General features: G+C 38.4%; 58 protein-coding genes and 1 pseudogene (1 of these 59 running past the window's edge). 6 read left to right on the top strand and 53 right to left on the bottom strand.

Annotated features, from left to right (window positions below):
- On the bottom strand, positions 1 to 562 hold the 5' portion of the coding sequence (locus CS931_RS10230; RefSeq protein WP_099205693.1) for a LacI family DNA-binding transcriptional regulator. The gene continues 425 nt to the left of window position 1, outside the view; 562 of the gene's 987 nt are visible here — the first part of the coding sequence; the start codon lies at positions 560 to 562; its stop codon lies off the left edge, out of view.
- A 257-nt stretch (positions 563 to 819) separates the two neighbouring features.
- Between CS931_RS10230 and gtfA the strand changes: the two genes are divergently transcribed.
- Positions 820 to 2,268, top strand: a complete 1,449-nt coding sequence (gene gtfA, locus CS931_RS10225; RefSeq protein ID WP_099205692.1) for a sucrose phosphorylase — start codon at positions 820 to 822, stop codon at positions 2,266 to 2,268.
- Between the two features lie 90 nt (positions 2,269 to 2,358).
- On the opposite strand, the gene CS931_RS10220 is transcribed toward gtfA, so the two are convergent.
- The 25 genes from CS931_RS10220 to CS931_RS10105 all read right to left on the bottom strand — a co-directional run bounded on the left by CS931_RS10220 (position 2,359) and on the right by CS931_RS10105 (position 30,248).
- Positions 2,359 to 3,105 carry a DUF8091 domain-containing protein gene (locus tag CS931_RS10220; protein WP_099205691.1) on the bottom strand — a complete coding sequence of 249 codons (747 nt, stop codon included), beginning with the start codon at positions 3,103 to 3,105 and terminating at the stop codon, positions 2,359 to 2,361.
- A gap of 422 nt (positions 3,106 to 3,527) precedes the next feature.
- Positions 3,528 to 3,653 (bottom strand): hypothetical protein, encoded by a 126-nt coding sequence (locus tag CS931_RS13085; protein WP_278277671.1) that lies wholly within the window; start codon positions 3,651 to 3,653, stop codon positions 3,528 to 3,530.
- 138 nt (positions 3,654 to 3,791) lie between these two features.
- Positions 3,792 to 6,074: a bifunctional dihydroorotate dehydrogenase B NAD binding subunit/NADPH-dependent glutamate synthase gene (locus CS931_RS10215; RefSeq protein ID WP_099205690.1), complete on the bottom strand. Its 2,283-nt coding sequence runs from the start codon at positions 6,072 to 6,074 to the stop codon at positions 3,792 to 3,794.
- A gap of 104 nt (positions 6,075 to 6,178) precedes the next feature.
- Complete coding sequence (locus CS931_RS10210) at positions 6,179 to 6,556, bottom strand: RidA family protein (RefSeq protein WP_099205689.1); 378 nt, start codon at positions 6,554 to 6,556, stop codon at positions 6,179 to 6,181.
- A gap of 155 nt (positions 6,557 to 6,711) precedes the next feature.
- Positions 6,712 to 7,854: a non-hydrolyzing UDP-N-acetylglucosamine 2-epimerase gene (wecB, locus tag CS931_RS10205; RefSeq protein ID WP_099205688.1), complete on the bottom strand. Its 1,143-nt coding sequence runs from the start codon at positions 7,852 to 7,854 to the stop codon at positions 6,712 to 6,714.
- Between the two features lies 1 nt (position 7,855).
- A complete protein-coding gene (locus CS931_RS10200) occupies positions 7,856 to 9,049 on the bottom strand; it encodes a polysaccharide biosynthesis C-terminal domain-containing protein (protein ID WP_099205843.1) in 1,194 nt (397 codons plus the stop codon).
- A complete protein-coding gene (locus CS931_RS10195; protein WP_099205687.1) occupies positions 9,046 to 10,089 on the bottom strand; it encodes a polysaccharide biosynthesis protein in 1,044 nt (347 codons plus the stop codon). The genes CS931_RS10200 and CS931_RS10195 overlap by 4 nt, the downstream gene beginning before the upstream one ends.
- A 16-nt stretch (positions 10,090 to 10,105) precedes the next feature.
- Complete coding sequence (locus tag CS931_RS10190) at positions 10,106 to 11,632, bottom strand: lipopolysaccharide biosynthesis protein (RefSeq protein WP_099205686.1); 1,527 nt, start codon at positions 11,630 to 11,632, stop codon at positions 10,106 to 10,108.
- On the bottom strand, positions 11,625 to 12,797 hold the full coding sequence (locus tag CS931_RS10185; RefSeq protein WP_099205685.1) for a Coenzyme F420 hydrogenase/dehydrogenase, beta subunit C-terminal domain: 1,173 nt from the start codon (positions 12,795 to 12,797) through the stop codon (positions 11,625 to 11,627). Before CS931_RS10185 ends, CS931_RS10190 begins: the two co-directional genes overlap by 8 nt.
- A 6-nt stretch (positions 12,798 to 12,803) precedes the next feature.
- On the bottom strand, positions 12,804 to 13,904 hold the full coding sequence (locus tag CS931_RS10180) for a polysaccharide pyruvyl transferase family protein (RefSeq protein WP_099205684.1): 1,101 nt from the start codon (positions 13,902 to 13,904) through the stop codon (positions 12,804 to 12,806).
- Positions 13,894 to 15,102, bottom strand: a complete 1,209-nt coding sequence (locus CS931_RS10175; RefSeq protein WP_099205683.1) for a glycosyltransferase — start codon at positions 15,100 to 15,102, stop codon at positions 13,894 to 13,896. Before CS931_RS10175 ends, CS931_RS10180 begins: the two co-directional genes overlap by 11 nt.
- Before the next feature lies 1 nt (position 15,103).
- The gene (locus CS931_RS10170) at positions 15,104 to 16,354 is read right to left on the bottom strand and encodes a glycosyltransferase (RefSeq protein WP_159459808.1); all 1,251 of its coding nucleotides are present in this window, start codon (positions 16,352 to 16,354) and stop codon (positions 15,104 to 15,106) included.
- The gene (locus CS931_RS10165; protein ID WP_099205681.1) at positions 16,344 to 17,552 is read right to left on the bottom strand and encodes a hypothetical protein; all 1,209 of its coding nucleotides are present in this window, start codon (positions 17,550 to 17,552) and stop codon (positions 16,344 to 16,346) included. The genes CS931_RS10170 and CS931_RS10165 overlap by 11 nt, the downstream gene beginning before the upstream one ends.
- A complete protein-coding gene (locus CS931_RS10160) occupies positions 17,530 to 18,618 on the bottom strand; it encodes a glycosyltransferase family protein (protein ID WP_099205680.1) in 1,089 nt (362 codons plus the stop codon). The genes CS931_RS10165 and CS931_RS10160 overlap by 23 nt, the downstream gene beginning before the upstream one ends.
- Positions 18,619 to 18,650: 32 nt before the next feature.
- On the bottom strand, positions 18,651 to 19,838 hold the full coding sequence (locus CS931_RS10155; RefSeq protein ID WP_099205679.1) for a glycosyltransferase family 4 protein: 1,188 nt from the start codon (positions 19,836 to 19,838) through the stop codon (positions 18,651 to 18,653).
- A gap of 6 nt (positions 19,839 to 19,844) precedes the next feature.
- A complete protein-coding gene (locus tag CS931_RS10150; RefSeq protein WP_099205678.1) occupies positions 19,845 to 20,759 on the bottom strand; it encodes an NAD-dependent epimerase/dehydratase family protein in 915 nt (304 codons plus the stop codon).
- Positions 20,756 to 21,409 (bottom strand): sugar transferase, encoded by a 654-nt coding sequence (locus tag CS931_RS10145; RefSeq protein WP_099205677.1) that lies wholly within the window; start codon positions 21,407 to 21,409, stop codon positions 20,756 to 20,758. Before CS931_RS10145 ends, CS931_RS10150 begins: the two co-directional genes overlap by 4 nt.
- 23 nt (positions 21,410 to 21,432) lie before the next feature.
- Complete coding sequence (locus CS931_RS10140) at positions 21,433 to 23,373, bottom strand: polysaccharide biosynthesis protein (protein WP_099205676.1); 1,941 nt, start codon at positions 23,371 to 23,373, stop codon at positions 21,433 to 21,435.
- A gap of 529 nt (positions 23,374 to 23,902) precedes the next feature.
- Positions 23,903 to 24,664, bottom strand: a complete 762-nt coding sequence (locus CS931_RS10135) for a tyrosine-protein phosphatase (protein WP_099205675.1) — start codon at positions 24,662 to 24,664, stop codon at positions 23,903 to 23,905.
- Positions 24,665 to 24,753: 89 nt separating this feature from the next.
- Positions 24,754 to 25,602, bottom strand: a complete 849-nt coding sequence (locus CS931_RS10130) for an ABC transporter permease (protein WP_099205674.1) — start codon at positions 25,600 to 25,602, stop codon at positions 24,754 to 24,756.
- Between the two features lie 11 nt (positions 25,603 to 25,613).
- Positions 25,614 to 26,858: an extracellular solute-binding protein gene (locus CS931_RS10125; RefSeq protein ID WP_242964972.1), complete on the bottom strand. Its 1,245-nt coding sequence runs from the start codon at positions 26,856 to 26,858 to the stop codon at positions 25,614 to 25,616.
- A gap of 85 nt (positions 26,859 to 26,943) precedes the next feature.
- Positions 26,944 to 27,924, bottom strand: a complete 981-nt coding sequence (locus tag CS931_RS10120; protein WP_099205673.1) for an ABC transporter ATP-binding protein — start codon at positions 27,922 to 27,924, stop codon at positions 26,944 to 26,946.
- Between the two features lie 28 nt (positions 27,925 to 27,952).
- The gene (locus CS931_RS10115) at positions 27,953 to 28,774 is read right to left on the bottom strand and encodes an ABC transporter permease (protein WP_099205672.1); all 822 of its coding nucleotides are present in this window, start codon (positions 28,772 to 28,774) and stop codon (positions 27,953 to 27,955) included.
- Entirely contained in the window at positions 28,771 to 29,754 is a 984-nt protein-coding gene (locus CS931_RS10110; RefSeq protein WP_099205671.1) for a CehA/McbA family metallohydrolase, read from the bottom strand. Before CS931_RS10110 ends, CS931_RS10115 begins: the two co-directional genes overlap by 4 nt.
- Positions 29,745 to 30,248 carry a DUF6669 family protein gene (locus CS931_RS10105; protein WP_143826244.1) on the bottom strand — a complete coding sequence of 168 codons (504 nt, stop codon included), beginning with the start codon at positions 30,246 to 30,248 and terminating at the stop codon, positions 29,745 to 29,747. The genes CS931_RS10110 and CS931_RS10105 overlap by 10 nt, the downstream gene beginning before the upstream one ends.
- 244 nt (positions 30,249 to 30,492) lie before the next feature.
- Here CS931_RS10105 and CS931_RS10100 point away from each other — a divergent pair, with 244 nt between their 5' ends.
- The 4 genes from CS931_RS10100 (at position 30,493) to CS931_RS10085 (ending at position 34,630) form a co-directional block, all read left to right on the top strand.
- Positions 30,493 to 31,173 (top strand): TetR/AcrR family transcriptional regulator, encoded by a 681-nt coding sequence (locus tag CS931_RS10100; protein WP_099205669.1) that lies wholly within the window; start codon positions 30,493 to 30,495, stop codon positions 31,171 to 31,173.
- Positions 31,174 to 31,344: 171 nt separating this feature from the next.
- Positions 31,345 to 32,184: a MerR family transcriptional regulator gene (locus CS931_RS10095; protein ID WP_099205668.1), complete on the top strand. Its 840-nt coding sequence runs from the start codon at positions 31,345 to 31,347 to the stop codon at positions 32,182 to 32,184.
- A gap of 103 nt (positions 32,185 to 32,287) precedes the next feature.
- Entirely contained in the window at positions 32,288 to 33,364 is a 1,077-nt protein-coding gene (locus tag CS931_RS10090) for an NAD(P)H-dependent amine dehydrogenase family protein (RefSeq protein WP_099205667.1), read from the top strand.
- Between the two features lie 243 nt (positions 33,365 to 33,607).
- Entirely contained in the window at positions 33,608 to 34,630 is a 1,023-nt protein-coding gene (locus CS931_RS10085) for an NADH:flavin oxidoreductase/NADH oxidase (protein ID WP_099205666.1), read from the top strand.
- Positions 34,631 to 34,747: 117 nt separating this feature from the next.
- On the opposite strand, the gene CS931_RS10080 is transcribed toward CS931_RS10085, so the two are convergent.
- From CS931_RS10080 to CS931_RS10070, 3 genes are all read right to left on the bottom strand, one after another.
- A complete protein-coding gene (locus CS931_RS10080) occupies positions 34,748 to 35,605 on the bottom strand; it encodes an Ltp family lipoprotein (RefSeq protein ID WP_099205665.1) in 858 nt (285 codons plus the stop codon).
- Between the two features lie 95 nt (positions 35,606 to 35,700).
- On the bottom strand, positions 35,701 to 36,075 hold the full coding sequence (locus tag CS931_RS10075) for a PH domain-containing protein (RefSeq protein ID WP_099205664.1): 375 nt from the start codon (positions 36,073 to 36,075) through the stop codon (positions 35,701 to 35,703).
- Positions 36,076 to 36,267: 192 nt separating this feature from the next.
- Entirely contained in the window at positions 36,268 to 36,741 is a 474-nt protein-coding gene (locus tag CS931_RS10070; RefSeq protein WP_099205663.1) for a TspO/MBR family protein, read from the bottom strand.
- A 357-nt stretch (positions 36,742 to 37,098) separates the two neighbouring features.
- Between CS931_RS10070 and CS931_RS10065 the strand changes: the two genes are divergently transcribed.
- Positions 37,099 to 38,343, top strand: a complete 1,245-nt coding sequence (locus tag CS931_RS10065) for a hypothetical protein (RefSeq protein WP_099205662.1) — start codon at positions 37,099 to 37,101, stop codon at positions 38,341 to 38,343.
- A gap of 285 nt (positions 38,344 to 38,628) precedes the next feature.
- Here CS931_RS10065 and CS931_RS10060 read toward each other — a convergent pair whose 3' ends face one another.
- The 24 genes and pseudogenes from CS931_RS10060 to CS931_RS12975 form a co-directional block, all read right to left on the bottom strand.
- Entirely contained in the window at positions 38,629 to 39,090 is a 462-nt protein-coding gene (locus tag CS931_RS10060; RefSeq protein ID WP_099205661.1) for a phage holin family protein, read from the bottom strand.
- Between the two features lie 16 nt (positions 39,091 to 39,106).
- Positions 39,107 to 40,306 (bottom strand): phage baseplate protein, encoded by a 1,200-nt coding sequence (locus CS931_RS10055; protein WP_099205660.1) that lies wholly within the window; start codon positions 40,304 to 40,306, stop codon positions 39,107 to 39,109.
- 12 nt (positions 40,307 to 40,318) lie between these two features.
- Complete coding sequence (locus CS931_RS10050; protein ID WP_099205659.1) at positions 40,319 to 41,476, bottom strand: hypothetical protein; 1,158 nt, start codon at positions 41,474 to 41,476, stop codon at positions 40,319 to 40,321.
- The gene (locus CS931_RS10045) at positions 41,473 to 42,507 is read right to left on the bottom strand and encodes a M23 family metallopeptidase (RefSeq protein ID WP_099205658.1); all 1,035 of its coding nucleotides are present in this window, start codon (positions 42,505 to 42,507) and stop codon (positions 41,473 to 41,475) included. The genes CS931_RS10050 and CS931_RS10045 overlap by 4 nt, the downstream gene beginning before the upstream one ends.
- Before the next feature lie 8 nt (positions 42,508 to 42,515).
- Positions 42,516 to 43,208, bottom strand: a complete 693-nt coding sequence (locus tag CS931_RS10040; protein WP_099205657.1) for a LysM peptidoglycan-binding domain-containing protein — start codon at positions 43,206 to 43,208, stop codon at positions 42,516 to 42,518.
- Entirely contained in the window at positions 43,208 to 45,385 is a 2,178-nt protein-coding gene (locus CS931_RS10035; RefSeq protein WP_099205656.1) for a tape measure protein, read from the bottom strand. The genes CS931_RS10040 and CS931_RS10035 overlap by 1 nt, the downstream gene beginning before the upstream one ends.
- A gap of 71 nt (positions 45,386 to 45,456) precedes the next feature.
- Positions 45,457 to 46,119 carry a hypothetical protein gene (locus tag CS931_RS10030; RefSeq protein WP_099205655.1) on the bottom strand — a complete coding sequence of 221 codons (663 nt, stop codon included), beginning with the start codon at positions 46,117 to 46,119 and terminating at the stop codon, positions 45,457 to 45,459.
- 239 nt (positions 46,120 to 46,358) lie between these two features.
- The gene (locus CS931_RS10025; RefSeq protein WP_099205654.1) at positions 46,359 to 46,772 is read right to left on the bottom strand and encodes a phage tail assembly chaperone; all 414 of its coding nucleotides are present in this window, start codon (positions 46,770 to 46,772) and stop codon (positions 46,359 to 46,361) included.
- Positions 46,773 to 46,794: 22 nt separating this feature from the next.
- The gene (locus CS931_RS10020; RefSeq protein WP_099205653.1) at positions 46,795 to 47,262 is read right to left on the bottom strand and encodes a phage tail tube protein; all 468 of its coding nucleotides are present in this window, start codon (positions 47,260 to 47,262) and stop codon (positions 46,795 to 46,797) included.
- 12 nt (positions 47,263 to 47,274) lie between these two features.
- Positions 47,275 to 48,588 (bottom strand): phage tail sheath family protein, encoded by a 1,314-nt coding sequence (locus CS931_RS10015; RefSeq protein WP_099205652.1) that lies wholly within the window; start codon positions 48,586 to 48,588, stop codon positions 47,275 to 47,277.
- The gene (locus tag CS931_RS10010; protein ID WP_099205651.1) at positions 48,588 to 48,767 is read right to left on the bottom strand and encodes a YqzN/YkzM domain-containing protein; all 180 of its coding nucleotides are present in this window, start codon (positions 48,765 to 48,767) and stop codon (positions 48,588 to 48,590) included. Before CS931_RS10010 ends, CS931_RS10015 begins: the two co-directional genes overlap by 1 nt.
- 1 nt (position 48,768) lies before the next feature.
- Positions 48,769 to 49,194: a phage tail terminator family protein gene (locus CS931_RS10005; protein WP_099205650.1), complete on the bottom strand. Its 426-nt coding sequence runs from the start codon at positions 49,192 to 49,194 to the stop codon at positions 48,769 to 48,771.
- The gene (locus tag CS931_RS10000) at positions 49,184 to 49,687 is read right to left on the bottom strand and encodes an HK97 gp10 family phage protein (RefSeq protein ID WP_159459807.1); all 504 of its coding nucleotides are present in this window, start codon (positions 49,685 to 49,687) and stop codon (positions 49,184 to 49,186) included. The genes CS931_RS10005 and CS931_RS10000 overlap by 11 nt, the downstream gene beginning before the upstream one ends.
- Positions 49,687 to 50,046, bottom strand: a complete 360-nt coding sequence (locus tag CS931_RS09995; protein ID WP_099205648.1) for a hypothetical protein — start codon at positions 50,044 to 50,046, stop codon at positions 49,687 to 49,689. The genes CS931_RS10000 and CS931_RS09995 overlap by 1 nt, the downstream gene beginning before the upstream one ends.
- The gene (locus CS931_RS09990) at positions 50,040 to 50,426 is read right to left on the bottom strand and encodes a head-tail connector protein (RefSeq protein ID WP_099205647.1); all 387 of its coding nucleotides are present in this window, start codon (positions 50,424 to 50,426) and stop codon (positions 50,040 to 50,042) included. The genes CS931_RS09995 and CS931_RS09990 overlap by 7 nt, the downstream gene beginning before the upstream one ends.
- Positions 50,427 to 50,428: 2 nt before the next feature.
- The gene (locus CS931_RS09985; protein ID WP_099205646.1) at positions 50,429 to 50,746 is read right to left on the bottom strand and encodes a hypothetical protein; all 318 of its coding nucleotides are present in this window, start codon (positions 50,744 to 50,746) and stop codon (positions 50,429 to 50,431) included.
- Positions 50,747 to 50,758: 12 nt separating this feature from the next.
- The gene (locus CS931_RS09980; RefSeq protein WP_099205645.1) at positions 50,759 to 51,712 is read right to left on the bottom strand and encodes a major capsid protein; all 954 of its coding nucleotides are present in this window, start codon (positions 51,710 to 51,712) and stop codon (positions 50,759 to 50,761) included.
- A gap of 18 nt (positions 51,713 to 51,730) precedes the next feature.
- Positions 51,731 to 52,282 carry a phage scaffolding protein gene (locus CS931_RS09975; RefSeq protein ID WP_099205644.1) on the bottom strand — a complete coding sequence of 184 codons (552 nt, stop codon included), beginning with the start codon at positions 52,280 to 52,282 and terminating at the stop codon, positions 51,731 to 51,733.
- 98 nt (positions 52,283 to 52,380) lie between these two features.
- On the bottom strand, positions 52,381 to 52,590 hold the full coding sequence (locus CS931_RS09970) for a hypothetical protein (protein ID WP_099205643.1): 210 nt from the start codon (positions 52,588 to 52,590) through the stop codon (positions 52,381 to 52,383).
- 8 nt (positions 52,591 to 52,598) lie between these two features.
- Positions 52,599 to 54,092, bottom strand: coding sequence for a minor capsid protein (locus CS931_RS09965; RefSeq protein WP_159459806.1), 1,494 nt, complete (start codon positions 54,090 to 54,092; stop codon positions 52,599 to 52,601).
- Positions 54,079 to 55,536 (bottom strand): phage portal protein, encoded by a 1,458-nt coding sequence (locus CS931_RS09960; protein ID WP_242964971.1) that lies wholly within the window; start codon positions 55,534 to 55,536, stop codon positions 54,079 to 54,081. Before CS931_RS09960 ends, CS931_RS09965 begins: the two co-directional genes overlap by 14 nt.
- A 42-nt stretch (positions 55,537 to 55,578) precedes the next feature.
- The gene (gene terL / locus CS931_RS09955; protein ID WP_242964970.1) at positions 55,579 to 56,982 is read right to left on the bottom strand and encodes a phage terminase large subunit; all 1,404 of its coding nucleotides are present in this window, start codon (positions 56,980 to 56,982) and stop codon (positions 55,579 to 55,581) included.
- 1 nt (position 56,983) lies between these two features.
- Complete coding sequence (locus CS931_RS09950; RefSeq protein WP_099205640.1) at positions 56,984 to 57,478, bottom strand: transposase; 495 nt, start codon at positions 57,476 to 57,478, stop codon at positions 56,984 to 56,986.
- Between the two features lie 71 nt (positions 57,479 to 57,549).
- Positions 57,550 to 57,671: pseudogene (locus CS931_RS12975) on the bottom strand (cupin domain-containing protein); the annotation flags it as partial.

Below are 57,671 nucleotides of genomic sequence, written 5' to 3'. Positions count from 1 at the left end.
CAGGCATGTTTTTCCCTGCAATACCACCAAAATGCAAAATCTTCTTACATCCGCAAGAAATCAGGTGCTGTGCGGCCATTCTGCCACCTTCGTAGTTATCACACTGAATGCTAATGGCGTTAAAGCTATCTTCCTGCTCTAAATTGACAATGGGAATGTTCAGTTTTGAGAATTTTTTTGCATCAACATATTTGCTACACAATATAATGCCCGCCACTCGGTTTGATATGCACATTTCCAAATATTCCATTTCTTTGGACTGCTTATCTTTCGAATTGCACAAAAGAATTTTATAGCCTTTTTTCATGGCTGATGACTCTAAATTACTGATTAAATTGGCAAAAAAAGGATGAGAAATATGAGGAACAATCACTCCAATTGTACTATTATGCTTTTTTGCCAGTGCCCTAGCCAATTCATTTGGGTGATAGTTTAATTCTTCCATTACTTGAAACACTTTTGCTCTGGTTTGTTCACTAATATATCCGCGATTATTAATGACACGTGATACTGTTGTGGTGGTTACGCCCGCTTTTTGCGCAATATCTTTTAGTGTTGCCATGTGTAATTCCCCTCATTTTCCCTTGTGTTTATGCAATCGATGACATATTGACATGGGTTTATGTTTACATTATAGCAGATAACCGCTCTTATTTTCAATAAATTTACATAATTTAAATGATTAATTGTTAAATTAATTGACATTCTAACACTAAATTAATGCTTTTGCACCCTTAGTATTGACAATTTTTATGAAATACCTTATTTTTAGTATATGACAACCGTTTGATATATCGAATAACTTAGGAGCTACAAATTATGAAAAAAATTGAAAACAAGATTATGCTTATCACCTATTCCGACTCTATGGGAGATAATCTGAAAGATTTAAAATACGTTTTGGAAAATCTGATTGGTGACGCTGTAGGCGGAGTTCATCTGCTTCCTTTCTTTCCCTCTTCTGGTGACCGTGGCTTTGCCCCTCTTAATTATCGCGAAGTTGACCCCGCTTTTGGTGACTGGGATGACATCAAAGCTTTAACTAAAAATTATTACTTCATGGCAGACTATATGATTAATCATATCTCGGCTAAGAGTGAGTATTATCAGGATTTCTTAAAAAACAAAGACAATTCTGTTTACAAAGATTTGTTTATTCGCTATAAAGATTTTTGGGAAGGCGGCGAGCCAACCGAAGAGCAAGTCGATTTAATTTATAAAAGAAAGCCTCGTGCTCCCTATGTTATGGCAAACTTTGCTGACGGCACCAGCGAAAAAGTTTGGTGTACCTTTGATGAAGAGCAAATTGACATTAACTGCAATTCTGATACAGGCAAAAAGTTTATTCAGGATAATCTTGAATTTTTAACCGCACAAGGTGTTTCTATTGTTCGTCTGGATGCCTTTGCTTATGCAACCAAACGAGCAGATACCTCTTGCTTCTTTGTTGAACCGGATGTTTGGGAGTTGCTCTATCGTGCGGATGATGTTCTTAAACCACAAGGTGTGACATTGCTCCCTGAGATTCATGAGCACTACACGATGCAGCAGAAAATTGAATCCAAAGATTTTTATGTATACGACTTTGCACTGCCAATGTTGCTTTTAAACGCACTCTATTACGGCCAAAGCCAATATCTCAAACACTGGCTCACCATTTGCCCACGTAAGCAGTTTACCACTCTCGATACACATGACGGCATTGGTGTTGTCGACGTAAAAGACCTGCTGCCTGATGATGAAATTAAAAAGACACAGGAAGACATTTATAAATTTGGTGCTAACGTCAAGAAGATTTACAGCTCTTCTGCTTACAACAATTTGGATATTTATCAAGTGAACTGCACCTACTATTCTGCTCTAGGCAACCATGATAAAGACTACTTGATTGCAAGAGCTGTCCAGTTCTTTGCTCCCGGTATTCCTCAAGTCTATTATGTCGGTATGCTAGCCGGTCAGAACGACCTTGAGCTTTTGGAAAAAACAAAAGTAGGCAGAGATATTAACCGTCATTATTATTCCGTTGATGAAATCAAAACCGAAATTGAGCGCCCTGTTGTCGATTCACTCCTCTCCCTCATGCGTTTCCGTAACAATTGCGATGCCTTTAACGGTGAATTCGTATTAGCTCCTAGCGAAGATGACAGCATTCACATTATCCGTGAGCATAATGGCGGCCGTGCCGAATTATGTGTCAATTTCAAAGAAAAAACTTTGAAAATTAATTGCACTGAAAATGGGATTGCCAAAGAAGTTATGAGCTTCTAATTTTATCTCTACTTTGCTACTTTATATAGACTTAATTTTAAAAGAACAGTTCAAGTGAAAGTACTTGAACTGTTCTTTTATTTATGTATTTTAATGATTTGACCTTTGATAGCAATATGCATTTCCTATCTTGCCCACTCGTTCAACAGCATTTACTGCATACAGCACATTCATTGCCGTTTGTGCCGCACGAAGTGAAATTTTAGCCAATTGAGAGAAATCTTTTGTTGTGAAACTATCTGGGAGATTTTGAGGTATCATCGCAGAATAATCATAAGCAGAGTGAATCCAGCATTCCTCTATCAGGTTTTTGGGGATACGGTCACACCTTGAAGAACCTTTTTTCTTATTGGCGCTCCAACCATTGAGATAGCGATATTCTGTAAGCTCTAATAAAGTAAAACAGAAATGTAAGTTAGGGTGATTCAGTAACGGCTTGATTTTATACAGCTCAAAAAAAGCATCGTAGATTTGTCCCCGTTTGGGACTTTTCCGCTTTTTTGTCACTTCTCCGGTTTCTTGGTCTATCCAACACAACCACTTTGTTTGTGCAATGGGATAAACCACCGTTACATCCGTACAGGCTAAAAAGCTTTCCAACTTTTTTCTTAACTTATTGAAACCCTGCGTTTGAATTTCAATAATCCCCTGTTCAGAAACAATGTCAGCTACATACGAACCAATCTTAATTTCATGGTTATCTGCATAAGGTTCAAAATAATTTTTTAATACTGCATGCAATGTCTTTTCTCCTAATGTCCCAATACCAGTTCTTACAGGAGATTTACCAATAACCGTATCACAGGCTTCTAAAAATTTTTGATTGTCTGCTGACATATTCTTCTCCCTTTCTAGCTACTTACATAAATTTCTAAAGATAACTTGTCCCCTAAAAGTGTAAGTTAAATGCTGTGATATTGCAAGAGATATCTCGTTTTTCACGCTAATAAAGATATAAATCTTAAAATTTGACAAAATACAACCCTATATAATCTATGTAAAGTATTTTATCATTACATGTTTGAGATGTAGCACCATCTAAGGGTAGTTTCGACTAACTTATTTATTATTTCGGCTTATGTGAAGTTATATACCTTTACATAAGATGACCAATTTTCCATTGTATCCTTATCCTATATATTTTTATCATGCCTATGTAAATACATACGATAAAATAAATTGCTAGATAAAAAACACTGCTTTCAAACAAAGAATTTTCTAAGCTTGTTTGAAAACAGTAGCAAGATAGGTGCACAATATTAATAAAATCCTTTGTTATTATGCTGAGTAAGATATCTTGAAAAAACATGACATATTAATCCTGAACGGCCATACTTCAGTACATTTCTTCTTTTCTTTTCTTCTTTTTGCTTTTTTAAATCCAAAATATCTCACCTCCCTTTTTTATTATCAGCTTGAAGCGATACTTTATTCTCATTATGTAAAATTGAATTTTATCCAATATGAAAAGGCATGACACCTAAAAAGATGTCATGCCTCTATTTTAAATCGATTGAGATTACTTATTTAGCAGATAGATATTCATGAATACCCTTAGCTGCCTTACGACCAGCACCCATTGCAAGGATAACCGTAGCAGCACCAGTAACAGCATCACCACCAGCATAAACACCAGGACGTGAAGTTGCGCCTGTTTCTTCATCGACAACGATGCCGTTCCATCTATTGAGGTCAATGCCCTTAGAAGTGGAAGAAACCATGGGGTTCGGTGAAGTACCTAAGGACATCAGCACGGTGTCAACTTCCATGACAAACTCACTGCCTTCAACTTCGACAGGTTTTCTTCTGCCAGAAGCATCAGGTTCGCCAAGTTCCATCTTGATGCATTCCATACCCTTAACCCAACCGTTTTCATCAGCAATAATGCGAATTGGATTGGTGAGTGTATCGAAAATAACGCCTTCTTCTTTTGCGTGATGCACTTCTTCCGCACGGGCTGGCAATTCTTCCAAACCACGACGATAGACAACATGCACTTCTGCACCCAAACGAAGAGCTGTTCTAGCAGCATCCATAGCCACGTTTCCGCCGCCAACAACCGCTACTTTCTTACCTCTGGTAATAGGAGTTTTGTAGTCGGTACGATAGGCTTTCATGAGGTTTGAACGAGTCAGATATTCGTTAGCAGAGAACACACCATTGGAGTTTTCGCCAGGAATATTCATAAACTTTGGCAGACCAGCACCTGAACCGATGAATACAGCGTCATATCCTTCTTCTGCCATCAATTTATCGATTGTGACAGTACGTCCGATAACAACGTCTGTTTCGATTTCAACGCCAAGCTTCTTCACATTGTTGATTTCTTTGGCAACAACTTTTTGCTTCGGCAAACGGAATTCAGGAATACCATAGACCAAAACGCCGCCTGGCTCATGAAGAACTTCAAATACTTTAACTTGATAGCCTAATTTAGCAAGGTCGCCGGCACAAGCAAGTCCAGCAGGGCCACAGCCAACAATTGCTACTTTTTTGCCATTGCTCGGAGCAATTTTAGCGTTAAATACGTCATTTTCAATGGCATAATCGCCAACAAAGCGCTCTAGACGACCAATTGCAATTGGTTCACCTTTAATGCCACGGATACAAGAACCTTCGCACTGATTCTCCTGTGGGCAAACACGTCCGCAAACAGCAGGCAAGCTAGAGGATTCACCAATGATACTAACAGCTTCATTCATGTTTCCTTTTTTAAGCTCCTGAATGAAAGCAGGAATATTAATGGAAACAGGGCAAGCTTTGATACATTTTGCATTTTTACAATCTAAGCAGCGTTCTGCTTCTGCTTTCGCAAGTTCAAAATCATAGCCAAAGCTAACTTCTTCAAAGTTAGTAGCACGCACTTTTGGATCTTGTTCCGGCATTGGAATACGTTTCCAAACATCTTTGTTTTCAAGCAATTCATGGGGATAACTGCAATAATCAGCATGCTTAGGCTCGGGAGTGGTTCTTTCAAGCTCTTCACGGCCTGCCGGTGTTTTATACAAACTTTGGCGCTTCATTGCTTCATCAAAGTCAACCAAATGTCCATCAAACTCAGGGCCATCTACGCAAGCAAATTTAACTTTATCACCGACTGTAATACGGCAAGCACCGCACATACCGGTACCGTCGACCATGATTGGGTTCATACTAACGATTGTTTTGATGCCCAATTCTTTTGTGGTCAAGCAGACGAATTTCATCATGATCATCGGGCCAATTGCCACAACTTCATCATATACTTTGCCCTGATTTTCAACTAAATCTTTGAGCAAAACTGTTACATTACCATGGAAACCATAGCTGCCGTCATCGGTACCAATATACAGGTTTTCGCAAACTTCAGCCATTTCTTCTTCCATAATCAAAATATCTTTGGAACGTGCACCGATGATGACGTCACAAGGAACACCGTGCTCGTGCAGCCATTTTACCTGAGGATAAACAGGAGCAGCACCTAAACCACCAGCGATAAACAGGCGGCGTGTTTTCTTGAGTTCTTCAACATCTTCATAAACAAATTCAGAAGCGTTTCCCAGAGGGCCAACGAAATCAGCAAGGAAATCGCCTTCTTGGTATTTACCAAGCTCTTTGGTAGAATCGCCGATTGCCTGAATAACAATGGCTACTGTACCGGCTTCTTTATCATAGTCACAAATCGTCAGCGGAATTCTCTCACCCTGTTTGTCATCCATGATGATAACAAATTGACCAGGAAGAGCAGACTCTGCTACTCTAGGAGCTTTAATATCCATTCTAAAAATATCTTGACTTAGCTGTTTTCTCTTTACAATCTCAAACATACAAAACCTTTCTTTCCCTTAAAATTCTATACTTCCTGCTGCCTTATGATGTATTATCATGCCCCGCACTTTAGACTAGTTACAACGTGCAAGACATTTTAATCTTATTTTATTGCAATAGCTTCAATTTCAACAAGTGCATCCATCGGAAGTTTTGCCACTTGCACACATGATCTTGCCGGGCAATCCCCCTCAAAATAAGAACCGTACACTTCATTCACTGCTGCAAAATCGTTTAAATCTTTGACGAACACAGTAGTTTTGATTACATTCTGTAAAGATGTGCCAGCAGCTTCTAAAACCGCCTTTACATTATCCATAGATTGACGAGCTGCTGCTTGAATGTCGTCTGCAACTAATTGACCAGTCTTTGGGTTCAGCGGAATTTGACCGGACGTAAACACGAGGTTTCCCAAATCAATCCCTTGCGAATAAGGTCCAATTGCCGATGGTGCTTGATCTGTTTTGATTACTTTTTTCACCTTTTACCTCCTTGTTATTTCAATTGCAGAAGAGTTGCAACAAATCTTCTCAATTTAATATTGTACAACAAAAAATAGTGATATTCAAGTGTTACAAGAAAATCATTACTTTTTTATCGATAAGTTGCGTCAAATATAAAATCAAGTTCTTAAAATTAATATTTTTTCCATACCATTCGATCAATTACACCTGTATAAGACTGAATGATTTTCACAACTTTGGTGCTGACATTTTGTTCCGCATAGTCTGGAACAGGGATTCCATAGTCCCCATTTTGATTCATTTCTACTGCTGTATCTACTGCCTGTAAAACCTGCTCCGTGGTAATACCAGCTAAAATAAAATTCCCTTTATCTAACGCTTCAGGACGTTCCGTTGAAGTTCGAATACACACCGCCGGAAACGGCGAACCTACCGATAAAAAGTAACTGCTTTCCTCTGGTAAAGTTCCGCTGTCCGACACAACCGCAAAAGCATTCATCTGCAAATGATTATAATCATGAAACCCAAGTGGTTTGTTTTGTATTACACGCTTATCAAAAATAAAGTTATGCTTTTCAATCAGTTTAGCACTTCTTGGATGACAAGAATAGAGAATCGGCATATCATATTTTTCTGCCATAGCATTAACAGCATCCATCAGGCTGAAAAAATTCTTCTCGGTATCTATATTTTCTTCTCGGTGCGCTGAAAGAAGTATATATTTGCCTTTCTTTAACCCTAACTTTTCCAAAATCACACTAGTTTTGATTTGATTGAGGTTACTTTCCAAGACTTCGGCCATAGGAGAACCCGTTACATAGGTACGCTCTTTGGCTGTGCCTTCACTATTTAGATAGCGGCGTGCATGCTCACTGTAGCAAAGATTCACGTCTGAAATATGATCTACAATTCGCCGATTGGTTTCTTCCGGCAAGCACTCGTCAAAACAGCGATTACCCGCTTCCATATGAAAAATAGGAATGTGAAGTCGTTTGGCAGATATCGCGGACAAACAAGAATTCGTATCACCCAAAATGAGCAAGGCATCTGGTTTTTCTTTAACCATCAATTGATACGATTTTGCTATGATATTTCCAATGGTTTCTCCCAAATCAGAACCTACTGCATCCAGATAAAAATTTGGCTTTCTTAACCCTAAATCGTCAAAAAAGACCTGATTTAACTCATAGTCATAGTTTTGACCAGTATGCACCAAAACCTGTTCAAAATAGGTATCACATTTTTTGATAACAGCCGCTAATCGAATAATTTCTGGTCTTGTCCCTAAAATGGTCATTAGCTTTAATTTTCCCATGTTACACTTCCTCAAAAAAAGTATCCGGTTTATTGGAGTCAAAACATTCATTTGCCCACATGAACGTCACCAAATCCTCTGTATCAGATAGATTAATAATATTATGCGTATATCCCGGAATCATTTCAACTGCTTGTATTTTTTCCCCACTGACGTGATATTCTACCACAGGATAGTCATTCCCATTTTCATCTTTTCCAATTTTGCGCAACTGAATGAGACCATTGCCTTTTACCACCACAAACTTTTCGTTCTTGGTATGGTGCCAATGGTTGCCTTTTGTAATGTTAGGTTTAGATATATTCACACTAAATTGACCTCGATCTGATGTACGCAGAATCTCTGTAAAACTTCCTCTGTCATCTATATTCATGTGAAGATTATAAATAAACTTGTCTGCTGGTAAATAAGATAGCCACGTACTATAAAGTTTTTTTGTCAGTGAATCACTAAATTTAGGAACTTCCAAAGAACCTCTAATTTTTGGAAAACCACTTATAATTTCTGCTAAAAAACCAAGCTTGATTTCATATTCAATTGGTACACAGCAGAAATCTTCATCTCTTGTTTCTTCTCCGTTCAAGGCACGAATCATTTCGTCTACAAGGTCATCAATATAGACAAGATTCATTTTCACTGATGGATCGTTCACTTGAATTGGCAAATCATTCGCCACATTATGACAAAAAGTGGCAACGGCTGAATTGTAATTTGGTTTGCACCATTTTCCAAATAAATTGGGAAAACGATAAACTAGAACCTTAGCTCCCCTCTCTTTTGCATAGGAAAAAAATAAATCTTCCCCCGATTTTTTGCTTTTGCCATATTCAGAGTCAGCATAGCGACCTGTCAAGCTAGCTTGGACCGAACTGGATAACATAACAGGGCAAGTATTTCCATGTTTTTTCAGTGTATTGAGGAGTTCAGATGCGAACCCAAAATTTCCTGACATAAACTCACTTGTCTCTTTGGGGCGATTAACGCCAGCCAGGTTAAACACAAAATCACAGTCTGAGCAGAAAGTATCTAACAGGTTTTTTTCCGTATCAACATCATACTCATAAATAGTGAGTTTTTGAGGGTTTTGAATTCGAGATAAGTTATGTGACTTATCTTTAGCGTCACGAATAGCTTCCAGAGTCGCAACTAAATTTCTTCCTACAAATCCCCTAGCACCCGTTACCAACACTTTCATACGCTTTTCTCCCAACTAGAAAGCTCCTCTTGAATATACGCTAGCGAAAGCAGTTTTTCTTTGACTTGTTCTACGCTTAGTAGTTCAGTGTTATTCGAGTTGAATTCAGTTAATACGTTCCGTTCTGTATCGCCATCTTTAAAGTACTTGTCATAATTCAAATCACGTTTGTCACAAGGCACACGATAAAAATCTCCTAAATCAACAGCACCCGCACATTCTTCGTTCGTAAGTAATGTTTCATACATTTTTTCACCGTGACGAATGCCAATTGTCTTAATTTCATCTGTCGAGTAAAACAACTCTTTGACTGCCTGAGCCAAAATTTCTATTGTGCAAGCAGGTGCCTTCTGTACTAATATATCCCCACTTGTCCCCTCTTTAAACGCAAACAAAACTAAATCTACCGCTTCATCCAGCGACATAATAAACCGAGTCATGCTTGGTTCTGTAATAGTGATTGGTTTGCCTGATTTAATTTGTTCAATCCAAAGAGGAATAACCGAACCACGGCTGCACATCACATTACCATAACGAGTGCAGCAGATTTTAGTTTTTTCAGGCGAAACAATCCTTGATTTCGCTACAATGACCTTCTCCATCATTGCTTTGCTTGTCCCCATAGCATTGACAGGATAGGCGGCCTTATCGGTTGAAAGGCAGATAACAGCTTTTACACCCTCGTCAATTGCTGCCGTCAGCACATTGTCTGTTCCTATCACATTTGTTTTGACTGCTTCCATCGGAAAAAACTCGCAAGATGGTACCTGCTTAAGTGCAGCAGCATGAAATATGTAATCGACACCGTGCATAGCATTTTTAACAGAAGCAATATCACGAACATCGCCAATAAAAAACTTGATTTTATCCGCTACTTCTGGCATATTAGATTGAAATTCGTGCCGCATATCATCTTGTTTCTTTTCATCGCGAGAAAAAATACGAATTTCACCGATGTCTGTATTTAAAAAGCGGTTTAATACGGCATTTCCAAATGATCCTGTACCACCAGTAATTAAAAGTGTTTTGCTTGAAAACATAATGAATCTCCTTATCTTAAAACTTAGACTTATTTTTTATCGTTATCCCTACTTTATTTTTCAACTCTTTTACTTCATTGCTCGCAAAACAAAATACAAAAAAAATCAATCCACAAATTAGCAGAATAATTATAATTTTAATTATCATAAACAGCAACGATTTCTGCCAAAAATTAGAAGTTGCTAAGCAACAAAGTACAAACGAAAAAACAGAAAGAATAAAATATTTACCTTGTTTTTTATAATAAGAATTTGCAGAATTGTTAAAAACATAGCGATAAAGTATTTGGGGTTCATACCAAATTCCTGTTAGAAGACGACTAACAGAACTTGCAATTAAAATACCAAAAATACCCCATAATTTCCCGAAAACAATGGATAGAATGATATTAAGAGCTGCTGTTATTAGCATTAAATATTTAACTTTTGAAAATAATCCATTTGCCTCTCGATACATCCAAACAGGGCTAACAGCTGTAATAACATAGAAGTTCAAAGCTATCGCAAATACTACATCCCTGCCAAGCAAATATTGTGACCCTAGCCAAAACGGAATTAAGTCGTTTAAAAGCAGATAGAAACAAATTGATCCTACTATCGCTATAAAATGATAAACAAGTAATGAGACCTCAAAAATTTTCAATTGTTGTTTTTTATTTCCTGTTGTACCCAAATTACCAATTCCACTAATCAAGGATGTTGTAACAACTGAGATAAATCCCTGAATGGCATTGACAATCATAAGATAGTTTGAATACTTTCCCACCGCTGTAATGCCCACAATTACAGAAATTAATATGTTATCTGTATTGTTAATAGCAACAGCTCCTAACTTATAAAGTAGCGTTGACCATACATTTTTTAAAATTTCTTTTTTATCAAATTCGACTATTTCACTTTTGTTCTTAAGAAAAGGGTGATATCGATTGCAGAGTAAGGTTAAAATAAAATTATTAATTAAGGTACCTACTATGGTCATAATAATATAGATCATGTAGTTTTTCCAAAATACAAGTACTAATATATAAAGTATTTGTTGTATAAAGTTGACCGTTAACATTGTTATTTTTTGAATACGAAGCTCTTGATAAGCTGATAACAACGCAACTTTATGTGCTACAAAATAAGACATTACCGTATTAATTAGAAATAAGATATAATATCCATTCAGTTCGTTTTGATTTAAGTCACTGTCTATAATATATTTTAAAAAAGGCAAGAGCATTAACCCAATTGCCGTAATGATAAACGCTAAAAAAATATATATTTTCTTAAAGTAATGTAGCATAGAAGAAATAAGTGGCTGATTGTTTTCAGAGACAGGCTTATAAAGAGAAAATAAAACAGCATTATCCAATCCTAATTCCACTAATGAAAGAACAGTCAAAATATTAGAATATAGACCATTAACTCCTAGATATTCAACCGATAGAAAATGCAGAAATATTTTTCTACCGATAAAGGTTAATATTATAATTCCTATCTGTGAAATATAGCCAAATAATATATTTAAAACAGCATTTTTACTTCTTGAACTACTCATGTTTAAATAGCCACCTATATCTATTTTTAAGATTTCTTAACCACAATACTGAAGGATATACATATGGATGGGTTATATATTTATCACATAAGGCTTGTACCGCATATCCTTCTTGATAATCTTGCCAAAAATCATCTTGATCAGATGGTTTTTCACATGATTTCTCTAGGTTTCTATTTGCTTTTAGAGCAGCTGCAATCGATTCTTTATTATATACTAATTGATTTTTGATTTGGTCAAATAGTTGATTTCCTTTATCATTGTTAATTAATACACAAGAAAGTCCAAAATTAAAATCTCTCATTTTAAACTCAGAAAGGGAGTAGTTCCAAAAATCAGCTAAAGTAATATCTCCCTGCCTATTCAATGTCGTATAGGGACAGCTATAACAACAATTACGCAAAGTATAATTAAAATTGAACAAATTATAATAGCCATCCATTACCGCTGGTCTTTGATAAGGATTCCCTTCTTTAAAATCAATTCTCACATTACTATAGTTCCAATATGGTGATTTATATCGTAAATAAATATTCTGAATATTTTCTATTCTTCCTTTTGATTGTTCCTCAAGATATCTGTGAAACACGGCTTCAGAAGGTACCCCATGACAGACTAAATCTATAGTATATAGATTCTCATAATTTTTACCAAGAAAGATTTGGAGTGCATCAACTTGACAAGGGGTTCCTGAAAAAAGTACACTCCGACCTGTTTGCAAAATAGATTTTATGTCTCTATAGACATTCCCTGTATGGCTTTGCACATACTTCGAACCTCTTAATAGGTGTAAATCTTCTTTTCTTTCTATTAAACAATGCTCTGCCTGATAGTTTTCTTTCCAGCGTACTCCTGCTACAATTCCTCCTGCTTCTATGACAGATTCAGCTAAAAGTGTAAAAACTCCTCCTGAAGAGGACTTTTTCCTAATTTTTTTATTCTTATTCCAAGCTGCAAATACAACCGGATTCGTTCCATTCGGCGTACGATTTGAGTTCGCAGGACATTTCGCTTGACAGAGCAAACAATCAATACAAGCAGCCGCATCAATTATTGGATGCAGAAAGCCCTTATGGTTAACAGACATATGAATTGCTTTTTTAGGGCAGACATTTTCACATAATCCGCAACCTGTACAATTTTCTTCTTCACAAATATTGAGCATTTCTGTTTAATTTTCCTCTTCTAGTATTTTTCTGAGTTTATCATAATATTTTTCTTTAAAATAGGGTACCAATGTATAATTAATATTGGTGTCTATTATTTTTGTTGCCAAATCATAAGCTTCATCTAAATCATTAGCAATAAATACATGGGTATCATATACCCCTTTGAACCACTCTCCACCAGTAATAACTTTGTGATCTGTTGTTTTAATAAGAATAACTGGCGTTCCAGCTATTAATGAAAATATAGTGCCGTGATATCGATCGGTTATAATAAGTTTATATTTTCCATAACTATCAATCTCTTTTTCAATGTACTTTTTTGCATCTCTAACGATGTCTTTTGCATTGCCTTTCTTAGTTGTGTCTGTTATATGCACAAGAACTTGTTTTCTACACTTCTCAATTAAACCATTTAACTCTTCTTCACTATAATATTTTTCTGTGTCATCACGACAACAAAATAATATACCCTCTCTTTGAAGACTTGGCACCCTTGTACCAATCATCGACGTTACAATATCTGGAAAAAGTTTGACCCTTATATCCGGAAACATTTTTATTGCAAGCTCAAAAGAAATTCTATCCCGAGCAAGAAATAACATGTTTTTTGCTCGATTATACACAAATGAAGTTTCATTTTGTTTTTGTTGGTCTTGAAAAAAAATGGTTTGAGGCATCATCAGAATTTTTGCATTTGGAAGTGCTGTAATCACAGCACGGTGCATTTCATCGGCAAATCCGCCTAAGTCTGTCGTTGTGTAACCACTTTGAAAGATAATAATGTCATCTTTTTGGTAGCATTGTTTCAATTGATTTATTAAGGGTAACTTGGTATTCACCAGACAGTCTGTCTCTAGTTCAATTACCTCTCTATTTGGATAACTTTCACGTATCCACTTGCGTATACATACTCCTTGAGCAAGATCTCCTAGATTGTTATGTACCGGAATTCCTATATAAAAGATATATTTTTTCTGGGCTGAAGTTTTTTTTAATATCCTTTTATACTGAACAAAAAGTGCCGTCTGATGATAGATATTGCGAAGAGGAAGTAATAATTTGAATAGCCGTTTATGCTTTAGTATAAAAGCTTTAATTTTCATAATAAATATCCTTATATAATGAAATGTATTCGCCTAATCTTTTTGTTGCATCAAAGGACTTCGATTTTTTTAAACAATTTTCTGATGTTAAATTATTGCTTCTACCAAGCCCTTTTATTTTTTCAATTAATATTTCTATATCATTGCATTCTACCACTATACCACAAGATTCATCTAGCATTTCTGCACTGCCACCTGTATTAAATGTTATTACTGGCGTTCCACAAGCAACGGCCTCCATGTTTACAGTAGGATAATTTTCTTCTCTTGTCGGGTTCACAAAAACATCTGCTGCTGAATAAATGCGAGCAAGTTCTTGTTGATTTTGAGTCCGATGAATTGAATATATATTAGCAGGAAGCACTTTATCAATTTCTTCAGTTGTTCCCACAAGGATAATTTGAAATTGCGTATCTAGTTTTTCTGCAAGCTTAATAAACACATCCAAGCCTTTGCGCATTTCCCACCCTAGCGCTACCCCTAATATGATAAACTTATTTTCCCATCCTTTTTCTTTTCTAAAGTCGCTTTGTATTGGCTTAAAAATATTTAAATCAATGCCGTTTTGCAATACTTTAGTAGAATAGTCCTTTAGAAATGATTGCTTAACCAAATTTGATAACCAATTTGAGGGAGTTACAATGGTCATACTCTTAATACCTGTAAACCATTTTCTTTTAAGTTTATACATTCTCCGTGTACAATCTATAAGAGTTTGGGGATAGGATTTATATTGTGGGCAGTGATGACATTGATTTTTCCATTTTTCGCATCTAGCGATAGTAAAATGTGGACATTGAGCTGTAAAGGCCCAGCAATCATGTAAAGTCCAAACAACTTTAATATTATTTTTTTTTATGTAGGAAAAGAGCATAGGCAAATTAATATATCCATTATGTAAGTTATGAAGATGTATTATATCTGGCTTAATATTTGAGATTGTACTTAAAAATTTCTTTGTTGCCAACCAAGAAAAACATCCCATAAAACCTGTCATTTTACCCAATAATAAATGTATATTACGATTCAATCTATTACCTATAAAAATGTGGTAAGATGAATTTGCTTTTTTCATACTTTTTCCTGCTGGACACGCAGTATATACTATATTTTTTGATATTCTTCCCAATTCGGCGATGCCGAGCATAATATTTCCTGTACTGCCAAAATTGCATGAATTAATCTCAAGTATTTTCAATCTATACCTCTTTCATAATGGCCTCAACAAAAGCACTTGGTGTGTTTTTATAGAAAGTGTCAGTCAATTGATCTTGCGATATATTTACCAAATCCGAATTCTCTATAAATTTAACAAGTGTTTCTGCCGTCTTTAAATAGTTTGTATCTGATTCATCTAAAAGTAAAGCATTCGGATATTTCTTTAAATACATATTACTAGGATCATCTTTTGCAGGATAAGTGGATACAATCTTTTGGCCCCAGGACATATACTCAAATATTTTTGAAGGAGTCATAGAAGGATTCGTATTTCCTATATTTAACAAAATATCTGCCTGCGCTTCATATTCCAAAGCCTGTTGATGGGTGCATCTTCCTACAATATGGATTCTAGGGTCTTTAGCTGCAGCAGCATTTAACAACCCACATTGATCTGTCCCAATAAACCATAGTTGCCAATTAAGATTTGTTAACTGAGCAAATAACTTTAAAAAATACTTAGGAGAACGAATTCCCTCTGGCAAAGTGCCAACATAAACAATTGTTTTAATCTTGCTATCATGTTGTTTGGTAGCAAGATTAAATCTCGGCTTTTTTAACAAAGGAATATCCAAAAAAACAAATTTATTGTAATAATTCTCATCCACACTATATTCTTTGTGATGTTCCTTACTAGACTCCATAGCAATAATTTTATCGGCTTTATTCAGTAAAATTCTCTCCCATTTCAAGCCACGCTTAACAAGCCAGTTTTTAGAAAATATTTTAGGCCCATATCCTCCTGATAATGAATCTAAAAAATAGGGGATATAAGTAATTTCTAGCATCTTTCTTTTAACCAGATTTGCAGCAATCAATGTATCAATCTGGGTGTAAACAGGAATAATATAATTAATCTTTTCCTCTCGGCAAATCTTTTTTGCTTTTCTATAAATACGACTTGTATAGGAAGGTGCAATTAGTGGCCATATTGGATAAGTAAGCAATAATTTCATTTTATTAATCGCAAATTTAAATGCTGACAAAATCCGATTCCAGAAATGCGGCAAGACTTTATGATTAATGTAAGAATCTATTCGATAGGTAAGTCTTGACTTGACTGTATAGAAATGTATTTCATTCTCTAAAAACTCTTTTTTCATATGATACTCACGATTAGAGATGCAATGAATTTGCATGCCATGCATTACTAGTTCATCCATTACAGCCTTACAGCAAATCCCATTTGCTGATTCCAGCTCATTTACAAGAAATAGAATTTTATTCGACATGCGCATACACCCCATTACTATCCTTAAAAGCATAAAATACAAGAATATATATAAATGTAATTACAATAAAATTTTCAGTGCTAAAAATTAATACAGAAAAAATTAAAAGAAAAAATTTAGTATAGGAAGAACTGTTTTTTACTATAAAGAATTTTAGGCATCCTAAAATATACGGAATTCCACCTAATATTCCATATATGCAAAGCCAGTTCATGTACGTAAACGTTGCCATATTATTGCACTTACTTTTTTCAATGTATAGGTAATTATTATAACCTGTTCCAAAAACAGGTGAGTGGATAAATTCTAAACCTGGATAAATGAAAGAATTTATTCTTACAGAAGTACTTTCATCGATCCTCCCGTTACTCATATTTAACTTTTGAAACACATGAAAAGAAAATCTATCCGATGTTATCCCGACAAAAAGCAATATAAGCATGGATAGCCAATATAAATATTGATACTTTCGAGGTAATTTTCTGAGTTGTGGATAAAAAGATATAAAAAGAGCTGTCATAGTAATAATTCCAAGAGTCGAAAGAGTAGTAATAATAGTGATAAGAAGGATAGTTATACGCTTTATATTCACTTCATTCTTTTTATTCTTTAAAGCATAAAGTTCAAAGAATAAAGCTATATTTAAGAAAATTGAGTACGCTCCAGGTTCCCAAAATAATCCAAAATTTCTTACAACATATGTATTGCTAGACAATACTGAAAAAAAAGCATTATAATAAGTAATGCCGGATCTAACCGTAATAATTGGCAAAAAATAAAGTAACTGCGGAAATAAGATATTTATTGAAAAAGTGACTAAAGAAAAAACAGATAAAAAAATAATTATTTTTTTATAAATAAAAACAAATACTTCAAAATCCAATAGCGCAGTAAATAAAAATCCATTAACTATTGAAAAAGTAATAATTATTGTTTGTTTTGAATTTTTTGATATTAAACCGGATATTACTACAAAAAGAATTAAGTAAAAAAATATGATATAGGTTTTTTTACTTAATACAAATTTCCTTTTATACCCTAATAAGAATAGTATTGATATAAAATTTATTGATATTCTCATTGTACCAGAAAGATGTTCCATGAACCAAAAAGAAGAATCTATTACTAATATTAAAAAAAGAATTATCGACAAAAAAAATTGTTTATTTTCTAAATTAGAAAATTTGTGATTTTGCATTTATAATTTGCACTCCTAATTTATATTCAAACATAACTCGCTCCAATTCAAATTTACAATTACTATGTAATTGATGTAAATCTAACTCATTTACATAGCTATAGATTTTATTTATAAAATCATCTTCATAAGGCGAACAAACTAGTCCCAACCCTTTTGTTGTAACCATATCACCCATAAAAGAATTTGGCATACATAGCTGAGGAAGATGAAATATTATGCCGTCATAATATTTATTAGCCATTGCTAATTTCATATTAAAATCATCATATATATTATGAATTATATCCGTGTTTTTTACAAATTCATATCGATCTTCCGGTTTATATTCACCATGAAAGAAAACATTTTGAGCCGAAATCTCTTGTACATATTTTTTAAGATTTAATGCAACTTTTTGTTCTCTGCCATAATAATGAAGTTCAAATCGATTGTCTTTAGCAATTTTTTCTACTATTTTGCGATTAAGTTCTTCATGCCTAATGAATCCCCAAAATGCAATCCGAATCGGCAAATTTCTTCTTTCTTTTTCAGACTTTATTATTCTGTGATCTAAAGATTCTATTAAGATATTATGAGAAGTGTATATTTTATCAAGTTTAGGAAGATACTCTCTAAAACCATCTGAACTAACAAAAGTCGCCGCTGAATTTTGAACCAGTTTTCCAATAATCCGCTTAAATAAAAAATTTCTCTCATAAGTCAAGTCGCGAAAATCAAAGATATAACGTTGTTTATAATTTTTAATTAAGTAACTATGCAGTAATATACCAGGCAAAGAGTGTAAGACAATCACTTTATCAAAGACATTCTTTTTTAGTAAGTCCAAAGCATATTTTCTGTATTCCAAAAAAGATTCTACTTTTTTCAATTTAAAAATATCATCTTCTTGATTTTTTTGAAATTCATGATACATATATTGAGTTCCTAATTTATCCTCATCTTTTAAATCTCTATTCCAATATAAGATGTGCACTTCATTTCTATGAGAATCTATGTTATTGAGGTAAAAATTTATATAAGGCATATATTTTAATTTTGCAAAACCTAGAATTAATATTTTCATTTTTTGCCTTTCAATATATCATTTTGTCTATCTCATTCGTAGAGTATTTTTTCGAACTCATTAATAAATCTTTCTTTACTGAAATAATGTTTATAATAGTTTTTAGCATTAAATGAAAACTCCTTTTTTTGATTCCCATCAGTAAATTTCAGTAAACATAATGCAAGTTCTTTTGAATCTTCAGCAGAACTGCAATAGCCGCACTGAGCACGATGAATAAGATCCGCACCTTCTCCATCAATTGCACCTATTATTGGCTTTCCTGCTGCCAAATAAGATTGTACTTTACCCGGTAAAGTTAAAGATAATGTAGGATTTTTTACCATTGTAATTAACATAGCATCTGCCATCTTATAATAGTAAACCATATCTTTTAAAGGCTTTCTTCCGTAAAAAGTTACATTTGTAAGTGCAAATTTTTCTACCAAAGATTTACATCCTTTTAAACTAGATCCGTCGCCTAAAATATGAAAATGTATATCCGTTCTTTGGCGAAGAATATTAGCAGACTCAATTATTGTTTCAACACTTTGTGCTGAACCAATATTACCAGCAAATACAAAGTTTGTTATTTGCTTTTTATCTCCTTCTTTGATTAAGTCATTTTTTATAAATATTTCTTCCGCAAATTGAGGTAAGTAAATAATTTTTTCAGGTGAAATATCAAATTCCTTACTAAGGTAATTTTGAAAAAGTTTTGACGAGATAAAAATAGTATCAGCACAATTGTATATTTTTTTTGAAACTTTGTGGTAATGCTTATATAAAGGAGAAGCTCTTTTTATTCCTCCTACAGCCAAACTCTCAGGCCACAGATCTAAGCAGTATAAAATCATTTTTTTGTTACGTCTTCGTTTATATTTAACCCCTGCATTTGCCATCATAATTGGCGATAATTGATTAACAAAAACCACATCAAACTTTTCTCGAATATGCGAAATATACAAATACGAAGAAATAGAGTAGCTATAATAGTTTAAAAATCGTCTGATTACGCCAGTCTTTCTACCAAAAGTAAAACAGCGATGAACATTGACCCCATTAATAATTTCATCACGTTTTTCTCCATGCCTGTATCCGTCATATATTTCACCCATAGGATAATTGGGTAACCCAGTAACAACCGTAACCTCGTGGCCTCGTTTTACCATTTCTTCACATATGTCTTGAATACGAAAAGGTTCAGGATAATAATATTGGCAAATTACAAGTATTTTCATCACTAATTACCCTCTTTTATAGTCTTTAATTTCATTAGTTATTCCTTCTTCAAAAACTATCGGAGAATACCCAAACGCTTCTTTTGCCTCTTGATAAGAAAAAACTCTTGGCTCACAAAGGCGTTGAACTTTTTCTCGATAATCAATTTTCGTTAAAGACACCCCGTATAAAACAATAGCCCCAACATATGCAATAGGATATGGACAACTTACAAAACGAACTCTTTTTCCCAACTGTTTGCCGATTGTAGTCAGCATATCTCGCAATGTGATTGGTGAACCTCCCGAGAGGATAAAATCCTTATTTGCTGTAGTTTCTTCATGCATTAACACTTGATAATATGCTTTACTTAAATCAGAATAGTGTACTGGTTGTAAATCATATCTTGCGCCATTAACTACAGGCATTAGCGGAAATTTGTCGACCATTTGGATAAACTGAACTACATTATTGTCATGCAGGTTACCATATATCATTGTCGGGCGAAGTATGGTAAGTATAATACCTGCATCTTTACAAGCTTTATATATATAATCTTCTATTTTGCGGTATCCTTCTCCCGCTTGCTTATATTTGGAATAAATTCCAGTTGTATGAACCAATATTAAGCGGCGAACACCACAGCTTATAGCAGTTTCTACAATAGTCATTGAAAGTTGAATCCCTGCAATATGAACAATTGTATCGACACCACTAAATACTGTTTTCAGAAAATTACTATCCTCCAGTATACCCATGCATTTTTGAAAATGTATAGAAGATTTGTCAAGTAGTGATGTATCTGATGATGCTCTTATAGTTGCACGGATTCCACCAGGAAACATGCTACTTATCTGGTCTGCGTGTTCAGAAAGTACTTGTGTAAAGTATCCACCTGATTTTTTGCCAGTGGCGCCTGTAATGGCTAATACCTTATTCACAAGATCACCTCATTTGCTGTTGTAGTATCTTTATCATACTCTTCGATTTGCTTGTTTGCAGGACCCGTCCCACCCTCTACTACGCCGTCAGAGCGCAAGACAGAAAAAATAGTGCCTAAAAAGCACTTAACATCAAACAAAAAGCTAACTCGTCTTGTATATTCGCCGTCTAACTTCGCTTTTGCGTCAATTTCCAGCTCGTCTCGCCCATTAATTTGCGCCCAACCAGTCAGTCCCGGGCGAATATCATTTGCACCATATCTATCGCGCTCTGCTAGCAAGTCTTCTTGGTTCCATAAAGCAGGGCGAGGACCAATGATACTCATTTTACCTGTCAATATATGTATAATTTGAGGCAGCTCATCCAGTGATGTCTTACGTAGTATACGGCCTGCACGGCTTATATATTGTTCTGGATTTTCAAGCAAATGCGTCGGCATATCCTTGGGAGTGTCTATTTTCATAGTTCGAAATTTCAACATATTAAAATAGGTTTTGTGAAGTCCTACTCGTTTTTGTTTAAAAAAAACGGGGCCGGGTGAATCAAGTTTAATGATAACTGCTGTCACTATCATTATGGGCGACAAAATAATCAGCGCTATCAATGAAAGCACTATATCTCCCCATCTCTTTATATATTTGTTATACATAAAGCCCCCCTATTCAGTCAAAATCACACTGCGGCTACTTTTTTTGCCGCAAAGTCCTCTTCTTTGTGCAATATTTGCTTTGTTTCTTTTCTCTCGTTTATTTCATTCGGAGTATAATAAGTAGGAACCACTTGCTTCAATACTTTCTTGATTTTGCTGTTGTCACCTTGTTTATTATACATCTGGGTAGCCGTACGCAAAATCTCGAGCTTTCTTTCTACCTCTTCTCTTGACAACACTACTTGACTTTCAATGAAAATTCTTTCATTCTCTGTTTTGGTGCAATTTTCAGTGTTAATCAGAAGCTCTTCATAAAGTTTTTCGCCGGGTCTAAGCCCTGTTTCGATGATATCAATATCTTCATAGGGTTTTAACCCTGAAAGCAAAACCATATTTTCGGCTAAATCAAGAATTTTAACGGGATCACCCATATTGAGCACAAAGAGTTCGCCGGAATTCGCCATAACACCTGCCTGCATGACAAGCTGAGAAGCCTCCGGAATCGTCATAAAATAGCGGATAATTCGCTTATCTGTTATCGTAATCGGACCGCCTCTTTCAATTTGCTTTTTAAAGAGAGGAACAACTGAGCCGTTGGAACCCAAAACATTGCCAAAACGAACAGCAGCAAAAGAAGTGGTTTCACTGTCTTTTCGGCACAGAACAATCATCTCGCAAAGACGTTTGGTTGCTCCCATGACATTTGTTGGATTCACGGCTTTATCGGTTGAAATCAATATAAACTTCTCCACTCCGTATTTTTCTGCAGCATTTGCCACATTATAGGTACCAAACACGTTGTTTTTAATGGCTTCCACCAGATTATGCTCCATCAGCGGCACATGTTTATGTGCCGCTGCATGAAAGACGATTTGTGGTTTATACGTATTAAAAAGAGTCTCTAAGCAGGCCTTGTCACATACAGTACCGATTTCAACTTTAATCTCGATTTCGCCACTATATTGACTTAACAAATCTTGCTGAATTTCATAAGCGCCATTCTCATAAACATCAAAAATAACAAGTTTTTTGGGGCGCATATTCGCCAATTGCCGGCAAAGTTCACTGCCGATTGAGCCACCGCCACCAGTCACTAAAATGGTTTTGTCAGAAAAATAGGACTGCGCCTTTGTATTGTCCAAGGAGACTGTCTTGCGAAACAACAGGTCTTCCACCTTAACTTCTCGCAGCATTTCTTTCAGTGATATTTTCTTATCTACACTCTCTTGCAAAGGAATATCATAGAACTTCACTTTGCAATCACTTTTTGCGTAAAAAGCCAAAAGCTCTTTTATGGTGTTTGTGTCGGCACGAGGAAGTGCTATAAAAATTTCCTGAATCGGCATAACCTTGAGCTTGCCTATTATGGTATCATCCTCTGCATACACAGGGAGTCCGCTTATGTATTTTCCAATTTTACTTTTATTTACATCAATAAAGCAAACTGGTTTATAGTGAGAATTTGCATTATAGCGCAACTCTTCTGCTAAAATGGAGCCAACCTGCCCAGCGCCTACAATCGCTACGCCAATTTTATTGATATCATTCAGTGAAACATTAAGATGTTTATAATGTTGTTGGTAAATGAAACGAGAAAACAAGGTAGCAATATCGAAAATAGCAACCAGAAAAATGCTTTGCCAAATCCCAAAATAAGAAGTAAAAACAATAAACCTAGTGAACAATATAGCGATTAATCCACCTAAAAAATCTGAAAAAATAATCATCATATAGGCTGCCGAGTTGGCATAGCGCCAAACATTAACATACAATTTGCTAATTAACCGCATAGAAAAAACAGACAGCAAAAAAATGACACTATTAACAATGTATTCACGCCCAGAAAGAATAATGCTAGTGCTGGAATTCAAAGACACCCAAACAGTGATGAGATAAGAAAAAATAAACAACGTTAAATCAATTCCCATTAAAGTCCATTTTCTCAGGTCTTGTCTACTTTTCAATTTATTTGTACCTCCTCAAGGAAGAAATTCTTCCCTTTTTTACGCCATTCAAGCATAAACGTAAAATCGATTCACCTTTACGCTTATCTATTAAAAGTCTATCAATTATCCGCAAATTGACACAAGTTCGCTTAAATTTCATTGATATTACTAAATTCACATTATTTTTATTATATATGACATAGGCTACAAAGTCTAGGATTTTCAGGTATTTTTATTTAAATTTTAGTATTTTTAACAGAATATTTATAGAATTAAGGTGTATTTTTTTAAAATAGAATAAATTTATTTTGTTTTTATGGCTTATCTTGCGTGAAATATTTCCACAAAGACATTATAGATTTATTTTAAAATCTCTCAATCTGTAAGGAGGGCAAGATTAAATCAAAATGCCACTCCTTTATACCACACCTATTTTAAATCTATCTTTTGAAATTATGAACGGCTAAAAAACCACTTCTCTACATTTCAATTCTGTATCGAGAAGTGGTTTTTTATATTCATTTTAACTTATTGCGCTCTAGCTGATTTATTTTGATATTAGCATTTTTTTCACTATCTCCAAATCTTGGATTGACGCTCCTGCTCTCTTTAGATAATCTTCTGCACTTCCATAATGACTAGTAAGATATTTTAGCGCCGTCTCTATTTGCTTGGGAGCTGACGAAAAAAGATAGTCAGGAGGCAGAAAGCCGTAAGTTTGCTCAAGATTTTTTCTTTGCTGGTCAAAAATGTCGGTCATATACACTTCTGTCATGCTGTAATCTGCTATGATAGTTTCCTCCCCCACACCAGCCAACAATAATAGAAGCATGGCTACAACACCTGTACGGTCTTTTCCAGCAGCACAGTTAAACAGAACCGTTTCATTCTTATAACTGGCAAAAATATGAATCAGCCTAGCAAGAACTTCTGATTGCTCCGAGAGGATACGGACATACATCTCTCCCATATTTTTAGGAATCTTATCTAATTGGAAGCCTTCTGAAGCAATACCGTCAGCAATAGAGACATGATAATAATCAATACCCATAACGTCTTTCAATCGAGAGGGAAAAGCCACCATCTCTGTTTCAGTGCGTAAATCAACGACGCACCTTACGCCATATGCTTTCAAAGCTTCAATATCCTCATTGGTAAGATTGGCTGGGGAATCCGAACGTAAAAAGACATGTGTTCGGGTTTTGCTGCCTCCCTCTATAATATATCCCCCTAAATCGCGGGTATTGCGAGTTCCTGTCAGTGGCAAAGGTTTAGCTACCACTATATTGGTATCCCTCAAAGTGCTCATTTGAAAATCTCCTTTACTGATTAAAAATAAATAACAGGAGAACACCGATCACCTCTCCTGCCAAATCTGTCAAATTTATTTGTTACTTGTTATTTTCCTCTTTCCCAAACCTCATCTCTCATGTTCGCACGGATATACACAATAGCTCCGCCCAAACACAGTAGAAAAATCAATACAGAAAGAGCAGCGGCACGTTCATAGTCCATGTAGGTAGCCGCCTGTTGGTACAGCAAAATACCCAGCATTTTTGGATTATTGGGGCCTGTCAGATACGGTATTGTGAAAGCACCAATTTGTCCCATCAGTACAAAGGTCGCCGAAACAATGATGTCCTTATAAGTAAGAGGCAAGATGATTTTGGTTAGGATAGACCCCCATGAGCTTCCTACATCACGTGCGCTTTCAATATAAGAATCATTGACGGCGGAAAGAGCAGCGCTCATCATCATAGCAGCAAACGGAATGCTGAACCACAGATTGCATAGAATAATTCCTTTTATATCATACAGCAACCCGGGCTTAAAATCGACCCCTAAAGACATACTGACACGGTTGATTGTACCAGAATCTTTGATGACATTCATAACCGCATAAACAGCTGCAATGCCAGGAATGAATCTTGGGAGCAGATAGAGCTTTCCCAGCAGTCTGCTAATCCAGCTTTTGGAGAACCGCAGATACAAAGCGAGTAAAAAACTTAGCACCACACTCAAAATCATAACGGCTAAAGCTACAATGGCAGTGAAAATCAAGCTTTGAAAGGCTTCTGCGCTGCCAAAAAAGTAGGTGTAGTTTTCTAGCGTAAGCTCACCCGATGTATTATGAAAAGACTTGAAAACTGTATTGAAAATCGGCAGTATCACGACAAACAACATGATGGAGAATGCCGGCAGCACCATTAACCATGGCAGCCATGGTCTTACTTTTTGGTTTATCATGTAGCATACCCTCATTGTGCCAGAGGAGCAATTTCTTCTGTCCAACGCACCGCAATATCTTTTTGGAGTGAGCCGATAGCAAAGTAGCGCAGTGTGCTGATGTTGGTTTCTTTAAGCCAATCACTATGATCCAAATTCTCAAGTTTATTTGTATCAACTACAGGAGAAGCATACATGGTATTCCAGCTGATTGACTGTGCTTCATAGCTCAGATAATAATCGATAACACTCAAAGCTGCTTCTTTGTCTTTTCCGATTTTAGGAATGGTGAAGCCAGCCAGCGCACCGGAAAAGGCGGGGTCTAACTGCTGCAGCTTAATGGATTCGGGCAAAGTTCCCATGCTCTTGTTAGTCAGTACCATATTAACGAAAGCAGTTGTCATGTCAACTTGTTTGTTGGCGAGTAAATCAAGAGATCCTGCATTTTTCATGGGATATTGCACCTTGCCTGCAGTTTGATAAAGATAAGGATGCAGTTCTGCCAGCAAGGAGAAACCTTTGTCCCATTCTTCTGTATGTTCTGTTTTCCATTTGGTGTCAGGAGAGGTAGCGGCCTCTTCCGGCAGTTGGTTATAGATGGCTGTTGTGGCAAAAGTATAGCCTGAACCGCCTGTAGAAGGATCACAATAGGTAAAGCGTCCGGGGTTGTCTTTAATCCATTGATACAGTTCTTCTGTCGTTTTGGGAGGATTTGAAACCACTTCTGAGTTATACGCCAGCATGACGGTTGTTCCACGATAAGGAACAAAAGTATCGCCAATGATATTATCTTTGAATACAACATTTTCATAATTTGGGATTTTTGTCGTATCAATCGGAACAAAGAAATCTTCACCATTTTGAGCGATTATTGGAGAAATACCGCTGTCATCCAGCGCAATCAAGTCATAATCTGTGTCTGTTTCACCTGCTTGATTAGCCGCCGTAATACGGTCTACCAAACTTTGCTCACTGGTACCCGACACAACAAATTGAACTTCCACTTTGGCTTTGGTATTGTAATCAGCATCCACATTAAAAGCGTCTGCCACAGCCTGCAGTGATTCACGGACTTCTTGACCGCCGCTTCCCCAAATGGTAACAGTGGGAATTTCGCCGGAAGTTTCTTGTTTTGTTTCACTCTGTGCAGTCGATTTTTCACCGGAAGAAACCGACTTTGAAGAGGAATTTTGCGGAGCAGAACTACAAGCAGTAAAAACCATGGTCATGAGAATGACAAGCACGGAACTTACCATCTTTTTAACAGATTGGTTCATGTGGATACATCCTTTCTTTTTGAAAGCAACTATTATGCGTTTATTTATCTTAATACCCTCATTCAAAGATTAGAATTTTAGGTCGTTAAGCTGTGTGTGCCAGAACATCAAAATGTCTGAAATGATTAAAAATGTAATCGACCGCTTGGTTCTCTGTGAAATATAAGGCCTGCTCTTTGGGCACAAAAGCCTTTAGCGCTGCACCATTGCGGCATGAAAGCACAATTTGTGTGTAATGCCCAAGCGGCATCACATTCTGGATACGTGCCATTCCCTCACCGCTTGCTGGTTTTAATACAACATCTTCAGGGCGTACCGCTAAAGTGCCGTTTGTGTCTTCTACAAAGTTCATTTCTCCTATAAATTCAGCCACAAACCGACTGGCAGGATTGTTGTAGATTTCAGTTGGGCTGCCTAGCTGTTCGATACAGCCTTGATTCATAACAGCAATGCGGTCTGAAATAGCCATCGCTTCTTCTTGGTCGTGCGTGACAAAAATAATCGTCAAGCCGGCTTCTTCCTGAATATTTTTCAGCTCCACACGCATTTGGGCACGGATTTTAGCATCTAGTGCCGAAAAAGGTTCGTCTAAAAGAAGCAATGAAGGTTTGAGCATTAATGCTCTTGCAATAGCGATTCGTTGCTGTTGTCCGCCTGAAAGCTGCGTTGGATATTTCTTTTCGCAGCCCGACATTTTAACCAGTGCCAGCATATCGGCAATCTGCTGTTTAATTTGAGCAGACGGTGTTTTGCGCAGCTTTGGACCGAATGCCATGTTTTCGTATACCGTCATATGCGGCCACAGGTTATAGCTTTGAAAAACCATGCCTGTAGGTCTTTTTTCGGGAGGAAGCGTCTGAATCTCCTGCCCGTCTAAAATCAGTTTTCCGCTGTCAATCTTATTAAACCCACCAATCGAACGCAGAATCGTCGTCTTGCCACAACCCGAGGGGCCCAAAAGTGTCAGCAGCTCCCCTTCATTTACTTGCAGATTGATATTTCCTACACCTTCTTTGGCACTGTATTTTTTAGTCAGACCTTGTATATCTAGTTTCAAGTTCGGCATATTTTTCTCCTTATCCTAACCGCTTTGCTTACATTTTCATGCCGTTGGAAAGAGCTTCGGCACTCAAATATTTGCGGAATATAATCAATAAAATAATAGACGGCACCAAAAGAATAATGGCAAAAACCGAGCCGGCTGTTTCGGGAAAAGACATGATAATACCATATAGCTCACTGGGCATGGTATGAATGGCAGGCAGTCCGATGAGCAAAGAGCCTTGCGCTTCCTCCATAGAACCTAGAAAGGTGTAGAGCGCCGCCACAATAATGCCCGGTTTTGCCATGGGGAGTGTGATGGAAAAGAAAGTGCGCAGTGGTGAAGCACCCACATCTCTTGCGCTTTCTTCCTGCTGAATGTGCACCGTGCGAAATGAACCGCTGGGAATCCACACCATGAACATCATTGTGTTGACGAGATGAACCAGCACGACTCCTGCAAAAGTACCGACCAAATCCAGCTTATAAAAAATCACGGTCATAGCAGTGTAAATCCCCATTTTAGGGAAGGCATTGGTTAGCAGAAAGCTTAACCGCACCAAGCTGCGACCCTTGAACTGAAAACGTGCCAATGCGTAGGCCGCCGGCAAACAGACAATCAGTGACACCAGTGTCACCACGATGGCCAAAATCAGCGAAGTACTGATGGACTGCACGAGCTGTGCTTTGGATAAAACATAGTCCCACCACTTCAAACCATAGCTTTGCGGAATGACATCTGGGTATTCGTACTTACCCGCAAATGACAAAAGAACCATATTGAGCAGAGGTCCATAGAAAAAAAGCATAAAGACAATAAATAGAAGATATTCCCAAAACTGCTTTTTCCCTAAACCGTAATATAAACGTTTCAATGCAGATTTCCTCCCGTTCTATAAATAGGTGAACCAACTGCCAGCAGATGCTCATAATCCCGTTTGTCTTCATATAATTTGACTACGGCACTTTGCGCTTCTAATGAAAAAGGAAAAGAAACCGCTTCTGCCATATCCGTGTCACAACAGATGACATTTCCCACACTGTCTGTTAGTTCAAGAATAAAGGTACGGTCTGCATATAAGTTGTTCCAGTTCAGATAATCAGAGCTATTGTCAAACTTGACAACCAATTTGTCTTCTTGCAAGCTTGTTTCAAACAGCGGGCCTTTGGTAATCATCGTTTTCTGCGAAAGTATCGCCCCAATGACTGCATCTGCACGAGAAACAGCAAGCTTGTCCTCAATTTGCACAAAGGTAGTAAACACATTGGCCTCTAGCGGCGGTTTATGGATATCTTTACCGGTCACAGCCGCTATTCTGTGTCCGCCAAGCACCAAGATTTCCCACAAAGCAAGCGCCTGCTCATTGCCGGAAAGAGCTTCAGCCAGCGGGTGATTTCCCATCTCTGATTCTGCTATGGAGGTATTGACCACTTCAATGTAATCCACAACCGACCAGTCGTGAATTGTCATTCCAAAACGGCAACCTATCATAATCGGCTCTCCGACACAATAGGGATGTGCAATTCCTACCGCTCTTGCCCCTGCTGCATGAAGCTCTGCCAAAAATGCCTCTGGGTGTTTCGGGTTGAGATGCGTGAAAGGAATCATCTGAGTAAGTCCCAGTGCCAGTATGTGGCCAAAAAAGGTCGTTACTTCTACACCCGGCAAAAAAGATAATTCATGCCCCTTTTGTTGGGTGATTTCACTGGCAAGGCTATGTCCTGAAACCGTGTTATGATCTGTCAGCGCCAGTGTTCCAAACTTATTTTGGGCGGCAAAGTCAATTAGTTCTTCCACTGTCATGGTTCCGTCAGAATGTGTGGAATGATTGTGAAGCTCTGCTCTTACAAACATACTCTTTCCACTCCTTCCACTGTGAGGATACATGCTGTATCATCGTTCAATATATTCAGCACATGCAATACGATACTGAATACTCCAGCGGGTCGGCAATTGTTAAAACCCAGCGAGGATTCTTCTTCAGAAATCCATATTTCTTTGGTCAGCTGATTACGGTGGGCAGACCCAACACAAACATCATTTAAAAACAGCGAGACATTGATTTCTGATTTTGGCAGATGATAAACTGCACTGGCCATACATTCTAATAACTCTGTTTCCTCTTCAAGGTTTTTCATTAAAGCCTCACGACAGCCTGCCTGCAATTCCTCTATGTCCTGCTCTGCATGAAGCTTGTCAAATGAAAATGTAACCTTCAGACGGGATAAATCATCAGGCAAAATAGTGGTGTAGGTGATATGTCCCTGAAATCCTTTCTCTAATTGGCTTGATACCTTATATAATGGTTTCTTTGATTTTATCGCCATAAAATCTTTCCTTTCATTCACTTGTACTCTCCTTTTTTACAGGCTCATTTTAACAAGAGATGAAAGATTTAAACAAGACATGAAGTCGTTAAATGATTGTTAAAAACGGAAAAACTCACCGAATACTGTTCAATATTATACAGTTTATTTGATATTGTTTAACTTTTTACACAACCTAAACACAAGCTTAATACGAATTGGTTTACAGCAATTTACTCGTTTGCTATACTGATGACAAACTATATAAATAAAGGAAATTGTACCTATGGGAAGATATGTAAAACATAGCGAGTTGCGGTATAAACTCATTTTAGACACCGCTCAACAACTTTTTATAGAAGAAGGCATTAAAAATGTAAGCTTTAGTGTGCTGGCAGAGGCTTGCGGTATTGCCCGAGCCACTTTGTATAAGTACTTTCCCGACAAAGAAACCCTTTTGTGGGAGATTCAGCGCCGTTCTTTCCAACAATTCGGAGAATCCCTTAGAAAGCAAGATTCGGAACAACAGCTGTCCGCTTTGGAGCGTTATGCTCTCTATTTTGATGTCATGCTGCAAGGTTTTCAGGTGAATCCAAACAATTTTCTTTTCTTTGATTTATTCAGCAAAACCTATCAAGGAGAAACCTTAAAATCTGAAAGTGCAATTTATGAGAGAGTTTTTCATGACAAAGATTTCGGAACGCATGATACCGCTAGATTTCTGCAAAAAAATTTTCATGACGGCTCTCTCAAGCCTACATTAGATGCCGAACTGACAGCTGTTTCAGCAGTCTATTCAAGCATTTATCTTTTGGTTGGACTCAGCAAAGACAACATGTCTATCGCCATTAAATATGGTATGCCTCCACAAGACATGGCTCGCTTTATATTTGATTCTTTTCTCATCAGAATCAGCTCAGACGGTAGCATTCCCTGTTACAGCAAAAGTAGTGATAAGACACTTTAAATAACAAAAAGCTTTATCTGTCCCCACTATGTTTCTGCATAACTTGTAAATCGTTGGATAATCTCATGGGGAGAACTACTTTCATTCCACAAAAAAATTGTTTTTTATCGGTATATATGGTAGAATTTTGTCATAAGATTATTTGTCTAACACAAAGGTTTGGAGGTTAAAATGGAGATAGAAAGACTGACAATCGGACAAATGGCAAAGCTAAACAGAGTCACTCCCGAAACCTTGCGTCATTATGACCGAACAGGGCTACTACACCCTTGGCTGATTGATAAGGAAACTGGCTATCGCTACTACCACATCAATCAAAGTGCCAGGCTCGATATGATTCAATATCTGCAAGCGTATGGTGTATCTTTGGAAGAAATTCGTGTGCAGCTTGATACAAATGACTCTGATTCATTGTGCAGCTTGCTTCGTGAACAAATGCAAACCATAGACAAAAGAATCAAACACCTCAAAAGAAGCCGCAAAGCGATTGAGCGCATGATTGTCAATCATGAACACCACAGAAATCTCCCCCCTGCCGGCACTATCTTTTACGAATATATGCCGAAACGACAAATCTTTGTCCATCAATCTGATAAGAACTTCTTTGACCAAGATGACACTGGCTATGAATTAATGCTGCGGGAATTAAAGCAAGACGTTGTGGTCAACAATCTCCCTTTTACCTACTTTCGAAATGTGGGCACAATGATACGACAAGGAAATCTTGCAAACAATCACTTTTTTTCAAATGAAGCGTTCTTCTTTGTCGAAGACGATTATGAAGGCCCGGGGCAAGTAGAAACTCTCCCAGATGGACTCTATCTATGCCTGTGTGCCAATGATTTTGCAAAGGAAATCGATTACGCTCGCCTGCTCTTACATCATCTAGGTAAATCAGGCCACACGATTGCGGGCGATTATGTGTGTGAAGTCATTGAAGAATTACCGTGTCTCAATGATGCTCCGCGTGATTTGTTCTTTAAAATACAAATTCCTGTCGTAAATCATTAAAATAGCGCTTGACATTTTTGTAACAAAAGGGTCTATACTATTGTTAAGGAAATATCAATTTCGTGTTGGAAACCTATTTTAATTTAATTCAGGAGGTAATTGTATGGATCGGAAAGTGAGAGCAATTCAGTATGGCTGTGGAAAAATGAGTGTGTATCTCATTCGTTACATGATGGAAAAGGATGTTGAAATTGTTGCTGCATTTGATGCCAGCCCTGCTGTCATTGGCAAGGACATTGGCGAAATCATTGGCGGCGAAAAAGTCGGCATTTTGGTGTCAGATTCCAAAGAAGCCGATACCATGATGGCAAACTTGCAAGCCGATGTTTGTGTTGTGGCAACGCTAAGCACCATGGCTGATATCAAAGATGCCTTTGCGGTATGTGCAAAAAATGGTATCAACGCTATCTCTACCTGTGAAGAATCGCTCTACCCTTGGAACTCATCACCAGCCATTACAGAAGAACTGGATAAGCTGGCAAAAGAAAATGGTGTCACCTTGGCAGGCAGTGGTTATCCCGATATGTTCTGGGGTGTATTAATTGATACACTTTCAGGTTCTATGCAGACGCTTACAAAAATCAAAGGTTTCAGCAGCTATAATGTCGAAGATTATGGTATCGCTTTAGCCAAAGGACATGGTGCAGGGTTATCCTCTGAAGAGTTTGAGCAAGAAATCGGCAAGTATAATTCGCTTTCTTCAGATGAACAACAGAAATTGGTCGAGAATGGCGAATATGTACCGAGTTATATGTGGAATCAAAATGGCTGGCTATGCAGCAAAATGGGTCTGACTGTTGTGTCACAAGTTCAGAAATGTGTTCCTACCACCCACACAGAGGATATTCATTCCTCCACATTAAACATGACTGTGAAAGCAGGCCAACCCACCGGTATGTCGGCCGTTGTCACTACCGAAACAAAAGAAGGTATTACCCTTGAAACAGAATGTGTCGGCAAGGTTTATGCCCCCGATGAATTTGACAGGAATGATTGGACTTTCTTTGGTGAGCCCGAAACGACAATCAACGTAAACCGTCCTGCAACCGTACAGCTGACTTGTGCTAATTTGGTCAATCGCATTCCCGCTCTCATCGCTGCTGCTCCGGGTTATGTTTCCACCGATAAAATGCCTAATAACGTATATCTATCTCAGCCTATGAACGAATACATTAAATAAAGATTATGTTTTAAAAAAAGCCGCTGGATTGTATAAATCCAACGGCTTTTTCATAGTTATAGAAAGATTTGTATCCAATTGAACCGTCGTAATCTTCTATCTTCTGACTAGAAAATAACCAGAAAACTTCATTCAATTCTCTTTGGGAAAGTATCTTACAAAAAAGTGCATGCTATTCATTTGATTATGTTTGTTATATAATAAAGTATACTAAATCTCATTTTGGAAAGGATTGATATCTGCATGAATATTTTTGATTCTGTTACTCTAAAAAGTTTGAAACTTAAAAACCGAATTGTCATGCCGCCCATGTGTCAGTTTTCTGTTGAGAAGAAGGATGGCATTGTAAACGATTGGCATTTTCAGCACTATGTCAGCCGAGCTGTCGGCGGTGTTGGCATGATCATTATCGAAATGGCTGATGTCGAGCCTGATGGCCGTATCAGCGACCTTGATTTAGGGCTTTGGTCTGACGATCACGTTGCTCCACTCAAAAAGATTGTGGAAGAATGTCAAAAATATGGAGCTGCCGTCGGCATACAGATTGCTCATGCCGGAAGAAAAGCGCAAGATGCCGATACACCGGTTGCACCGTCTAGTATCCCCTTTTCAGCAGATTCCAAAACACCTCACGCATTAACCACTGCCGAAACCGAAGCCATGGTGGTTAAATTTCAAGATGCCGCAAAACGTGCTGTGCAGGCTGGCGTAGATTTTGTTGAAATACACGGTGCACATGGTTACCTCATTCATGAATTCCAATCGCCCTCTATGAATAAGCGCGATGACAAATACGGCGAAGATTTGTCAAGATTCGGAACAGAAATAATCTCTGCTATCAAAGATGTCCTTCCCGCAGAAATGCCCTTATTATTCAGAATTTCTGCAGCTGAATACCTCGATGGTGGATATGGGATTGACTACGGCATTGAACTGGCAAAGAAATATAAAGAAGCCGGTGTTGATGTTTTCCATGTCAGCAGCGGTGGAGAATCACCAAAAGGACCGGATAACGTTTTCCCCGGCTATCAAGTATCCTTGGCTGAAAGCATAAAAAATGCACTTGATATTCCTGTTATCACTGTTGGTATCCTGGAAGACCCCGATATTGCACAATCAGTGATTCAAGAAAACAAAGCCGATTTTGTAGCTGTCGGGCGAGGTCTTTTAAACGACCCCTATTGGGTATTGCATGCCGCTGAACATCTTTCAGAATCGATTGATATTCCTAAACAATATCAGCGTGCCTTTAGATTGCGAAAATGACAGATAACGAATAATAATCATAAAAACACGCTAAGCATTTAGCAGCACAATGCTGCCGAATATGCTTAACGTGTTTTTTTAATTTTAGTATTTTTTCAATCAGAACCTGTGACGATTTTAATTGATTCCTGCAGCATCAGCGCCGTAAACAGCCTGCTCGCTAGTATAACCTTCAAATTCTAATTGTTCTATCAACTCTGCTCTTGAAAAAGAGTAGGGATAAGCTGAGTCAGCATATGCCTTTGCTTGTTTTGCAGCTTGTTCATACCAATCGGCTCCACAATTTTCCACTGCATAGCTAATCTCACTAGCTGTGAATTGATCATATCCTAACTGTTCGCTTAGTCGTTGATAAGAAAACGGAACAATACTCAAATATAGGTTCGCCTGTGACAGTGCATTTTCTGCCCAAATATCGCCGCATTGTTCTGCGGCTGCTCTTGCGGCTTCCCTAGTAAAGCCGTCATACTCTACCAGTTGATCAACCAAACCGCCAAAAGAAAAATGCGAAACATACGCATACAATTGCGCTGCTTCATAAGCTTCAGTCACTGAATTGTTACCCCCATCTGTTGATTCGGAGAAAGTTGGAGTTGGAGTACTTTCAACTGTGGGTTTAGGTGTAGGTTCGAGATTAGGAGCGGGTTTGGGAGTTGATTTGGATATCACTTCCGTAGCCGGAGTGGATGTTGGTTTACTGGAAGACTCAACAGCCGTAGCTGGTTCTATGGTAGGTTCTGGTGTAGATTTTGTTGCCTCAGTGCTTGCTTCATCCATAGACTTCGGCGTAGAAGTGGCCACCGGCGTGGAAGTCGCTTTTGAGGAAATTTCACTTTTTGTTTTTTGTGAAGATGTTGAAGAGCTCTCAACTTTTGATACATTGGATACATACTCTGCAATTGGCTTACTTTTGCACCCAGATAACGTTAGTACGGCCATAAGCGTAAAACCGGCTAAAACCACGGTCTTATTCATGAAATTATACCTTTCTTGGGCTATAAGTAAATTTTTCAAAAAACTAAATAGGCTAAATGAATCATACTATCATCAGCTCTTAAAGATCAAATTTTTTATAACACAAAACTGGATATCAATCGGCATATCCCTGATACATCTGTTTGCCCAGTGAATTCAAATTTCACTTTTCCCATACCTGAAAACCACAATTCAAGCTCACTATCCAAATCAAAAACACCTGCGGTTTCGACTGAAAAGGTCTGTATTTTGCTATACGGCATAGAAGTAAAATCTTTTTTCTTCCCCGTCATTCCTTGCACATTGATCGCGATAATTCTATAGTTGGTAAAAACGACCATATCACGAATAGACTGGAATGCAATCAAGATTTTTTCTTCATTGACAAACAATGGGGTAATGAGTTGTGCCGCTCCTCTTGGGTCCGCTTCTCTCAATTTCATAAAACTTGCGTTTTGAAAATCAATCATAGGATTCCCTCTCTTTTATTTAGACATTTAAGTTAAACAGAAGTGACTTGTCGCTTAATATTGTATAGTTAGCTATTTTTATAGTAATTAATTCCATTTAACTATAGCATATTTGTTCTACTGTAGCAATCTAAAAGAGAAAATATTTCACATTATTTCCCATTATTAATTTTATTGAGAGCATAAATTACATTATTTTAAAAGTGCTATGCCTAAATTTAGATACGTCGCAAATAAAATCCAAATTAAGTAAGGCAGAGTTAGCCAAAAGCTTAGTTTATTAATTTTGAAATAGATTGCCAGCAAATAACCTACCAAAATATCTAGGATAACCAAGACTAGAAGAGCTACCCAGTGCAATGTTAACCCAAAGAAGAGAATACTCCAAAAGAAATTCACGCTAAGCTGCATAAAATACCATTTTAGAGCTTGTTTCGATTCTATCGTATTTTGATTATATACTATTGCCACGGCTATACCCATACCGGCATAGAGTATTGGCCAGACAATGCCAAACAATTGCCCCGCTGGGGAGAACGGTGGTTTATTTAATTGAGCATATTTCTGACTAATATCACCTGACAGCAAACTACTGATATATCCAACCAATTCAGTTCCAATAACAAATAAAACAAAAGGCACAAATTTATTCTTTTTATTCTGCAATTTTATCACCTCTTGGTTATTTTATTCCATCATGCAGCGATATATGTACGGTTTTATCAATCTATTTTAGAATACAAACACGGGGAAAAGATTGGCTCAGATAGCTGTACCGTATATGTTGATTAATGTATAAAGAGATTTATACACATCAAAGATACAAACATTAAAAATCGGTTTTGATAAAAAATTTTATTGCTTATTCAAACATCAAAATAGATGGTTAGTCGGGTTAGTGTTGGTAGATTGAATCAAAGCAAATAGTTTCAATTCATTTACTTTTTAAAATTATATTGTAAAACAATCCCATTTAAGATACAATTGTGACATATTATCACTATAAATGGAGGGGTTTATTTTATGGTCTGGTATCAGAAAAGATGGGTCATTATCTTAAGTTCTATCGTGTTCTTTCCTTTAGGATTTTTCTTAATTAAAAAGAAATATCCGGGGTTAAAAAAGTGGAAAAATATCTCTTTGTATGTTCTCCTAAGTTTTTGGACTCTTATTTTTATTGCTGCTATTTTTGGAAAACCCCCTAAGCCAGAATCTATTGAAATTGACAGCAATATTGTTTCATTTGATTTGAACACAAGCAAAGAAGTGACGTTCACCGTGTCGCCTGCCAGCGCTAAAATTAATGAAGGTGAACTATCTTTTCTAGTTTCTCCTAATAATTTACTGGCAGTAAAAGACCTATCAGACTATGAAAACAAAGAGTACCGCCTAGCTATTCAAAGCCAAACTGCTGAAGGCAATGCTGACATTACAATAGGTTATGGCGATATAAGCAGCAATATTTTGGAAGTACAAGTTGTGAATACCGCCCGTGTAGAAGCTGTCTCCTCTTTAGAAGAGAAAATAGCTGCATTATCCCCTGTTACCATTGATAAGGAAAATGATATAAAGCAAGTCAGACAGCTTTATGATTCTATGGATTCAGAATGGAAAAAAACTGTCTCGAGTGTCAATCAGTTAGAAAAGGCTGAACAGGAAATTGAAGCGCGATATAATCAATTGATTGAGCCTATTAGTGCCGCTATTAAAGCAATAGGCGATGTCACACTTGACAGCGAGCCAACGATTGTAAAAGCAAGAGCTCTCTATGATGAAAGTGACCATAGTATAAAAGCGAAGATACCTAATGAATCTGTCACTATACTGATTGAAGCAGAAAAGGGTCTAAATGTACTAAAACTAGAGGCTGCGGCAGCTCCTGTTGTAGAAGCAATCAACCACATATCAATTGATAGCCAAGCAAGCATTACACAGGCAAGGACAACGTATGATGCTTTACCAGATAAAGTGAAACAATATGTTACCAATTATGAAAACTTAATGACAAACGAGCAAGAATACCAGCGAATATCAGAAGAAAAAGCTGCAGCTACCGAAGCTGCTGCGCAAGAGGAAAGAGCAGCAGCTGAAGCGGCAGCACAAGAGCAAGAATCAGCTGCAGTCGGTCAGACTGTGTATTGGGTCTCTAGCGGTGAAGTTTACCATAGTACAAAAGATTGTCCTTCACTGGGTAGGTCAAAAAATATTTATTCAGGGTCAATCGGCGCATCTGGCAAAAGCAGACCTTGTAAAAATTGTTATCATTAATAAACATTTTTGTGTAGCCGCCAAATTTACAAAAATATAATTAAAACCGTTTTGAAAGGTTTTAGCTTCACTTTATAAATCAATAAGAAAGCCCCTCTCTGCATAACGCAAAGAGGGGCTAATCAAATTCTAATAGCTTGGAATGGGGCTAGCAATCTTGTTTTTAGTAAAGATAATATTGCTAGCCCGTCCTGTATTGAGCAGCAAACGACGGATTCTCAAATTTGAGAATCTACATTGCCACTTGCACAAGAGAGCTCTGTTCCCATCACTTTAGCCAGCATCTCATTTTTCCTGCGCCTCTTTAGACTTGTTTTTTAGTATGTCAATCGACTTTGTAATGGCAGGATTGATAGGCACACCCATAAGCCCAGCATTTTCTGTGATAGATATCGCCTCATTGGCTAAATACGCAATGACAACGGCATCACGGACAAAGCTTGTCCCAATGACTTTGTCCAGTAGCGCTGCAACCAATACCATAACTAAAATCATGCCTTTGCGCATAAGTCCTTTAAACCCAGTCCTGCTATCTAAACCTCCATTTGGTGATTTAAGCGATTTGCCAAGCTTTGCAACGACAAGTCCTGATATGTAGTCAATTGCCATAAAAATGATTAGTGTAGTCAAGGCCACGTCCCAACCTCCAAATAGAGCAGCAATTGTGCTGCCGATAATTCCAATGACGGTAGACACGCTGTTTTCTTGTATAACGGATAAAACTTTTATCAACGCATTTTCTTTCATTTTGATTGCCTTTCTTTTACGCTGTCCTGCGCCACATATATACAGTAATGTAAGGCTGTAATTGGTTGATTTCCTCTCGTGGATTGCTATGGCTATACCCAACTAATACACGATTAGCAAAAGCTGCTGCTGAGCCTAACCCATAACCTGTAGCTTCTACGCCTGATTTCTTTGCACCAACTTGAGTATCTGTTAACGATATGGTTTTACTGCCACCAGTTTTTTGCGCCATATTAAAATCTGCATCGGACGGATTGACACCGACTAGAGTCTGTCCTTGTGCAAATGCCACCCAAGTACCGCCAATTATAGTTGATGGATTTGTGCTGGTAATGCTGATATAGATTGCTCCAACGGGATAGACAAGATTTAGCAAAGAAGCCTTCTCAAGCTTATTGTCTGCCAAACTTTGCAGATACTGGGCAACTGTCAGTGTCTCTCCTTGAATCCCAGCGTGGATATCACTACCATTCAGAGTGATATCTGATGATAATATTTTACCGTTGACTTTCGTGTTTTTTATTCCGTCAATTTGTTCTTGAATCGGATTAAGATTTCCAATTGCTTCATTTGCCTTGCTGACAGCAGTATTCAAATCTGTTTTTACTGTGTTTGCAGTAGTAGTCACATTTGCAAGGTTGGTTCGAGCGGTATTGGCTGTGCTTGTGGCAGTATCCAATTGACCTTTTGCGGTGTTGGCCGCTGTAGTTGCCGTAGTAAGATTATTCTTAGCGGTATCTGCGGCGGTAGTTGTATTTACAAGATTTGTGCGTGCTGTATTTGCTGCCGTAGTGCTAGTATCAAGCTGACCCTTTGCAGTATTGGCAGCGGTTGTAACAGTTACAAGATTTGCGCGTGCCGTATTGGCTGTTCCTGTGGCGCTTTCTAACTGTGTTTTAGCTGTATTTGCTGCCGTCGTTTTCTGCGTTAGTAAATCCAAAATATCATCCGCAGCATCTAGCCTATCGCCTGCGTTTTCGGCTTTATCGGCTACCACTGTAACCTGTTCCACAATGTCCGCTGTTACGCTGTCAATTTCTCGTTTTAAATCTTCAAAGGTCATTAAACGTTTGACCTTGCCCGGCTCAAAGCAGATGTAGAATGTTCTTCCATCCACAGCGGAAGAATCACCCGAAAGTACCACCGCTATTTCGCCAGGCAACATTTTACTTGCATCGAAGTCATTATACTTCCCTCGGCGCATTACAATTGCCATAATTATTCCTCCCTATACTAAGCACAATGCTTGTGCTGTGCCACCATCCGCTAATCTGACTTGCTTCCATTTGACTTCGCCGCCGTTTCCAGCTTTTAGATACATCTTTTTAACGTCATAAACATCCATGCCTCCGGATGCCCCACCTATAGACCCCACATTTCTTAGTGTAACTGCGTCATCACTAGATTGTAAAAACTGATATGTTTTGCCATCTGTCTTAGGTATCCACATACTTTTTACATCAATAGAGGTTGCATCGATTCTTTGCGTTTTTAACCATGTAATATATCCGTCTGTCGGATGATTCATACCAGCAAGCCACCCTACATTTTGCCCGTCTTTTTTTACCCAAATGCCACCGCCCGATGTATCGGCAGTATAAACTCCATCACTACTGGCTGTGGTTAGACTACCTGTCAGCTTTGCAACACCTGTATTCATATTAATTTCGGTCTTGCCGTTAAGTGCCTTTAAATTACCAGCTTTTATCCAATCTGCATCCAGTCCCACAACAGATAGCATTCTCGCCACCATATCACCGTTCATGGTAAATCCGGTTGGATAAGTCTTGCCTCCATCTGTGCTAACCGCCCATGCTTCGGCTGTAAACTTCCATACAATCGTGGATTCTGCCAGTGTCTTTTTATCGTGGGCATAGCGGATTTTAGAGCCATCCGGTTGAGTAACATCTGTACTAAATAATCCTGAACTGTTTGCCAGTGTATTGGTTAAATCAGCGATTGCCTGCTCACGAGCGGTGGTTTCAACTTTTACCCGATTTCGCATCTCTACAATTGCTTTTGTAACAGCTGAATAACTGGCTGCACTTTTGCGGCTGGGCGTGGCCGCATCGCATGAAAAGTTCTCCATTTGCCCCACAGTGAAAGAGAGATTCGATAGATGGCAGCGATACGAATTGCCTTTGCGGTCTGATACGATAGCTACGTCACCAGCTTCAATGCTAGGGTCTGACAATGCCGACACGGATAATGGTCTAAACCGCAATCCGACTATTTTGGCGCCGAGATAATTGGCCACCGTCTGTCCCTGTCCTGCTTGAACAAAAGGATTGCCGTCAATTCCAAGCACATAGCCGGGTGTTCCTGACATAAACGTTGGTGAGTCCGATTCTTCGGTATCTTCCGTTACCTGTATGCCTGTAATCACCACGTCGTCTGTACCAATACTTTGCCTGTATTGAGTACGGTTTCATCTGAAGCATTGCCGCAAATATCAAACAAGGTTGTTTCTTCTGCTCTGCTCATCGGATACCCTGTGTCTTCAATCGTACCGAGAGCCAAATGAAAATCGCCTACCAGCATACGGATCAAATCAGAATACTTTTTATTGGTATAAATGTAGGTATCTTTATTTTTGAAGTACCGGAGTTGGTCATAGCAAGTCACCTGAATGACTGGCATATCTGATGAATGCTTTTTCTCGAATATATAACCATAAAACACATTGGCTTTGTTCACACGCAAAGAAACAGCATTTCCCTCTTGAAAGTTCAGGTTACTGTCTTTCACACAGGAAAATTTAAGCACCGCAGGGCTTCCCTTGCGGTGCGACTCTAGCGTTATATCATCTTTTACACAGGGCAGCATGATTTTGTCTCCGTTTTGAATCAAGATTTCCACACCTGCCGAAAGCATTTTTGTGTCAGTTAAGTTTCCTGTGCTATGCTGTGCGGTACTGCCCTCCACAGATTTCACGACTACTTTTGTAATATCTTTGGTTTCTTTCTCTGCCTTTGCTTTAGAGGAGTTTGCGGTTGTGCTAGAATTTAGTCCCGGTAAATCTGCATCAATATATGGTGTAGGGTCACTTCTCACTCCCGAAGCGTTCCAATATTCAAAATGCAAATGCGCTCCATAAGAATTTCCTGTATTGCCCATATATCCCAGCACATCGCCGCTATTCACCTTTTTACCCTTGCTGACAGAAACATACTGCAAATGGGCATATCGGGTAAAGCTGCCGTCTGTATGCGTTACATCCACATAATTTCCATAAGCCGTCATACCGGAAGAACCTTGACGATTTCCATAGCCTGAAACAGCGGCCGTCACCGTTCCGGCAGAATGTGCTACCACATAATCCGTGCCGCCGTGACTGCCAATCAGGTCAATGCCATGATGAGAGCTATGATACCCCTGTGTGACTTGATTTCCGTAATTTTGTAAAACTCTGCTCATCGTTCACCTCACGGAATTGTCAAGACAGTACCCGGAAAAATCCAGTGTCCGCCAGTAGACAACCCTCTTTTTCGAGCGGTATCGTCTATTAGTATTTTGTTAGCATTATAAATTGCTGTCCATTTTGTACCATTGCCAAGCTGTGTGCGAGCGATATCCCATAGTGTATCACCTGATTTTATCGTATAGCTTTTTACAGCTGGTTTGGTGGATGTATCACGATTATTTTGCACCGAAGCTTTTTTCTGCTGAATAACTACAATTTTAGTGCCATATTCCCGATACTGCTTAAGCTTCAAATCGACCACGAAGTCAATTCCCTCTTTGGCATTTTCCTCAATCGTGTAATCTTCAATACTCACTTTCATGGATGTATCCCAGTCAAGCTGACGGCCATTATCCAGTGTACGCAGAATGACAAAAGGTACTATTTTTCTTTCTGCCTTAATTTTGTTGAACAAAGCTAAATAATAAGCTCCTTCTTTAAAAGTCCCCTTGCCAGCTTTTGCATAGCGAGCAAAGGGATATTCTACGTTGGGTAAAAGCAGTTTGAAACTGATTTCAGAGAGCCCTGGTGCCTTTAAGATATTGATTTCTCCGTCATTAATCAAGTTTAATGTCTTGTTCTTATTGCTGGTTTTAATTTTTACGCTTCCGGGAGCAATCGGAAATAACACATCATTGAGATAGAATTGATACATTACACTGGTACCCCCTCTGCAGTAATCAGAAGAACTTCTTCTAACTTATTTGTGAATTTATAGACTAAGCCGTCAATATCATCATCTGACTTAATCTCATTACGCATTCCTGTCATATCAATTTTTACTTCTGCCGTGGTGAATTTGTTGATTGCCTGTCTTTCTGCAATTTCACGGAGATATTTTAGTTCCGTTTCAGATTTGTCCATTGTGTCCGCCATACGTCCGGTATTATCAGCTGTATCCGCTATGTTTCCTGCTGTGCCACCGTACCCACTAAGGTCATAGGCAGGATAATCTCCTGGGTTTGGAATATTACTTGTAAGGTCATCTGGATTAAACATATTTCCGACCTTATTTTCTATTCCTTCGCCAAAATTATAACCCGCATCCCAAGCTTCGCCATAGTCAAGACCACTAAACTGATAATCAGAAGCATTCAATTTTTCCATAACGACAACTTGGTCGCCAACAATTTCAGCCGTTTTTTCAGCAACCGTATTCCTGAATCCTTCAACTGCACCTGCCATATCAGTTTTCAGTATTGTATCAATTAATTTTGCTGCTGCTTGAACAATCCCAAGAATAAAGTCAAACATTCCACTGAATAAATTGATGATTGCACCAACAGGGTCATTGAACACATTCGCAAAGAAATTTGCGAATGTTGCAATCAGATTATACAGTTCAATACCAATACCAATTACTGCATTGACTACACCCACAATGATGTTCCAGATAGCAGCACCAACAAATGCAAACGCACCCATAATAATTCCGGTAGCTGAAATAGTTGAACCTGTTACTTTGTTAATGGCTGCTACCACCGCATATATAACAACTATTAAAGCAATAATTGCAAGGACAATCCATGTGACAGGAGAAGCTAGTAGTGCTGCATTAAATCCGTATTGTGCAGCTGTGGCACTCGCCTTTGCCATGGCTTCATTTCTTTCAGCTGCCGCAAGAGCTGTGTTTGCAGCTGCGGCTGCGTATGCTCTTACAGCTGCAATACCTTTGGAAATATTGTTTGCTGCCTCCATAACATTAGAAATACCTAAGTACAACATATACAGCATTAAAGCACTCACAACTCCCATAATAATTGGTTCTAATATCGACCAGTTATCATACATAAAACTGCCAACCGTTGCCACCAAATCGAATATTGTCATGACAATGCCTGAAACAGTTACCAATGCATTTATTACACCCGACACCAAATTTTGAAACCGCTCACTATTGGCTATCTCGTTTAATCGTTCCAATACTGGTTGAAAAGCCATCAGGGCATTATTCTGTATGCTGGTTCCTATTTGTGCAAAGGTCATCGGCATCTGCTCAAATTTTGCGTTGGTTTCATCCGCTGCAGAAAGCAGTGCCGATTTTACAATATCGGCAGTTATTTGCCCTTCACTTGCCATGTCCCGAATTTGCCCGATGGGAACGTCCATATAATCTGCAATGGTCTGAATAATCGTAGGAGCTTGTTCAAATACACTATTAAGTTCTTCCCCTCTAAGCACCCCTGAACCCATGGCTTGTGTAAGCTGAAGCATGGCAGCATCTACCCCTTGTGTAGATGTACCTGCAATAACAAACTGTTTGTTAAGTTGTTCTGAAAAAGCGATTAGTTCATCATTACTGCCAAAAGCATCTTTAGCCATAATCCCCATTTTAGAAACGGCATCAGCTGTATTAAGATAGGCACCACGAGAACGCTCTGCGGCCAAGAAAATTTTATCCTGCAATTGTTTTGTGGTTTGCAAGCCGTCATTCATCATATTTAATCGTGCTGTTGTTTGGGTCATAGTATCTGATAACCCAATAACTTTCTGTGCACTCTGAACCGATAGATAGGCAGCTGCTAAACCAAGAACTTTCTTTTCAAGCCCTCCCATTGCAGATTGACCATTTCTAATTGAATTATTAAAACGTTCTTGTTCATTCTTATTCTGTGAGATTTCATTTTCAATGTTATCTAAAACACCATTCATTTTAGATAATTCTTGTTGTGCCGATTGTATCTGTGCAGGATCTAAGGCACTTTGAGAAGCGTTGTCCAAGGAATCGAAAGAATTAATCACCGAATTCATGACACTTATCATTGAACGAAAAACAGGTGTCATTCTGTCTTGTAAATCTACCGAGCTGCGTAGAGTTCCGATTATTACCACCTCCTTTTGGATATAAGGAAAGCACCCCGCAATAGCAAGGGTGCTTCTTTCGTTTTTTTTCTATATATACTTTATAGGTCTATCGCCGTTTTTGTATCGTTGCTAAAAGCTCTTCCAAAATGATTCTTCATTGTTGTCGCCTTAAAATATTCACTTTCTGGAATTTCAAAACTGATATTATTAATTTGATTATCTTTAAGAAAATTGATAATCAAATAATTTGTAATACTCGTAGAAGTCTTTTCCTTTGTTCTTCCTCCAACCAACGCGCCCAAACCACCAAATAAAATTGCCCCTCCAACGGCTCCTCCAGCGCTTGACACATAATGCTTTTGGACATCTACATCAGAAACAATATCAACAACTGTAATTTTTTCTTTTGAAAGCTTAAAATCAGCCCCGCCGCCCGCAATGTTGAATCCGTCTAAGTTAACTGTCAAAGTACAGAAAGTCCCTTCGGCCAATGGCAAACCTGTAGCATGTTTTAAGTAGAGAGTTGTACCCCGCTCAAGAGCCTCTTTGCTTTTTATTTTATTTCGTTCTTGATTTTGTATCAGCTTTTCTTCTTTTTGTTTCTTAGATTTACTCACAAGTAAAATCAGCCCTATTATCATAAAAATAATTGTAATCGGAAGCGTTTCCACTAAATCAAGAGTGCCCCTTGCAAGTTCTACTACCAGTACGAAGCTTGTAATACACAAGAGAATAATTCCAGCTATTTTTTTACCGTTCATAATACCCTCCAAAACATTATTGAATATTACCATAATAAACCAATTTTAAAATAAAGTCTAGGGATATTAATGTTTTCGTACTTTCGCCGCTTCCTTTTTCTCATTTTCTACTCTGATTTCAATGGCAGCCACAATAAACGCTTTTTCTTCACGAGGTAAAGATAAATATTGCGAGGGCAACATATGGAATTTGTGTAAGCAATAGTACGCTATATTCGCTTCATAGTCACCCTCGTTGATTAGTTTTTTGCTTCGTCTACCTCTTCTTCAAAACTGGCAAACCCATTGATATCGGTTACAGCTTGGGCTAAATCACTCATCTCTCCCGGCAAAAGCATAGCGTTCAGCAAGTCTTCTGCGCACATCACACCATAACTGTCTTGCAAGACAGCATCCGCTAGATCGGGGAATTGAATACATTTAACGGCTAATTTTGTTTGATATGCAGGATAGTCAAATTCTGCCGATTGTTTCTTTCCTTTTTTTACTGTCTTGGTGCATTCTTTGCGCAAAATACTGTCCTCGTTGCTGGAAATACAGCCAATTACCCATGGAACAGGCGCCCCGTTTTCATCTTTCATTCGTTTTGACACTGCCACCTTTACCGGCTCAACTGCCTCAACATTTTCTCTTAAAAAAGCTTTCAAATCCATATCACATTATCCTTTCTTATTCTTATTGCATGCCCGGAATCGGTTTAAATTTTTCCGGCATTTCCCAATCTTCGAAAGTGAAGTCCATTTCTTCTTCCAAATATCCGCCCTCTGCATCAAATTTAGCCAAAATACCGCTGTCCATATTGCAATCTTTTAAGATTACGGTTTGACGGCCAGCAGAAGAAGTCGGGTCCTCATTGGTCACTTGGATATCAAAATAAACATCTTCGCCGCTCTCTTTATAACGATATAAAAGTTCACGGAAAATCGAGGTATTGAAATAGAAAGTGGCTGAGCCTGTTCCTTTCCAGCCGGTAGAGCGATTCCCCTTGCCTGTCTTGCCCAAAATCGGCACTTCATCTTTTGTTTTTTCCATTTTTGCTTCTAGGTTTAGAGCTTGGGCAAACTTATACCGCTGCCCTTGCATTGTCACATAACATTCTGCCAACGAAGCCGACAAGACATCCATTGCTTTCATAAAAGCCATATAAATTCCTCCTTATTCAACGGTTGTTGTCATATAAAGCTGTGTCATTGCATTAATAACCTGTACAGCTTCTTTTGCCACTACTGCTTTTTTGCCATATGCCTCTATAACCAAAGATTCTTTGTCATAGTTCTCTATGGCCCTTATCTCTTCAAGCTGCTGGCGATTGCGCAGAATATCATTCCACAAGCTGGTTCTTCCGGCAGCATCATTTGGGACTTTGCCAAGATATTTCTGTGCAAAGATTGTAGCCGTATCGTTAGCAATCTGGTCAAGCACTCGAACCACTTGATTTTGCTTAAAATCAATATTTTTTTCTTCCGTGTAGGTCACTAGTGTATTGATATCCTCTAGCACCCTAATATCGCCGCTGACATTGTGCAGGACAAACTTACCTGTATTAAGAGCTTCTGCAAGCTGCTCCTGCGTATAGTCCGCTTTTACGCTTAGTTCGCCGTCATATTTACAGTTGGTATTAGACTCATTTACCGTACAACCGGCAATCATACCAGTCACCCAGTAAATTAATCCGCTTTTTGTCAACACAGATGTATCTCCGCTTTCTATCTCATTTTCAACGGATATAACACCTTCATAGTCGGCCGTGGAATGCTGGAATAAAACAGTCTGAAATTTTACCCCCGTTTCTTCCCGGAGTCGTTTTGTATAAGCCACAAAAAGAGCTTTGACTGTATCATCTTCTGAAGGACAGCATAAAGCGTCAAAATGATAGCTTTCCATTACGCCGAGAAAATTCTGATATCCTGCAGCTGATGCGATTTCATTTGTCCCATTCACCAGTGGAACTCCTGCTTCTGTCTTGAGCTCCACTTCTTTTTTCCAGGTGACGTATTCATTACTATGCAGTTCACTGATATCTTGCACCGTCTGTTTATCTACCAAAGTAATATCCAAATACGTGCACACGTCAAATTGTGACGGATTGTCTACATTGGCATAAATCACCGTCTTTAGATGATTCCCTCCTATACCGCCATATCTTGCTGTGCAAAAGATATTTTCTGCTTTTGCGCCACCGTTGAGCCGATATGCATAGACGGTATTGGCATGACGAAACAGCTCTCGCCACATGACAAGCTTAGGATTGTCTACCGAATACCCCAAAATCTCTAAAGAATCTTTTTGGAAATCTTCTGCTGTTAGTTTTATAACTGTCTCTTCAGCACCCCAGTCTCCGATGAAAGGTACTGCAGCTGTCCCTCTTTCTGAAAGTGTGCTTCCTACTTTTGCCGCACTCACAAAATTGTGATAAATACCTGGCAAAGGTTTATTGATTGTTTGAAATGTTCCGCCACCTAAAGCCATTATTTTAGCCTCCTTTGTAAAAATTGATTGATAAGCTTTTCTGCTTGTTCAATCGTATAGTTTTCTTTCTCGTTTAGCACTGCTTGCAAAATGTCTGTTTTTTCTTTAAATCGCTTTGCTTGTAAAAGCTGATTTTTAGAAAATACTGATTCCTCTTTTTCAAGGTTTGCTTTTGCCATATTACGGTTCCTTTCTTGCGATAAGCTCTAAATTTTCCATATCGGGTTCGGCCACTACTTTTTCTGTCATTGGAAGTGTATACGTCAAAAAAGCGTTTAATGTGCCGTCTATCACTTCACATCGCATCGCTTCTGCTCTAATGAGGTCATTGTTTGGTAGCGTTAGCCATTCCAACTCTTTCAGAATTGTGCCGGAAATAGTCCACGCTTCCACTAAATTCTCTTCATTTTCCGAAAAGTGCTGAATATTAAGTGCAATTTGGCGGCTAAACCGCTTTCCTAGTTTTGCTGTATCAGACATATCCAATAAAGTAATCAAAAAAGAGGGTGTCTTAAATTCCTGCATCGGCTTTTCTGCGCCATAAACCGTATGACCATAAACTTGTTTTAGCTTACGGCTGACGGCACCAATTACCTCATTTACCATCAAATACCCCTTTCAAGAATTGCATAATTTGCGGTTCTAGCATTTGTTGAATATACTGTTCTGTCTGATTTTCCGATTTTTCCATGAAGAAACTACCTTGAACCCATGACTTTTTGAGCCTTAATCCAATTTGCGGAACATATCTCCCTGGTGTTTGCCGATGACCATAATTAACGTAAGAGGCATATTCCATTGGATTAAAAATTGTGATTTGAACTATATCGCCTTTGATTTGGACACGTTCTGCTGTCCATGCTCTCCGCAAAGTGCCGCCTGTTCGTTTAAACTGATACTGCGCTCTTTTTTCATAATCCTTAATAGGATTAAGATAATCCGGAGTTTCATAAACCGGAGTATTCTTTTTTAACGCTCTTAAAAGCCGTGCTGCTATTTGTTTAGCTAGCTTTTCAACAAATGCAGGACTTTCCTGTTCCGCTGCTTCCAAGCGTTTCAGCAAATTCTTTAAATCCTCATAGTTTACATTTTTACTCACTACGCCCACCCTTTGAACAGTTCAACGGGAATTTCTTGATGAACAGAATAAATAGAGGGCATACCGCTCCTTGTGTAGGTTTCGGTATGCCTATTTTGGGTTACTGTAATTTTAGAGCCGGAAGGGATTTCTTTGTCTTTGGATATCAATAGCTTGACTTGCTGGAATATCTTTGGTGTATCACCGTCAGAAGAAGGCGATGTAGACTGAAAAGAAATGCGGCAAGGTTCATTTTCAAAAATCATATTCTCTGTAAATTCTTCCATTTCTGTCACAGGATTGGTTCTGCCTTTTCTAACTTTTACTGTACAGCTTGCAGTAAACATACTGAAGACTGTTCTTTGATAGGTTGTCACCATGTTAGGCGCCTATATTGTTCAAACTGCCCTTTTCCGCTGTTCTTCAGAGTAGAAATCAACCTTTCAAATTTTTGCAAAGGAGTTTCTTCGTCTGTATAAGACACTGTGACATCTCCCTCTTTGATTTGCTTCACACTGCCGGCTGTGATTTGCGGAATAAATCCGTCTGCAGAAACAGCTGCTTTTTCAGAAAGAAATATGCCGGCCGCACGGTCAATCCACACATATTTTAAACCTACTGGAATATCAGAAATATTACAGATATTCTGAATTTCTGTTTCCGCTTTCTCAATAGAAAAATCAAGCATGAATCCGTCAGAATCTGCGACGGCATAACCAAAGCCAAGAATTCTTTTGCTGACTTGATCTTTGATTTCCATTGTTATCCCTTTCTTTTGCTGCTCTTGGGCTTTTTCTCTTCTGCAGAAGCCGCTTCATCAATTTCTACAACCTCTTCCTGTACTGGAGGGATTTCTTCTTGTTCTTGTGATTCTCCCTCTATTAAAACTCCTTCAGCAGGAATTTCTTCTTCAGGCTCTTCTTCCTGTTCTGGCAAAGGTTCTTCCCGTTCTATGTTATACCCCTTTGACTCAAACCATTTTATTAAATGTTCGTCTTCCGTTTCACCAACGCCATTTACAAACGTAATGCCGGCAGAAACACCGGCATATTGCTTGTTGGGAGCGATAATCTTAGTCATGATAAAACCTCCTTATTTCACTTTAATTTGTCTTAATGCCCCGGCTGCTTTTGTGGCTTTTAAGGCAACCGCTGCCACCATTTCGACCTCGCCTTTTTTGACGGCACCTGATGTGCTGTAATCAGGCAGCCATGTTTTAACAGGAGGCTGACCTGACATAGAAACCGCATGGAACCCGTCTAAACCAAAACGCACCGCATAGAGGGAAGTTGTGCCTTCCGCATCAATACCTGATACAGGCTTATTTTCGCCGGGTTTCTCTCCCAAATCGATTAATGGAGTTGAGCCGTAATGTTCAATCTGCTGGCCGAAGTTGTTTTTGCTTGTTTGATACATACCGGCACGTCTGGCGCAAGCTCTGATTTTGGCAATTAGTTTGAGATTTCCCATAATAGCCGAGGGAGTACCGTCCAATCCCATTAGGAATTCATCCAGAATATCCAAAAATTCTTTATAGTTGCTGTCTACTGCCGCTGACGTGGATAAATCAATGACAGCTGAGGGAATATATTCCGTGGAAGAACCGGCAATGGCTTTTTCCAAACCGTCAAAAGCTTTTTCTTCTACCGCTGAATCTCCGTTGATTACTGTATCGTTGAAAAGAGCAGATGCCGCTTTAATTTTCTGCTGCATCTGAAGAGTAACCTCTGATACAATGCCGCCCATACCGGCAATAATACGGTCCACCGCAAATGCACCACCGAACACTTTCAAGTCTACGGTATGGCGCTGTTTGTCTACCTCGTGAGTGCTGTATTCGTTATTGACAGCTCTAAACTCAGCTTTCGGCTGTGTGATTAAACGAGTATAGCCATAAGTGAGCGTTGCTCCGCCTCCTGTAGGTGATACGCAATCATCAAAAGTAAGATTGTTAAACAAAAAGTTTGATTTTGCAAATTCGTCAATGACTCCCACCTGCAAATCATCCTGTACGTTGAGCCTTGCTTGTGCTAATGTTACTGCCATAATGTTAAATTCCTCTCTTTATTCAGATTTTTCTAGTGTGTTTCTGACCGCCTCTTCCAGTGTAAGCGGTGTGGGTGTATCATCGGGCAAACCATCTCTACCCTGCCCAGGCTTTGTACTGTTAAGGTGTCGTGTCGCCGGCTTAGTAGATTCAAACAGATACCCGTCTGATTCCTGCAGTGTCTTGATAGCTTTTGCAATATCCTCTTTTTGGTTTTGGCTGGATTTCAGACTATCTAAATCAAGCAAAGCCATAACCGCTTTTGCGTTTTTACACTTTGCGGACATCGCTTGCTCATTGACCAGCGCACTAAAAGCTTGCTCTGCCAATTTCTGCTGATATTCTGTTTCTTTTGTCTGTAAATCAGTCTGCAGCTCTGTGATTTTACCCTGCAGTTTTTCCACATCCACACCCTCAAAGCTTTTCAGCTGTGTCTGCACCGTGGTAAGCTGACCCTGCAACTCGGTTGTTTTACCCTGCTCCTCCTCAACATCATTTTTGTTGATTTCCAAGATTTTTTCTACTTTATCCTCCGGAACACCAAGAGCCAATAATTCTTCTTTCTTCATAAAACCTTCCTTTCTTCCCTTATGGGGGTTAAAAAATTGTATAAAAACAGCACGCCCCCAAAAGGAAGCGTGCGTGTTAACGGATATTAAATTTATACTTAATCGTTCATCTCAAAAATCTCATCATATATTTTTTGGAGCTTTACGCCTTCTTCAGATAGGTTCTCCTGTTGGTCATCATACTCATTAACAATTACATCATCAATCGAGGAAAGCAGCTGTTCATCCGTTTCTTTTGTGAGTAAATCGTCTATATCATCAATATACGAAGACAAATATTCTTTTTGAGCAGTAGTAATTTTTATCATGAGCCACCTCACTTTCTGTGTCTAGGATTCGCTTGTATTAATTTACCTGTATCGGGGTTCGCTGTTACAATAACCCTTTCACCAAAATACCGGTCACTAGAAACAGTTTTTCCTACCCTTGAATCTATTTTTTCAGGATTAGTCAATGCTTGCTTTATATCCTCAATATCAACACCAGACCTCTTTTCTTCCACCGACCCAATAACACGGTTTATAAAATGATTCGATTTAGAGGTTATCTGTGTTCCTTTTGATGTTGTTAGCCTAATCAATATATTATCAATTTTATCGCTGGTATGTTCATAAAGAGTAAAGTCCGCAAGTGCAGTTAATTCGCCACTCTCTAAGCTCCTTGCGTATGCTTTAAACAGTTCGTATTTTTTATTATTATACTTTATTTCTTTGAAAATATCAATTGATTCAGGCGCGTTCTTCCCCAAGGTTTCAACGAAAGAATTATATTCTTTTAAATCTTTGCTCACAAGAATTTTTTCTTTCCATTCCTTGTATTTCATGCCCTCCGGCACAAAGGTTGTTTTGCTGTCTGCATCTCGTGCAAAGCGTGTGCCGATATTATCATCAAAATAAGGGACTTTATCACAACGGCAACGTACATGAAATGGTGGTGCCGTAACACCCACAGTGTAGTCTTTCATATCAAAGACTCGACCGTCCATATCGCCGCATTCCGAGCAGGTAGTGGAATCAAGCGTGGCATCTATTTCATACTGCTCAACGTCTAAATCTTCATAACACTGTTTTTCGGCTTCCGCACTGAAATAAGCTGATTCATTAGAAACCAACGTGGCAGCTTTATGCATTTGTACATTGAACGTTTTAGATATACGTTTAATGAGTTGGTCAGGGGAATCACCTCGAATTAGCGTTTGAGCAATGCCTGTTTCTAGCTCTGCAATAAGTTTTTCTTTGTTTGTCCAGCAGCGGTCCTTAAAAGTGAAGTTGTCCGGTGTCCATGGCTTATCCAGTACCCTTTGTACCTGTGAGGGACTGAACCGATTGAGCTGAACCCCGTACCCCACCCCTTTTTGAATCTCAAAAGCTGTGCGATAATAATTTTCTGTGTATGTACTATTAAGGTGCTTTTCTATGCCTTGTACCTGCTTGTTTTCAAGCATTTCCAGTTCATGCCGGACTTGCATTTCTAGTGATTCCAAACGGCTGATATGTACCTTAGCAGAAGCATTCTCAAGCTGTTTTTTCCAATCAGCAGAAACACCATTTGCTTGGCCATACTTGATATATTCTTCTACGGTCCAATGGAATTCCTCCAATTCGTTGGCTGACAGCATTTTTCTGGCATCAGCAAGGCCTATGCTGTTGTTTTTTGCAATTCTTTCAAACCATCTGTCAATATCCTCTGTGAGAGAATGCAGTGCTTTTTTATACTCTCTGTTTAGAGATTCTATCAAAACATCGTCTTGCCGAAGCTGCCGCTTTTTCACTTCTATAATCCGCTTTCGCCAATAATCACGATTCTTCATCTTCGTCCTCTCCGTGAGTATGTGCATTTGGATAATTTAAGCTTTGCGTGGCTTTTTCCAAATTGCGCTGCTCCTGCTGCTGTATCCGCTCCAACTCTTCTTGCACATTGGTAACATAGGGATGTTGAGCAATCAAGGTTTCGTCCGAAAGAATACCCACAGAATTTTTAATGTCCGTTATGACCTCGGATTCTGAAATAATGGTATCACGGTTAAACACTACATTAACCTGTTCTTTTAGAAAATCCCCTTGCCCTGTAAACGCTAAAAACTGATTGACAAACCACAATAAATCTTCAAAAGCTGCCTGAAATTCCGTTTCCATGCTGTTGGCATCTAAATCAATATCATTTAGCACTGACTTAATATTCATCTGATTAGGAGATCCACTTGTCCGCAAATCTGCAGCATCATATCCCATAGCGTTAGATACCAACGCTCTTTTGAAAATGTCCAGTATTGCTTTATAGTTCTCCGAATTCACGTTTATTTCCAGTGCATCGACTCCTCCCTGGGCCTCTTGCGTGGACTTTACGTTGACAGCACCCGCAACCATAAGATTATGCCGAAACTCTGACAAATCTGTTCCGCCAAAGTTTTTAATAATCAGTATGGTATTGCGATAATCTTCCTGCATATTGTTCTGGAAATCTGAAAGAATGGCATTGATTCCGTCTTGCAGGCTCTTTATTTTGGTGATAAGAGGAATCTCGCTATTATTGCACTTGAATGCAATAAGGGGGATCCGTCCCCAATTCATGGATGTGATTCCCTCTTTAGATTCTGTATACAGATATTGCGCATTACTTTTTGTGGAATCAGCAACTAGCGAACCATTGACCAAGTCATAATATTCAATGCCGGTATCACGGTATATTTCTACTTTTTCGGCTATGCGATAATTAATGCCCTCATAAACCTCAACTTGATACAATCTCACAGCCATATCAATTTCTGTGTGTTCTCTATTTTTCCAAAACGGCAGAATCTCATATGATTTAAATGTACTAATTTTAAGAGTATCGTCCTCTATGTACGGATACAACCATGCGATACTGCCGTTAAAACAATCTTCTCCCATGTTGCGGAAGGTGCGCTGAAATCTTCGATTGAAAATATTTTTCAGCAGTTCTGTATAGGTTTCGTTCTTGCCGTCAAAAGTGAGTGGCTTACCTAACAAATAGTTGGTTTTCTGATTCACCATTTTTGCATATTGATTATCCATAACCCGATTGTTAGGCAAATTATGCAGTTCTACCAATTCTCCACCTTTTCCTATTGCCATCCGCTTTCGCTTTAAAACATCATGCTGCCCTCTGTAGTATCGTTCCCCCTGAATTGCCGCTTTCCTCTGAGGAGAACGCTTCCAACGAGATATTTCAAGTTCAATAAATCTTTGCTCAGGTATAGCCGCAGCAGCCCCTTTTTTTATGATCTTTGCCAATCTTCTATTTTCATCTCTGCCAAAAAACACATTTTCACCTCGTTACATAAAGCTATAAATTTCGTTTGTTCCTATTTTTTCAGCAATACCCGTCGTGGCATCGGGGGCATCATCATGAGCATTCTTACCCTCTTTTTGGTATCGATTCATGGCTTCGTAATATTCTGGCCACCGATCCTTCCAGTTAGCTGGAAAGTAGATGTGATTCATTACCCATGTGCTGTTAGTAAGGATTCGTGCAATTTTGTTTTTGGATTGGTGGAAAGGACGAATCTGACAACGGTTAGAGCTATATCTTTCTTTTAGCTCCCTCTCCACATTCCTAGCAAATCCCCTACCGCCGTTATTGGATTCAATGTCGCTGACATTTACATGGCTTCCATGCAGCATTTTGGCCGTTGCCGGTTCTGTGATTTCCATGCCATCTTTTGTGTAAAGCACGTCTAAAACATAAGCCTCACCGTTATACTCTCCGTAGTTAATACTGCATAGATAGTCGCTGCCAGTGTCGGCTGTATCGGTATAATTGCTGATACGAGTAAACAATGGGTTGTTATTACTATCTATCGGTATCTTGTCATATGTCTTGAAACTGGTATACAGTCTGCCTTTAATATCAATCGGGCTTTGCTGATAGTTTGCTTCAGCAATATCAATTCCCATTAAACCACGTTTATCTTCATATGATTTGCGTGATAAGATTTCGTCACACAGCATTGTGCCATCATCTTGCAGAGCTTTGTAGGTGATATGCTTGATTCTAGCACCGATTTTCGTATAATGCGCCAATGCTCGACCGGCTAAGTCTTGACTATGCCAGCGCGTCATGACAATAATTATCTTGCCGCCTTCCTCCAAACGGGAAAGCATTGTGTTTGTGAACCATTCCCAGTGCTTTTCTAACACATCGGCATTATTGGCTTCTAGTGCCGACTTGATAACATCATCAATAATCAGCAGAGAAGCGCCAAAGCCTGTTGCAGTACCGGTAGGGGATGTTGCCAAATAATTGTTATATCCACCCTCTAGGGACCACATATTCATAGCAGCATCGCCATATTTGATTCTTACCCCAGGGAAGATATCAGAATATACTAGCTTTGTGGCATCCGCTTTCTGTTCCAAAATTGTATTTCTAACATTCTTGGAAAAAACTGTTGAAAGTGTTTCGTTATAGGAGCCTGTCATAATCTTTTCTCTTTGATTACGGCCTAAAACCCACTCTACAAAGCAGCCTACTGTACGTGATTTCCCGTGTCTTGGCGGCATGTTGACTACTAATACTTCATCTTCACCCTCATAAAAAGCTTGCAAATCGTCGCAGAAATCAACGAGAAACCGCCTCTCACGCTTATAAAAGTCGGGAGCTTTTACGTTGCAGTAATTAAAAAAGCGCCTTTGCGACTGCAAAAGCACCTTCTTCTTTTTGGCCTGATATTCAGCCATTCTATCCACTTTCATCAATCCCAAGCAATCCGTTCAATTTTTCAATTTCGGTGTCCAGCTGCTCATTGGAAAGATTCATGCCTATATCACCCTCAACCGCAATATCTTTTTTATCTCTCCAAGCATCCGGCTTACGATTTTTAAGCCAAAAAACAGCAGCCCCCACATCAGGAGCTACTTGCTTCACAACCTGTACAACTTTTCTTGATAGTACCTGCCCGGCACCGTTAGTTTCCATCTCTATTTTTTCTTCGCAATATTCAAAGCCTTTAGCTCGTTTAAGAAGTGCGTTTTCGACTTCAATATCAACAACTTCCTTGCCCTTTTTTAAGGCCTCCGAAATCTCCGAATACTTCTTTTTCCAATCATAGAGAGTAGACGGCGTAATATTCATTTTCTTAGCAAGCTGTTCATCGGTTAAACCATCTCTTGCCCAAGCTTCAAGCCGTAATATTCCATCAGGTGTTAGCCACTCTTGATATTTGCCTTTCGCCACATCGTCACCACCTCCTGTGATTGATTTTTGGGTATAAGAAAAGCGCACCGCCGAAACGATACGCTACTTAACTATTCTGCTGCCTCTGCATCCGCTTTTGTTCTTTGAATGGTGCCCCACGGATGATGAGGGGGCGCATAAATAGTATAAATTTTTAGCGGGATATTTCCAGTATTAATCACATTGTGCCATG

The sequence above is a fragment of the Scatolibacter rhodanostii genome, from assembly GCF_900197595.1.
In the GTDB taxonomy this organism is placed as follows: Bacteria; Bacillota; Clostridia; order Oscillospirales; family Acutalibacteraceae; genus Scatolibacter; species Scatolibacter rhodanostii.
Note: the sequence above shows the minus strand (reverse complement) of the source record. Positions and strands in the feature narration are given on the sequence as shown.

Coding starts and splice junctions, on each gene's coding strand:
- CS931_RS10040 (WP_099205657.1), bottom strand. CDS start 43,208: ATGTATCAATTCTATCTCAATGATGTGTTATTTCCGATTGCTCCCGGA.
- CS931_RS10085 (WP_099205666.1), top strand. CDS start 33,608: ATGAATATTTTTGATTCTGTTACTCTAAAAAGTTTGAAACTTAAAAAC.
- CS931_RS10005 (WP_099205650.1), bottom strand. CDS start 49,194: ATGGTAAATGAGGTAATTGGTGCCGTCAGCCGTAAGCTAAAACAAGTT.
- CS931_RS10215 (WP_099205690.1), bottom strand. CDS start 6,074: ATGTTTGAGATTGTAAAGAGAAAACAGCTAAGTCAAGATATTTTTAGA.
- CS931_RS10065 (WP_099205662.1), top strand. CDS start 37,099: ATGGTCTGGTATCAGAAAAGATGGGTCATTATCTTAAGTTCTATCGTG.
- CS931_RS09965 (WP_159459806.1), bottom strand. CDS start 54,092: ATGAAGAATCGTGATTATTGGCGAAAGCGGATTATAGAAGTGAAAAAG.
- CS931_RS10145 (WP_099205677.1), bottom strand. CDS start 21,409: ATGTATAACAAATATATAAAGAGATGGGGAGATATAGTGCTTTCATTG.
- CS931_RS09980 (WP_099205645.1), bottom strand. CDS start 51,712: ATGGCAGTAACATTAGCACAAGCAAGGCTCAACGTACAGGATGATTTG.
- CS931_RS10180 (WP_099205684.1), bottom strand. CDS start 13,904: ATGAAAATTAAAGCTTTTATACTAAAGCATAAACGGCTATTCAAATTA.
- wecB (WP_099205688.1), bottom strand. CDS start 7,854: ATGGGAAAATTAAAGCTAATGACCATTTTAGGGACAAGACCAGAAATT.
- CS931_RS10025 (WP_099205654.1), bottom strand. CDS start 46,772: ATGGATTTGAAAGCTTTTTTAAGAGAAAATGTTGAGGCAGTTGAGCCG.
- CS931_RS10170 (WP_159459808.1), bottom strand. CDS start 16,354: ATGTCGAATAAAATTCTATTTCTTGTAAATGAGCTGGAATCAGCAAAT.
- CS931_RS09970 (WP_099205643.1), bottom strand. CDS start 52,590: ATGATAAAAATTACTACTGCTCAAAAAGAATATTTGTCTTCGTATATT.
- CS931_RS10130 (WP_099205674.1), bottom strand. CDS start 25,602: ATGATAAACCAAAAAGTAAGACCATGGCTGCCATGGTTAATGGTGCTG.
- CS931_RS10220 (WP_099205691.1), bottom strand. CDS start 3,105: ATGTCAGCAGACAATCAAAAATTTTTAGAAGCCTGTGATACGGTTATT.
- CS931_RS09975 (WP_099205644.1), bottom strand. CDS start 52,282: ATGAAGAAAGAAGAATTATTGGCTCTTGGTGTTCCGGAGGATAAAGTA.
- gtfA (WP_099205692.1), top strand. CDS start 820: ATGAAAAAAATTGAAAACAAGATTATGCTTATCACCTATTCCGACTCT.
- CS931_RS10060 (WP_099205661.1), bottom strand. CDS start 39,090: ATGAAAGAAAATGCGTTGATAAAAGTTTTATCCGTTATACAAGAAAAC.
- CS931_RS10030 (WP_099205655.1), bottom strand. CDS start 46,119: ATGAACGGTAAAAAAATAGCTGGAATTATTCTCTTGTGTATTACAAGC.
- CS931_RS10100 (WP_099205669.1), top strand. CDS start 30,493: ATGGGAAGATATGTAAAACATAGCGAGTTGCGGTATAAACTCATTTTA.
- CS931_RS09990 (WP_099205647.1), bottom strand. CDS start 50,426: ATGGAAATCAAAGATCAAGTCAGCAAAAGAATTCTTGGCTTTGGTTAT.
- CS931_RS09985 (WP_099205646.1), bottom strand. CDS start 50,746: ATGACTAAGATTATCGCTCCCAACAAGCAATATGCCGGTGTTTCTGCC.
- CS931_RS10195 (WP_099205687.1), bottom strand. CDS start 10,089: ATGTTTTCAAGCAAAACACTTTTAATTACTGGTGGTACAGGATCATTT.
- CS931_RS10125 (WP_242964972.1), bottom strand. CDS start 26,858: ATGAACCAATCTGTTAAAAAGATGGTAAGTTCCGTGCTTGTCATTCTC.
- CS931_RS10090 (WP_099205667.1), top strand. CDS start 32,288: ATGGATCGGAAAGTGAGAGCAATTCAGTATGGCTGTGGAAAAATGAGT.
- CS931_RS10155 (WP_099205679.1), bottom strand. CDS start 19,838: ATGAAAATACTTGTAATTTGCCAATATTATTATCCTGAACCTTTTCGT.
- CS931_RS10015 (WP_099205652.1), bottom strand. CDS start 48,588: ATGGCTTTAGGTGGCGGAACATTTCAAACAATCAATAAACCTTTGCCA.
- CS931_RS10190 (WP_099205686.1), bottom strand. CDS start 11,632: ATGAGTAGTTCAAGAAGTAAAAATGCTGTTTTAAATATATTATTTGGC.
- CS931_RS10095 (WP_099205668.1), top strand. CDS start 31,345: ATGGAGATAGAAAGACTGACAATCGGACAAATGGCAAAGCTAAACAGA.
- CS931_RS10010 (WP_099205651.1), bottom strand. CDS start 48,767: ATGGCAAAAGCAAACCTTGAAAAAGAGGAATCAGTATTTTCTAAAAAT.
- CS931_RS10080 (WP_099205665.1), bottom strand. CDS start 35,605: ATGAATAAGACCGTGGTTTTAGCCGGTTTTACGCTTATGGCCGTACTA.
- CS931_RS10020 (WP_099205653.1), bottom strand. CDS start 47,262: ATGGCTTTTATGAAAGCAATGGATGTCTTGTCGGCTTCGTTGGCAGAA.
- CS931_RS10135 (WP_099205675.1), bottom strand. CDS start 24,664: ATGAGCACTTTGAGGGATACCAATATAGTGGTAGCTAAACCTTTGCCA.
- CS931_RS10055 (WP_099205660.1), bottom strand. CDS start 40,306: ATGGCAATTGTAATGCGCCGAGGGAAGTATAATGACTTCGATGCAAGT.
- terL (WP_242964970.1), bottom strand. CDS start 56,982: ATGGCTGAATATCAGGCCAAAAAGAAGAAGGTGCTTTTGCAGTCGCAA.
- CS931_RS09995 (WP_099205648.1), bottom strand. CDS start 50,046: ATGGTGACAACCTATCAAAGAACAGTCTTCAGTATGTTTACTGCAAGC.
- CS931_RS10120 (WP_099205673.1), bottom strand. CDS start 27,924: ATGCCGAACTTGAAACTAGATATACAAGGTCTGACTAAAAAATACAGT.
- CS931_RS10165 (WP_099205681.1), bottom strand. CDS start 17,552: ATGCAAAATCACAAATTTTCTAATTTAGAAAATAAACAATTTTTTTTG.
- CS931_RS10075 (WP_099205664.1), bottom strand. CDS start 36,075: ATGATTGATTTTCAAAACGCAAGTTTTATGAAATTGAGAGAAGCGGAC.
- CS931_RS10185 (WP_099205685.1), bottom strand. CDS start 12,797: ATGCTCAATATTTGTGAAGAAGAAAATTGTACAGGTTGCGGATTATGT.
- CS931_RS10045 (WP_099205658.1), bottom strand. CDS start 42,507: ATGAGCAGAGTTTTACAAAATTACGGAAATCAAGTCACACAGGGGTAT.
- CS931_RS10160 (WP_099205680.1), bottom strand. CDS start 18,618: ATGAAAATATTAATTCTAGGTTTTGCAAAATTAAAATATATGCCTTAT.
- CS931_RS10200 (WP_099205843.1), bottom strand. CDS start 9,049: ATGAAAGTGTTGGTAACGGGTGCTAGGGGATTTGTAGGAAGAAATTTA.
- CS931_RS10110 (WP_099205671.1), bottom strand. CDS start 29,754: ATGTTTGTAAGAGCAGAGCTTCACAATCATTCCACACATTCTGACGGA.